The organism is Pandoraea pneumonica (genome assembly GCF_902459645.1).
In the GTDB taxonomy this organism is placed as follows: Bacteria; Pseudomonadota; Gammaproteobacteria; order Burkholderiales; family Burkholderiaceae; genus Pandoraea; species Pandoraea pneumonica.
The window spans coordinates 862,260-919,930 of record NZ_CABPSK010000001.1 but is presented as its reverse complement, the minus strand read 5'-3'; the positions used below and the strand labels follow the sequence as shown (position 1 = coordinate 919,930).

Sequence of the window (57,671 nt, the reverse complement as noted above, 5' to 3'; positions counted from 1 at the left end):
CATCGCGCAGGAGGGAGAGCACCCCATGGTCGCCGGGTGTCAGACCGCTAAATAGACGAGCGAAGTATCTGGCGTCGATCGTGACGATGCCGACACCGGAAAACGCGCCATCGTCGCGGTGGATGCTTTGGGCCAGCATGATGCCGCTGGCCGCCCCGGGGGCGGCTGAGCAGAGTGGCACCGATGTAGACACCGAGAGTCCATTGCGATTGGCCTGCTTGTGCGCAGCGACGACTCGTTGAACGAGAGGCAGATCGAGACAGGTCGTCGAAGGCAGTGCTTCGAAGACCGTCTCCCCCATCTCGTTGACGATCACGGCTTGTGCATCTGCGGCCGGTTCTGCGCCGGACGATGGGGCGGTGGGAAGGTATGGACGGAACCGCTCCAGACAGTTCGAGAGTTGCTGACTTGGGTCCGAGCGCCCGGCAACCGCAAGGGCGTCGAGCGCACGAGTGCAGGCCGAGAGATCGTCGCCCGCCACGCGCGCAGCCAGCAGCGCCACGCGCTGGTTCGCTTCCCGCGCGTCATCGCGTACCGCGACGCGGCCCTCATAGAGCAAGGCCGTGCGTACGCCGATCATGATCACCGCGGCCAATATCGCGGCCGCGAGCGTCAAGCCGAGCGCGCCAAACCATGCGCTCGATGTCGGTGACGAAGGTTGTGAAGTATTGGGCGAATTCATGGTCCCGCAGGCCCCAGGCTAGCGCGTCCCCATTCTTTTCGTTATCGGCGCGCGGGGCTATCGGGAGTGTGGGCAAGTGCTTTGCCCAGTGGGGCAATTCCGTTGCCCCCGACACTAATAGTTCGCGCCGGTCGCAGACACGACAATGGCGCTCGATGGCCGGTCAATCGCGATATCAACGACGTGAGTTGGGTATGTCTTTCAACGGACGCACGAGAACGCAAGCCAATCGCAGGGTGACCCGCCATGTCCGCTGGCTGGTGATGTCCTGCCTCGCGGTGGCCCCGTTCGCGGCATTCGGCCAGTCGCCGGGGCTGCGCGTGGGCGGCGACGTGAAAAGTCACGCCAACAGCGTGCTCGCCATCATGAGCTACACCACGGTGCCCGATGTCACGACAAGCTCGCTCTCGATCAACAACGGCTCGACGGGCAACCCCGGCTTCTGGCAGACCCAATTGGGCGGCGGGTTCACGCTCAGCCGCTCATTTCCGCTCTATCTGGAAGGCACCCTGGCGTACAGCCGCTACGACCCGACGTTCGTAGCGTCGGACGGCACAGAGCATCGCACGTTGCCGGTGCGCTGGAATACGCTGAGCACGACCGTCGGTATCGGTTGGGATATACGCCTTGCGGATGAACTCGTGCTGCGCCCGATTCTCAATGGCAGCGTTGGGCGCGTGGCGAGCGATCTGCGCATCGGCGAGACCTTGGTCAACCGGGCGGCCGACGTCAATCTCCAGTTTCTCGAGAATGGCGCCTTGAATGCCTATGGTCTGGGCGGCTCGCTGATGCTCGACTTCGAGCACTACCGGGAAGCTTATGAGATCGATGTCGAATTGCGGCTGACCGATATCCACCTGCACAGTTTTGGCGGTTCGTCGGCGGGCGTTCAGGGCAGCGCTAACGCACAGCAACTGAGTTTGTGGTCGCGCTGGCGTGCGCCTACGGGCCTCAGAGCACTCGACCGTCCGGTGCGCTATGTGCTGGAAGCGGCCTACTCTCAGTACTTTGGCGACAGTGCCGGCGTGCTCGGCTTCAATAACCTGACGTCGCTCGGCGTCGGGCTAGAACTCGACAGCAGCAAGTATCCGGTGGTCGTGACCCGCACCCGTTTGATGGCTCGTTACGTGTTCGGGCATAACGTTCAAGGCGTGTCGCTCGGCTTTGCCATGAGCTTCTGACGAAACGCCCTCCCCCTGCTCAAATCAGCGCCTTAGCGACCTTCCCCAAAATGGCGGACAACGGTAACTGCATTGCCGCGACGTAGAGCATCGGCAATGCGGCTGGAATGGCGATCGCAGCCACCGACAGTTTGCTGATCGGGATCGATCGCATATGAACCACCGCGTCATAGATGGCATGAATATCCGCCACGGGGCCCAACTCAGGGGCATCGAGTATGGCCGGTTCGCCAATGTCCCGATGCTGAATCCATCGCTCATGGACGAGCCGGTCGTGATGCGCGACCAAACTGCCGTATTCGAACGCGGCACGGCGCTTTAGCTTGCCCAACGGCAGCGCAAGCGGGAGAAGCGGGATCAGAAAGACCACGGAAATCAATACCGCGCTGGCAATCAGCAGCCCTTTCATTTGCACGGCACTTGCCCCGTGATACGCCACTTCATGCGCGAACGACGACGCGACCACCGCCGAAATGGCAAACGCGACCGGGCTGAACATAAAGGCCATCCGCTCGACAAAACTCAGCCCGCCGACGCGATCGGGATGCGACGGCACCAGCGCCAACGGGAGTTTGCCGATTCGGTAAAGCAGCATGAAGAGCAGGCAGGCGCGCCAGAGCCATGCCAGCAGCATCACCGTGAAAAGCGGGCGGACGACAAGGACGAACCACCAGCCGCCGAAGCTGATATCGGCGAGGGTATCGCCGTGATTCATCCAGGTCATGTCCTCTGAACGGCCGATCAGCGCGCCGAGCGTCGACCAGGCCAGGGTTGCGCCGAAGATCACCACCCAAGGCAAGACGCGGTCGCGAATGGCGGCAAAACGCGCCAGTTGGCGGCGGAACTCGGGGAGTGTCTGCTCGGTGATGATGCCGCAGTCGACAAAGTACTTGAGCAACGGCGGGATCAGGTTCTGGGCGACGCCCTCAGCGATGACCATTAATGGGATGGCAACCAGGCACCGCACGTGAATGCCGAAGTGAGCGGCAAGCGTGTCGTCGCCGCCACCGTGTAGTGGGCGCCCTGTGACGATGGCCCACACCACGAGCGGAAGCCAGCTAACCCCGGCAAAGATCAGCGCGCGCCGCACGGTGCCCATGTTGCCGTCTGGGATGAGCCGCATCCGCCGTTGAAGGTGGAAACCGACGTCGCCGTGTACGATCGACATATCGTCATTCGGCGTGACGCCATCACCCGGGGGCTCCGTGCCCGGCACCGGAACGTCTTTTCCCATGAGTGTCTCCTAGCCGGCACGAACGTCGAATCGAAGTAGGATCGTAGTTTTGCGCTGGACGGCCTCGCACACCATCGGGGTTTCGGGCAACGATTTTGCCCCATGGGGCACGCCGGTTCGCGCGAAAATCGCCTGCAAGCTGCCGCGCATTCCCGCCAGGAGCCGCCATGATGACGCGCATCGCACTGACAAAAAAACTATCCGTCGTGCTCGCCACGATATTGATGCTTCTGAGCGTGACCTTCGCATGGGCGCAACCGGCACCCGCGCCTGCACCGGCGGTGGCAGTGTCCGGCCCGCCTGCCGCCGACCTAAGATTCATGGATCGGCCCATCACGACCTTTCGTGCATCGCTTACCGGCGCGTCGCCACAACAGCGCGCCGATCGCTCCTTCGCGGTGCTCGACGGGCTGCCCGAAAGCATTCTCGTGCTCCCTACGGTCGCGGTGAAGGCGTCGATGGGCGACGCTCGCGGTGTTGTGTTCCGTCGTGGCGACCGTATTCTCTTTGCGTTGCTCGAAGGCGATGTCGACCAAGCTGACAACCGCCCGTTCGACGTGATCGCGAAAGAAGTGCAAACGCAGCTCGATGCCGCGCTCGCCGCACGCCAGGCGCAACTGTATTGGCCGAATATCGTTCGGGGCGTGCTTTACTCCCTGCTGGCGACGGTGATCTTGGCAGCGCTCGTTTGGCTGGCAGGACGGTTGCAGACCCGGCTCCAGACACGCATTCAATACGCCGTCGAAGCACATGTCTTGCGCCGCACGTCCAAAACGTTCGACTGGACAGGTTCGGCTTTCCAGTTGGCGCGGCAGATCGTGCAACTACTGTTTCTCTTCTTTGTCGCGGCGCTGATCTATGTCTATCTGATCTATGTGCTGGAGCGGTTTCCCGTCTCCCAGCCGATGGGCGAGCGTCTCAGTGGCTTCCTGTGGACGCTGATCAATACGTTCGCCCTCGGTGTGGTCAATGCCATTCCGGGGCTCATCGCGGTCATCGTGATCTTCTTGCTCACGCGTGCCCTGCAAAACCTGATCAACAACGTCTTCGCCGCGATACGCCAACGACACCTGAACGTGCCGGGAATGCACCCCGACACCGCCGACGCCTCCCGGCGCATCGTGACGATCGTCGTATGGGCGCTTGCCCTGACATTCGCCTATCCCTACTTCCCCGGGGCGCAAAGCGATGTGTTCAAGGGGCTGAGCGTGTTGCTGGGGTTGATGGTCTCGTTGGGTTCTGCCGGGATCGTCAATCAGTTGATGAGCGGCATCGTCGTGACCTATAGCCGCGCCTTCCAAGCGGGCGACATGGTGCAAATCGGCGATACGGCGGGGGTCGTCGTGAGTGTCGACACGTTGTCGGTGAAATTGACGAACGTGCGGCAAGAGGAAGTCACCATTCCCAATGCCGTCGTGGTTGGTGCCATCGTCCATAACTTCTCAAGCCGCGATGGCAAGGCGCCGGCGCTGGTCGTTACGTCTGTGACGATTGGCTACGACACCCCTTGGCGTCAGGTGCAAGCCATGTTGTGTTTGGCGGCGGCGCGGACCTCCAAGGTTGCACAAACGCCTGCGCCGTTTGTGTTGCAGCGCTCGCTCTCGGACTTCTATATCGAATACGACCTGCACGTCGCGCCGGTCAACCCGGCACAACGTCTGGTGATGTTGAGCGAGTTGCATAGCAGCATCGTCGACGTATTCAACGAGTATGGCGTGCAGATCATGTCGCCGCATTTCGAGGAACAGCCGAAAACGCAGATCGTCATCCCGCGCGAAGGGTGGTCGCCGGAACCTGCTGCGAAGGACAGCAAGCCTGATCCGGCTGCCGGGGCGTAGCGAGGACGTGGGACGGTTTCGGGTGCACCACGGGGCAAACGGCGTTGCCCCAACTACCTATGGCGATGTGACGTCACAAATCCGACACTCATTCGGCAGTTCATCCACATTGCGGAGACAAACATGCAAACACGTCGTCAGTTCTTCACGGCTGCTGTTGCTGCCGGGGCTTTTGTAGTGGCGCTGTCCGGATGTTCGACGACGGGGAACAGCCCCGCCACGCCAGAGGCCAATGCCTCGCGTAAGCAATCTATCGACGCCGCCGCCGACGGCACGCTTTCCCGACTGTTCTCGACAGTCCCCGGTTCGCGTGAATTGGTGGGCAAGGCACGCGGTGTACTGGTGTTCTCCGGCGTCATTCAGGCGGGCGTGATCGTCGGCGGCCAGCATGGCGACGGCGTGCTGCGCGTCGGCGGCAGTCCGGCGGGCTATTACAGCGTCTCGTCGGCGTCCTTCGGGGCGCAACTGGGGATGCAGTCGAAGGACATGGTGTACCTGTTCATGACGCAGGACGCGCTCGACAAATTCCGTAGCTCGAACGGCTGGTCGGCGGGCGGCGACGCCTCGGTCGCACTGGTGAAGGTCGGCGCAAACGGCCAGGTCGATACGACGACGTCGACCCACCCGGTGGAAGTCTTTGTCCTCACCAACAGCGGGCTGATGGGCGACCTGTCGCTGTCTGGGACCAAGATCACCAAGTTGGATATCTAACGCTCCAAACGCTGAGAAGCCGCGCAAGTCGTATACGCACGGCCGCGCGCCGAATGCATCAAACATTCGGCGCGCGTTCACATCGCGGCCGCCTTACAATTCGCCCTTCCCGCCGTCTTCGAGCAACTTGAGCAACGGCGGCGACTTGAGCAGGTTTTCCGGCTGTACGCGCTCCCAAAGGCTTCCCTCCCCTCGCTGCCGGCCAAGTTCGTCCTCACGGCGCAGCCATTGCTCGACCGTCTTGATGCGATTGGGATGAATTTCATCGAGCAGCGGATAGTCGCGCTGAATCACGTTGTGCTTCCACACGTTCCAGAACCCCGTAAAGTTGTCGCGAAAACTCATCGTGCTTTTGTCGGCGGGGTCGGCGTTATAGCCAGCAGGCCGTTGCGCGGCGGTCTTGAGCGGGCCATTCCAATAGGCCTCAAGATCGGTGTCGATGTAACGCGCGGGGTGCCCGGTCACCCGCTCGAAGGCTTCGGCAAGCTGGGCATAGCCGACCTGCTCGATCGCCACTTCGAGGTTCATACCGTTTGCGCGCTCCGGATTGTCGAACAGCCAGCGCGCGTAGTAGCCGCAATCGTCTAGCGCAACGTGAGGCACCGTGCCGTCGCCGAGCGGCACACGCCATGTCAGCACGCCGTCTTCCACGAACGGCATCATCGGCGTCATCGCCGAGATAGCCATCTCCATATACGGTCCCGTGGTGAACACCGCCGCGCCCATGCGGTCCCGGTTCGTCTGGTTCTGAAACAGAATCCATTCGCCGATGCGGCCTTTGCCGTCATAGTGTCCGACGCGAAAACGGGAATCGTATCCGGCCTTCTTGAGCGCGTAATCCAGATTGCCGTAGACGAAGAACTTGACGCCCTCCTCCAGCGCAATTTCGTAGCATCGGATCGCCCAATAGGTTTCCGTCTTCTCGCCCGTGTTAAACCCGTCGAGGTTGACGTAGGCGGCGTCGCACCCGCGAAAGCCTTCGCGCAGCACGTCTTCGTCGGCAAACGTGCCTTGAAGGATGGAAACGTTGCCCAGTGCTAGCAGCGCACGGGCGCGCCGGGAGTCCGGATTACGGCTCAACGCCCGGACCGAATATTTCCCGTCGGCGACAAGCGCACCGATGACGGGCAGGCCCTGTGCACCGGTGCCACCAATGACGAAAATCTTGGAGATGGGTTGCGAAGACATCGTGGTTCCCTCGAATTTGTTGAAACGGATGTGGCGCCGACACCCGCACGGGAAATTCGCTTCACGGGGACGACGTGTTGCTCTTATAATAAGAGTCACTAATTCGACTCGGCAAGCACTTTCGATCGGCTTGCCGGAGAAACACAGACGGAGAACGGCGCATGCGCTCAAAGGGTTTCGATGGCATGGTGTGTTCAATCGCGGATGTCATGGCGGCGATTGGCGACCGATGGGGTTTGCTGATCCTGCGCGATCTCGTGCTTGGGCTGCGCCGATATGACGAGTTCCGCCAGTCGTCCGGCGTGACCAATGCGACGCTCAGCGATCGCCTTAAGCATCTTGAAGCCAGTGGTCTCATCGAGCGGCGGGCGTATCAGCAAAACCCGGAGCGATTTGAATATCTCCTGACGCGCAGCGGGCGCGAGGTCGGCGCATTGATGCCGGTACTCGCCCAGATTGGCGATACCTTGGGGGCTTCGGCACCGCCCATGACATTCCTGAACCGGAAGACCGGCGCCCCCGTCCGGTGGGCCTTCATCGATCAGGCGACAGGCGAGCCAGTGAGCCCCGAGGACCTGACTATCGAAGCCGGTCCGGGGGCGGACGATCTCGTGCGCTGGCGCTTGTCGCAAGGTGGGCAACATCGCAGCATTGTTTGATTGGCGCGAGGGTGGGCCGCGCGCTCCATCTGGCCAAGATGAACCAACCATAGAACATCCGTCACGGGATCGTCACACAATTGCCATAAAGTCTGCGGCCAACTACCCGAGCTGAGACGACCCCATGCGCATGACTCCCGTTGAACCCGCTGGCGCGAGCATTCTGGCGACCGCCAGCCGCGTTCTGGTGGTAGAAGACGACGCCAAGGTCGCCCATGAACTTGTCTCGGCGCTCGGTGAACATGGCTTTGCCGTCGATCTCGCCTGCGCCGGGGGCGAAGGCCTGCAACGGATGCTTCACGGCGAGTACGACTGCGTGGTCCTCGATCGCCTATTGCCGGAGATCGACGGGATGTCGATTCTCACCACCGCCCGTAACGTCGGCGTCAAAACCCCGGTGTTGATTCTCTCCGCGCTTGGCGCAACGGATGAACGCGTGCGCGGCCTGCGCAACGGTGCCGACGACTACCTCACCAAACCCTTCAGCTTCGACGAGTTGACCGCGCGCATCGACGTGCTGTTACGTCGGCATAGCGACACCGATACCGGCGCTAGCCTGCGCGTGGGCGACCTGCATCTGGACCGCGAGAACGGTACGGTGACCCGAGCCGGCGTGCCGGTCGCACTCAAGCCGCGCGAAATGCGCTTGCTCGAATACCTCATGCGCAACGCCAACCAAGTCGTCACGCGCGCCCTGCTCTTCGAATCGGTGTGGAAGTACCAGCACGACGTGCAGACCAATGTCATCGACGTGCACATCGCAAGGCTGCGCAAGAAGATTTCGCTCGATGGCACCTACTCGGCGATGATCGACACGGTTCGCGGGACTGGCTATGTTCTCCACGCCAATGACTGAGCGCAGCTTTTGGCGCAGCCTGTGGGGTGCCGGGCCCATCTTCGGCATCTTCATCGTGTCGGTCGTCTCGCTGTTTGCTGTCGTCTATTGGCTCACGATGAGCTATCTGACCGATCTCGTCGATGCCCGCCTTCAACGCGAAAGCACCCAACTGATCCGTCGCACCCCGGAAGACGCACGCGCCAACATCTCCGAACGCAGCCGCCGCGAAGCCGCCAATATGCGCCCTTATGGCCTGTTCACACCGAACGGACAGCGGCTGGCGGGCAATATTGAAGTCCTGCCGAAACACCAACCCGACTGGCACGCCTACCGCTACACCCAGATCGTCACGGACAAAGATGGCGACTCATGGGCACGCCCCTATCGCGCCATGATCGCCACCATGCCCGACGGTAACCGCGTGATCGTCGGGCAGGCCGTCGACGATATTGATCGCTTCGACCACATGCTGGTGCGGGTCGCCATCGGCGGGCTGCTGGCGACGATTCTGCTCGGCGCCTTGTGCGGATACGCCCTGCACCGCGCCGCCAATCAACGGGTTCGGCAACTGCGGGAATCGTGTCAGGAGATTATCTCCAGCCACTTCACCCGCCGCCTCCCGACGCGTGGGCGACGAGACGACATCGATTTGCTCGTCGGTTTCGTCAACACGATGCTCGACGATATCGAACGTCTCGTATCGGAATTACGTGGGGTTTGCGCATGGATTGCCCACGATTTGCGCACGCCGATGACGCGCTTGCGCGCGGGGTTGGAGCGTGCCCGCCGGGGCGCGGCTAGTGCGCAGGAATACGACGCCGCCGTCGAGCGCGCGCTCGAGCAGACCGACCACGTGCTCGACCGTTTCTCGGCATTGCTGCGCATTGCCGAGATCGACGCCCATGCCCGCCGCGAACAGTTTCGTCAGGTCGATCTGGCCCGCATTGTCGAAGACGTTGTCGATCTGTACGAGCCGCTGGCCGAAGAACGAAAGGTGGTGCTGTCGGTACAAACCCAACGCAGCGCGCCGGTCCTGGGCGACGGTGATTTGATCTTTGGCGCTATCCAGAACCTGCTCGATAACGCGCTGAAGTTCACGCCTGCCGGGGGCACCGTGTGTTTGCGTGTGTTGGCAACGCCGGAGCATGCCGTGGTGGAAGTGTGTGATACCGGGCCGGGAATCGCGAGCGTCGAGCGTGACGCCGTGCTGCGGCCGTTCTATCGCGGCGCAAGCGTGAGCGGTATGCCGACGCCCGGCCACGGGCTGGGGCTAAGCGTCGTCGCGGCGACGGCACGGATTCACAACGCCGTCATGCGCATCGACGATGCCGAACCCGGCTGCCGTGTTGCCTTGCGCTTCGCTGCGGTACCGCCTTCGCAGACAATGCCCGAAGGCCAAGACGCGACACCCAGCCGCCATGAGGCGACCGGCGTCGCGAGTGCCTGACGGGTTATCGCAACGCTGGCAAGCCAAGCGCTTCGCGGGTCTCGCGCGTCGCGCGGGCAAGATCGTCACGAAATGCCGGATTGGCGAGCATGGCGGCTGCGATGACCGTACCGCTCACCTTGCCTGCTTCGACATCGCTCACGTAATGCACGCCGCCAATGGCGCGCCCCTGTGCGTAAGCCTCCGCACGCGCAAAGATGTCTGCGCGCTTCTCCGGCACGATCGTCGCCAGAATCACGGCACTCAAGTAGGCAAAGGTGGCATGTCCGCTCGGATAACCCGGCGTCGTGCCCTCGGTGACGATGCCCGGGTGCACTTCGGGGCTGACGTTATACGGACGCGGGCGCTTCCAGTAATCCTTGGCCGCCTTCAGTGGACCCGCGCCCTCCTTCGCCAGACGCTTGAAGAACGCTTCGGTGAAGGGCAATCGCTCGGCGCGGAAGTCTGAGCCGACGACGTCCGCAAACCGGAACACGCTCTTATGCGTATCGCCGTCAGCCAACGCCAGTTGTGCCGGGGTACGGGACTGCTGCAACGCCAGCACCTGACGCAAATCGTCCGCGGCGGCAAGGCTGCCTGCGGCTGGGGGCGGCGCGACCAGCACGGTCAGATCAGGTGCCGTCCCGCGCAAATAGTCGGGGTTGGCAGCATCTGCGGCGTGCGCGGCATGCAAGGCGCTCAGGAGCAGCAGCGCTGCGGCGAATGTGCGCGCGGCGCGGGGAGAAGCAGAAAACATCGGTCGGTTCCTCAAAAGAACGGGGCTTGGGTGAATAAACGGATGGAGGCTACGAGCCTCCTATGACCCGCCCAAGGCGCAAACCTTTCCATTCAGACAGATTCGCCATCCGCAGCATCGCTCGATGTCCGATCTGTTCATGTTGGCAAGTTTTGCTTCATCTGTGCATCACGGGTGGCGCATAAAGTTCGCCTCGCTGATCACCGGCGAGACAGGCCGGTCCACTCAACCGAGCGCACCGCGCCGAGGATGCATCTTCTCCATGAAGCTCAAGACTTTCCGCCCCGTCCCCCGGATTTCCCCTCGCCTCGCCCCGCGGTTCGCGCTGGCTTGCGCCGTACTGGCTGCGACGGCCGCCGCCGTTGCAGGCCAACCGGCCCGCATCACACCCGTCGCACCGGCTGAGCGGGTGCTGCTCATCAGCATCGACGGCATGCATGAGCAGGATCTCGCCCGGTACGTTGCGTCGCATCCGACGTCTGCGCTTGCCGCCCTCGCGCAGCACGGTGTGATGTATCGCAATGCGCGCACGCCGGTGCCGTCCGATTCATTCCCTGGCATGGTGGCGCTGATCAGCGGCGCGAGCCCGGTGACGTCGGGCGTGTACTACGACGACAGTTTCGACCGCCGCCTCTCGCCAGCCGGTGCCGCTTGCATCGATGAAAAGCACGCGAAGGCGAGTCTGGGCGCAGAGGTCGTCTTCGACGAATCGATCGATCGTGATCCGAAGCGCATCGACGGCGGCGGTGCCATCGACGCGGCCCGACTGCCGCGCGACCCGGCCCGTCATTGCGCACCGGTCTATCCGCACAACTACCTGCGCGTGAACACGGTCTTCGACGTGGTACGTGCTGCCGGTGGCCGCACCGCTTGGGCCGACAAACATCTCGCCTACGATTTTGTGCACGGCCCGAGCGGACGCGGTGTCGACGATCTCTACACGCCGGAGATTGCTGCCGTCGGCGAAAAAATCACCTCGTTCCCGGCCTACGACAACCTGAAAGTCGACGCGTTGCTTCGGCAAATCGATGGCCGTGACAGCGGCGGCAACGCCACGCCGGGGGTGCCGCGCCTGTTCGGCATGAACTTTCAGCAATTGAGCGTGGCGCAGAAGTCTGGCGACGGCTATCTCGACGCGCACGCGAAGCCTGGCGTCGCCATTGCCACCGCACTCGATCAGATCGACGGGTCGCTGCGACGTGTGCTCGATGCACTGGTGGCTCGCGGTCTCGACACCACGACGCTGGTCGTGATTGCGGCCAAACATGGCCAGTCGCCCGTTGCACCGGGGCAGTTGCGTCGTATCGACGGCAAGCACGTGCTCGATGTGGTAGCGAGAAGTGCGCCCGATGCCCTCGCCAAAGCCACGCTCGACGACGTTGGCCTCTTGTGGCTCAAGCAACCGCGCGCCACGCAGGCTGTCGTCAACGCCCTGCGTGCAAACGCCGACGCGCTTGGCATCGAACACGTCTACGCGGGGAATGACATGCCGCCGGGTTGGGGGCGCGTCGGCCGCGATAGTCACGTGCCGGACATCGCCATCGAAACGCAATACGGCGTGATTTACACGCGTGGCAGCAAGGTCGCCGAGCACGGCGGGTTCCACGACGACGATCGTCATGTCGCCTTGCTGATCTCCCGTCCCGACATCGCCGCGCAGGAAATCGACTCGCCGGTCTCGACGCGTCAGGTAGCCCCGACGCTGCTGCAAGCGCTGGCGCTCAAGCCGACCGCGCTCGACGCAGTGCGCAGCGAAGGCACGGCTTCACTCCCGGGATTGAATTTCCACAAACCCACGAACTGAGCGGACCTTTCGGCCCGTCACGATTTAGCACCCGTCAGCACGACAAATCAGGGTTGCCCGCCATACCCGGCGGGCACAACTTCCAAAGAGAACGAACCCAAGTCATGAAACCTCAGACGACGCATGCACCGCACCTCACCCGCACCGTTGCCAGCCTTTCGATGCGCAGGCCGCATCTGACGCTCACTGCCATCGCGCTTGCCGTGCTGGCGAGTGCAGCAAATGCCCAAACCAGCCCGACGACCGATATCGGCGACGTCTCGGCATCGGACGTCGGCGCACCGGCCAATGCCACGGCTGCCAAGTCGCGCAAGGCACCGACCGAAGCGGCAGCAAAGGCACTGACGCAGGCCCCGCTCGAAGCCACGTCGCCCCAGACGCAGATCAGCAGCGACTACATCGCCAATCAGGTCAACCCGCAGGCCGACTACGGCACGATTCTGCGTATCGCGCCGAGCTACAGCAGTTCGTCGCCCAACGGCCTCGGTTTGTCGGAAGCCAAAAACCAGACACTGCGTGGCTTTCCGGACGGCCAGTTCAACGTCACCTACGACGGCATTCCGTTCGGCGACACCAACGACTTCTCGCACCACACCACGTCGTACTTCCCCGCAGCCACCATTGGCGGTGTGACCATCGATCGCAGCCCCGGCAACGCCACCACGCTGGGCTATGCCACCTTTGGCGGTTCGGTGAACCTGTTCTCACCGACGCTGAGCCCCGAGCGCAAGATCGAGTACTCGCAGACCATCGGTTCGCATGCCACATGGCAGGAAAACCTCGGCATTACCACCGGCATCATGCCCGGGCTGCTCGACTCGAATGTGTTCCTGAATATTCAGCGAACCGATTCGAACGGCGCCTTGAGCAACAGTGGCGTCGGTAACACGAACATCTTCCTCAAGGGCGTGACGCCCATCGGCAGCAACACGCTGGTGACGTGGGTCTACGCCTACGACAAGATTCACTTCAACAACCCGGGCGGTGCCACGCTCAATCAAGTCGCCCAATACGGCTACAACTACGGCCTGAATGCCGACCCGAAAAGCCCGAATTACTGGGGCTACAACTATCAGGACAAGAACACCGAGTTCGCCTATATCGATGTCAAACACAACTTCGATAACGGCTGGGGCCTGAGCAACAAGCTGTACACGTATTACTACTACAACCTGAGCCACGAACTGAACGGCGACAACACGTCGTCGCCCCTCTCGGCATTGAGCGCCGCCAAGCCTTTCGCGCCCGGCCAGTCGGGCACCGACATTGCGGGCGCGCTCAAGCTCAACGAGTACCGCACCTACGGCGACACGTTGGCCGCTACGCATACCGATGCGTACGGCACGTTCACGGGCGGCTTCTGGTTCGAGCACACGCGCAACCCGCGCAATCGCTTCGCTTACGACGCCACCACCGGGCAGTCCGTCAAGCAAAACGCCACGTACGGCAACACCTACTACGACATGGTCGATGAGGTGAACACGGCACAAGCGTTCGCACAGTACGCGTGGAAGGCGACCAATGCCCTGACCGTCACGCCGGGCATTCGCTATCAGCACTTCGAGCGCTCGTTGTCGGCCAGCGTCTTGCAGAACAACCTGCCCGGCACGTCGGCCAGCAAGTCGTGGGACAGCGTGCTGCCGAGTCTGGACGTCAACTATCGCTTCACGTCGCTTTGGTCGGGCTACGCACAAGTGTCGCGTGGCGCGCTCGGGCCGAACTTGAACACGATGTACTCGGCCAATCCGTCGGGTAACAACAACGTCCAGCCGCAAACCTCGATGGCCTATCAGATCGGCACGGTGTTCAAGGCCGATCGGTTCACGTTCAATGCCGACGCGTACCTGATCGAGTTCAGCAACTACATCACCAAGAACGGCTCGGGGGCAAACGCCACCTACTTCAATGCTGGCGGCGTGCGCTACACCGGTATCGAGGCCGAGGGCAACGTGCTGCTGGGCAGCGGCTTCTCGTTCTACGCCAATGGCTCGCTCAACAACGCGACCTACACGCAGAACGGCACGGGCTCGCAGATTTGGAAGTCGGGTCAGCGCATTTCGTTTGTGCCGCAGTACACGGCGGCGGTCGCGCTCAACTTCGATCAAGGCCCGTGGCACGCTGGCATCAACACCAAGTTCGTCGGCTCGATGTACCAGGGCAGCAACGGGGCAGCGGATGGCTCGATCTACAAAGTTGGCCCTTACAGCGTCACCAGCATGATGATCGCGCGCGACTTCACCAACCTGAGCTCGGTGCTCAAGAAGGTGCGCGTGTCGTTCGGCATCGACAACCTTTTCGACACGCACCGCATTACCGACAACCTCGGCCCTGCCGCAACCGATACGAGCAAGGGGACGGATGCGAACCAGTTCCTCTACTACTTCGTGCCGGGGCGCAGCTTCTACGTCAACCTTCGCGCCGAGATCTGACCGGCAGCTTGTTTCAACGACCCACCGGCCCCGTGCACTTGGGGCCGGAGCGCGTTACCTCGAAAGGAGAATTTGTATGGATCTGAGTCAATTCAATCAACTGGCGATGTCGTCCGGCGGCACGCTCTATCTGATGGTGTTGTTGGCGTTTGTGGGCATTACCGTCATCGTCGATCGCGGGCTGCGGTTGCGCCGCGCGTTTCGCGCCGGGGCGCGTATCGTGACGGCCGTCGGCGCACTGCCGGTGATCGACGCCCACGATGCCGACGAACTGCGTGCCGCCGCTTTGGGCCTGCCGCATGGGCGTTTGCTCGACGCTTACGCACACAATCTCAAGCGCGTGCATCACGGCGATATGGAAGCCGCCATCGACGAAGCGATCTATCTGGAAGTGCCCCGCATCGATCGCGGTCTTTGGGTGCTCGACACGGTGATTACGGTCGCCCCGCTGCTGGGGCTGTTCGGCACGATCGTCGGCATGTTTCACGCCTTCGACGTGCTGGGCGCAGCCGGTGGCGACCCCACGCAAGTCACCTCGGGCGTGGCCGAAGCGTTGATCGCCACGGCCTGCGGTCTGGCGATTGCAATGAGCCATCTGTGGTTCTTCAATGGCATGCAAGACACCGTGCGTCAGACGGTGCATCAACTCGATACGCTCAAGCGCCTGCTGCTCAATCGCCATACCGCCGCGCAACAGGCGACGGAGCCCACGGGCGTGGTGCTGCGTCACGAACGCGCTTCGGCTTGAGAACCTGCGATGCGATATTTCGAAACGAAGAAGGCCCGCATCGAAGTCGTGCCGATGATCGACATCATGTTTTTCTTGCTGGTGTTCTTCATCATGATCACGCTCAAGATGATCCCGTCGATGGGCATGTCGGCCAAACTGCCCGGCAGTTCGACCGCTCAGGACCTGCCGCACCCGAAGGTGCTCGTCGCGCTACATGCCGATGGCAGCATCGAAACCGACCAGCATCCGATCACGCTCGACGCCCTGAGCGCTACGTTGCGCGCGCATGACCCGGCGCATACGGTCGTCACCATTGCGAGCGACAAGGCGGCCAGCGTGCAGCAATTGACGCAACTGATGGATGCCTGCCGTACCGCTGGCGTCACGCAGATCGGCATTGCCGCAAAAGAGGCCCCATGACGACGATTTTGCAGTCGCAGGCCCTGCCCAAGCCCGTTGACGTGCAGCATGCGTTGCGCGGACGTAACGTCGCAGCATCGTCGGAGCGTTGGCCATGGCGCGCGATGGCAACGGCGCTGGCGCTGGAAGCCATTCTGCTTGGCGTCACGGCCGGTTGGCTCGCTCGCAGTACCCCGGCACCGAAGCCCGTTCGCAACGACTCGCCTGTGATGCTTTCGATGGTCGAACCGGAACCGGCTGCTGCTCCGGCGCCGACGGTCAAACCGCCCGAGCCGGTCAAGGCGCCGATCAAGCAAGCAACGCCAGTGAAACCCGTGGCGCCGGTAAGGCATGAACTGGCGCCGAAGCCCGAGACCTCGCACACACGTGAGCCGGTCAATGCCGAGGCGCCGCCGATAAAGACGGTTGCCGGTGCCGATGCCCCGCCTGCGCCGTCGGCCGCGGCTGCGCCTGAACCCGCGATACCGCCGGTGAGTGCATCGTCGGGACCGGACGACCGCTTCATCGCGAAACTGCGTGCGGCGGTGCAGGCGGCGGTGGTCTATCCGATGGCGCTACAGGGTATGGGGCTGGCAGCCAACATCGACGTCGAGTTCGGCTATAAGGACGGCGTTGTGTCGAACGTGCACGTCACGCGGCCAGGTCGCGTCGCGACGCTCGACCAAGCCGCCATTGCGGCCGTGCAACGCGCGGCAATGCCGCCGCCCCCGCCCAATCTGGCAGGCGCGCTGCATACGTTCAAAGTGAGAGTGATTTTTAGCGAAAACTAAGTTGGCAATCTAAGGCGGCAAACTCGTGGGGCTAGACGCCCCCGACCGTCGCCGCATGGCTTCGTCGATCGCGATCGGCCGTCTGCGCGGCGGCCTGATTGCGTTTGGCACGCGCGGTACAGCCCAGTTTGGTCTTGAAGAAGGTCGAGAATGCCGACCCCCGAAACCCCAAGGCATCGGCAACGTCCGAGACCGATTGCCCGTTCTCAAGCGCACAAAGCGCGGTCGCGATCTGCACGTCACGACGCCAATTCGCCATCGACGCCCCCAGCTCCTGATTGAACAACCGGCTCATGGTCCGAGTGCTTATGCCCGCGGCTGCCGCTGCTTCCACGGGCGTGTGGGACCGGGTCGGCTCACGCAGCACGGCATCGCACAACGGCCCGAGGCGGCTATTTTGCGACGGCATGTCGACGCTCAGCGCCAAGGGGCTCGCCGGAGCGGCGCGCAATTCGGGCACGAGCAGAATGCTCAACGCCTCCTTGGCATGGTCGCTGGTCTCGCCCGCCGCGTAGGCCGAAAACACGCTACGCAATAGCTCGGATCCGTGCAGAAGCGTGACGTTGTCAGGCAGTTCGAGGCACGCGTCACCGGCGAGATGAAGCTCTACCGCCGCCGGTTCGCCCAGCGCCCAGACCGTGGTGAGTACGCCGGGCGGAATCCAGGCGCCCCACCCTTTCATCACGCAATGCGCCCGCCGCCCAGTTCGCAGCCACACACCGCCCTCGGCAACGAACAGGAAACGTCCGTCGCTGGTGAGGTTTGGCTCGGGAGAAAATGCAATCGTTTGCATAAAAATTCGCAATTTTGCCGGTTTAATCAAAGTGTGCGTGCAGCATACGATGGATCCGGAATCGGCAAAGTGAAAATATTGAAGACGAACGTTTGCATTTTTCGATGTTGGCCTCACGCCGAAGCTTGCCTGAGTGCCCTTGATTACCGCGTCACGGGCGCTGCGGCTGCGGCCAGTTCCGTCTCGAGATTCTTGCGCAGCGTCTCCCGGCTCATCTCCCCTTCCCAGCGGGCCATGACAAGCGTGGCGACACCGTTGCCAATGACGTTGACCAAGGCACGCGCCTCGCTCATAAACCGGTCGATGCCCAGGATCAGCGCCATGCCGGACACCGGGATCGCCGGGACAACGGCCAACGTACCGACCAGCGCGACGAACGATGCCCCTTGTACCCCGCTCGCGCCCTTCGAAGTCAGCATCGCCACGCCGAGCACCATCAACTCCTGCGTGAGTGTGAGCTCCGTGTTGGTGGCCTGCGCCACAAATAGCGCTGCCATCGTCATATAGATGCTGCTGCCGTCCGTATTGAACACGTAACCGGTGGGGACCACGAGTCCGACCAAGGGCCGCGAGCAGCCCAGGCGTTCCATCTTTTTCATCAGCGTCGGCAGTGCCGGGTCGGACGAACTGGTGCCCAGCACAATCAGCACTTCCTCACGGATATAGCGCAGGAACGAAAGGATGCTGAATCCGGCACCCCATGCGATGAGGCCGAGAATCACGAACACGAAGAAGGCCGAGGTGAGATAAAACGCCCCGACGAGCTTCGCGAGCGGTGCCAGCGCGGCGAAGCCGTACTTGCCGACAGTGAAGGCCATCGCGCCGAAAGCACCCAACGGTGCGGCTCGCATCAGCAGGTTCACCATGCCGAAGACGACTTGCGAAACGCCGTCGAGCACCTCGACAACCGGCTTACATCGCTCGCCCGCAATCGACAGCGCGAGCCCGAACAACACGGCGATTAGAATGATTTGAAGAATATCGCCAGTGGCAAACGCGTCGATGACGGTGTTCGGGATGATGTGCAGCAGAAAGTCGGTGACGTTCTGCGCCTTGGCCTGCGTCGCGTAGTTCATCACGGCGCGCGCATCGAGCGTTGCCGGGTTGACGTTGAACCCGCTGCCCGGTTTGAGCCAATGGGCCACGACAATGCCGCAGAGCAGCGCCAGCGTCGAGACGATCTCGAAGTAAAGCAACGCCTTGCCGCCAATGCGCCCGACCCGCTTCATATCGCGCATACCGGCAATGCCGGTGGCCACGGTAAAGAAGACGACCAGGCCGATCACCATGCGGATGAGTTTGATGAAGCCATCGCCAAACGGCTTCATTTGCGTGGCCAGCGCGGGGGATGCCACGCCAAGGGCGACACCGAGCGCCACGGCGATCAGCACCTGCACGTAGAGAATGCGATACCACGGTTTGCGGCTGGGCGCCGCGACAGGTGCATCGAGCACGTGATCGGGTTGGGTCATCATGTTGTTTCTCCGGAAGGAACGCCTCAGAAGGCGTGCTTCATGCCGAGGGCGACGAGCGAAAGACTGCCGCCGGTAACGTTCGGGACACTGTTGATCGCCCAGTTGTAAGAGGCGCGTGAACCGTTGCTGATATGGCTGTAGAAGGCGACCAGCGACGTACGGCGCGACAGCGCGTAGTCGTAGCCGATGGTGTATTGCATGGCGCCGGTCTCAGCGCCGCTGGAGATGTACCCGATCGGCGTCTTCGTATTGCCCACGCCGTTCCCCGCCCATGTGACGCCCGCCATCAAGTTGCCGGGGCCGAGCCGTTGCACGAGCGACAGGTAGAAGGCATCGCGCCGCACCGCTGTCGTTGGCGTCTGGTAGCGCAAGCGCTCGTAAGCGGCGGACACGACCGTGCCCGCGAATAGCCGGTACGACGCGCCGATCTTCGTGCCGTTGTCTTCGGTGTGATTGCCTTGGTAGTCGCGGTGATTCTCCTGCGCGGCCGTCAGGACAAGCGGCCCCGCCGTGTACGTCAGCGAGAACGACAAGAGCATCGGGTTGCGCGAGAGCGCGACGCGCTCCTGATTCACGCCCCATTGCGCGGCGGCCGACAGTCCGCGCCAGGACGGTGAGACGTAGTTCACCGAGTTTTGCTGGCGGCGATCGAACGATGTCGTATTGCTCACGTTGTCCGCCGACGGCGCGGAGCCGTTGCCCATGAGCGACATGTACCCGGCGGTGGTCGGATAGAACGGATCGAACGCTTTGGTCGATTCGGTAAACGGCGTCGTCCAGTTGCCGAGGAAGAACGTGCCGAAAGGCCCGTCGAGGCCGACGCGGCTGTCTCGCGAGGCCATGCCGCCCGTGCCGTTCGGCAGCGTCAGGTCGCTTTCGATTTGCCAGATGGCGCGGTAACCGCCGCCAAGGTTCTCATTGCCGCGCAAGCCCCAAACGGAGCGGTCGTTCGTCATGCGCGTGGTACTCGGCGTGGACGGGGCGCTGCTGCCGGAGCTTTGCCAGTTGTATTCCAGCGTTGTGTACAACCTGCCGTAGATTTGCACCTCGTCTGCGCAAGCCGTGCCAGCAACTGCCATGCCCCCCAGCACCATGACTGCGTGCCCGATCGTCCGTCGTCTCATTCCGTCTCCTAAACCGTCGATAGCCCTATGTCAGCCGCTCGCAATGTGCAGAGTCGATCGCTTCTGCAATGCGATGAAAGCCTTTATGCAAACGTTTGCATTATGGTTTTCAAATTGACTATCGGTCAAACGGTTGGACGTCGGGGTTAACGCGCGAGTGCGTCGCCGCATCGGAAGCAGCGCGTGCGACTTTCGAATCCCGGCCAAACAGGCGGTCGGATCTGGGGGAAGGAACCCGTCGGAAGCGGATTGAGGCGGTCGGACGCGGGCGCCACGGCGCGATGGCCGTAGACCGCCCGCGTCGAGATCAGGTGATCGTTACAGGGGTTGGTGCAGGTATGGCTTAGTTCGTCAGCGACACGAACCAGACCTTCTTCACGAACGCGTCGACTTCCCAATGGCCCTTGTAGCCTTCGGGCATCACGAACGGGTCGCCTGCGCGTAACGCATGCACGGTGCCGTCCGGGTCGACGACGCGGCACTCGCCTTCGAGGATGTAGCCGAATTCGATGTACCCGGTGGTATCCGCGCGAAACTTGCCTGCCGTGCTTTCCCAGATACCCGACGATGCCCGCCCGCCGTTGCCTTCGAAGCCGGTCATGCTACGGAATACGGTGTCGCCCTCCATCGGACGGCGCGGCTTACCGATCTCCGGATTGACCAGCGGGCCCGCGCTAAAGCGCACCAATTGCGAATGACTTTCTGCCACAACTCACCTCGTTACGTGATGGAATCAATGTCGGTCGTACTTCGTCAGACGGAAGGCGTGCGGGTCGACTAACGGCGTGTTGCCCTGCACAAGGTCCGCCATCAGCGCGCCTGCGGCCGGGCCGATGCCAAAGCCATGCCCGGAGAAACCGGACGCCAAATAAAAACCAGGCACGCTGTCGACACCGGAGATCACCGGAATCGCGTCGGGCGTCACGTCGATAAAGCCCGCCCATGCGTGCGCGACCTGTGCCGATTGAAACTCCGGAAATGCCTGTTTGAGCTTGTCCAGCGCTACGCCGATCGACTTCATCCCCGGCGCTGGGTCGAGTGTGCGATGCGCCTCGAACGGCGTCGTGTCACTGGCGCCGAAGCGTGTGGGCATCATCAATTCGTCGAGAAAGCGCTTGCCTACGCGCAGCTTCAAATACTTCTTCTCAGAGAGCCACGCAGGGAAGAACTGACGGCACAGACGAATACTGTCTGGCGTGAGATCGGCCACCGATGCCCCTAACTGCGATACCGAATAGCCACCGTCAGCGCGCTTACGGCACGTGAAGTCTTTGCCGTTGATCGCGAGATCCAGCCCGGCATCCACCGGCGTCGTGCGCAGCACCGACGCATGCACCTTCAGTTGCGGGAAGTTCACGCCCGTATTGCCACAGAACAAACGCGACCAAGCGCCGCCGGCCAGCACGACGGCGTCCGCCGCTACCCGCCCCTGCTCGGTGACGATGCCGCTTGCGCGTCCGCCTGCGCGGTCGAGACAGCGCACGGCCGTCTGTTCGAAGACTTGTGCCCCGGCGGCGATGGCGAGTTTTGCAATCGCCTGCGTTGCGCGCTCCGGCTCCGCCACGCCATCGACGGGGCAATGCAGTGCACCGACCCAATCACGTGCCGAGCGCGACTTGAAAAGATCGGGCAATTGGTCGCGCGCCAGCAATTGCGCAGGCACACCGAGCGGCAGCGCCTTGTCGAGCCACTTACGGTAGCCGTCCATATCGGCTTGCGATTCGGCCAAATACGCCACGCCCGTTTGGCGGTAACCCACGTCGTGCTGCGCCTGAATCTCCTTCCACAGTCCGATCGCCTGCATGGCCAACGGCAGTTCCTTGTGATCGCGGCCCACCGTGCGAATCCAGCCCCAGTTGCGCGACGACTGCTCGCCTGCGATCACACCCTTCTCGAACACTGCGACGCGCAAGCCCGCCTTCGCCAGCGCCCATGCCGTACTCATTCCGATAATGCCGGCCCCGATGATCGCGACATCGACCTGCTTGGGGAGAACGCTAGCCATAAATTACCCATCGACAATTGGAGGAAAAAACGAAGGTCAGCGCGCAAGTCGCGCTCAGACGTAGAAGTGGTTGCTGTTCACGACCATGAACACGGTGGGCTCGTCCCACGCGTTCTCCCAGCGGTACGGCCGGTTGCCGGTAAAGCCGTAGGTGTCGCCAGGGCCGAGGACTAGCGTGGTGTCGTCGATGAACACGCGCAACTGGCCGGACAGTACGTAGCCCACTTTGTCGCCGCTTTGCACCAGCAGATTCGAATCGGATGCCGCGCCCGGCTCGAGCTCCATCATGAAAGCTTCGAGCGACGCGCAGTTCGACGGCGTAATGCGCGCTTTCGTCACGCCCGACCCGGCCAAGCGCAGCGGTTTGCGCTGGCTGGCCCAGACGACGAACTCGCTGGGTTCCGACGTGTTCGGGGCGTCTTCGGCCATGGCGGGCGTCGAGGCGAACAAGGCGGCGCCATCGACCCCCAGCGCATGACACAACTGACGCAGCGAGCGCATCGACGGCGAACTCACGCCGCGCTCGATCTGGCTGAGCATGCCGATCGACATATTGGTGCGCGCCGCCAGGTCTTTGAGCGTGAACTTGCGCTCCGTGCGCATCGCACGCAAACGCATGCCCAATTCCATGTCGCTGGCCTGCACGGCAGGATCCACCGGTGGGTCGTCTTTCAAGCGTTCAGCGGACTCAGCCTCGGCGAGCGCCGTTGGCATCGTGGAAGGTGTGGCGGTGACAGTTTTCGGCTTCGGTGGCATGGCGAGCAGGCATCGGGGACACGAGGAGACGCAAACGAGACGTGTGAAACGTACGCCTCACGAATTTCAATCACACTTCAAAAAGCTTAGAGTGATTTCGATATAGCGTCAATCCGGTACCTTCCCCCATGCCGCCTTATGCCGGTCTATGCCGCTAACGGACTGCTGCGAGCGTACGTGCGGTCGTGCCAGAGCAGACAACCGGCGTCCGGCGTATTGCCGAGCCTCGTCGCGGCAACCGCGCCCACGATGATCGTGTGTGAGTAGCCATCGTGGGTGTCGAGTAACGTGCAGTCGAGCGCCACGGCAGCGTCGGTAAGAATGGGCGCCCCCGTTTGTAGAGCCGTCCATTGCGCAGGCTCGAAGCGTGCCGCGCCGCGCTGCTGCTGAAATCGCGCGACCAGCGTCCGATGCTCGGTCGACAGCAAATTCACGGCAAACCGTCCAGTCTCGAGAATGGCGTCATGCACAGACGCGCTTTTGTGAACGCAGACGAGAATCGACGGCGGCTCGGCGGATAGGCTGCACACCGCCGTCGCGATGATGCCGATGGGGCCGTCGGCGCTGCGTGTGGTCACGGCAGTAATGCCGCCCGGGAACGACGCCATCGCTTGCTGAAAGTCCGTAATTTGTACGGTGGAAGTCATGAAGTCGGCCTTTGTGGTTTGGATTGCGCGCTCAGCCTTGCCGATACGTCAACGGCTTCAGCCCGAGGTTCGCGCGAAGCGTCGTGCCTTCGTACTCGCTGCGGAACAACCCACGGCGGCGCAGTTCGGGCACGACCAGCTCGGCCATGTCGTCGATGCCGTGCGGCAATGTGGCCGGGCAGATATTGAAACCGTCGGCGGCTTCGTTACGGAACCATTCCTCCATCTGATCGGCGATATCGGCCGGTGTGCCGATGACCATGCGCACCGTGTACGTGGCCGCCACGCGCTGATACAGCTGGCGAATCGTGAGGTTCTCCTCACGGGCCATCGCCAGCAGGTTCTCGGCAATGCTGCGGATGTTGCGGCTGGGCTCGACCTGCGGCACGGGGCCGTCGACGGGGTAACCCGACAGATCGCCCAAGGCGTCGTAAAGGCTGGCTAGCCCGCTGATCGGGTCGATCAGTGCCTGCAACTGATCGAACTTGTCCTGCGCTTCCTGACGGGTACGACCAACGAACGGCGTGATGCCCGGCATGATCAGCAACTCGTCGGTCGCGCGGCCGTATGCGGCGAGACGGCCTTTCAGATCGCGGTAGTACGCCTGCGCATGCGCAAGGTTGTGCGAATTGCTGTAGACGAGGTCCGCTTCCCGTGCGGCCAGCGCCCGCCCCGCCTCCGATGCGCCCGCTTGCACGATGAGCGGACGCCCCTGCGGCGTGCGTGCCGAGTTGAGCGGCCCGCGCACCTGAAAGTGCTTACCGGTATGGTTCGGCACATGCAGCTTGGCCTCGTCGTAGAAGATGCCACTCGCCTTGTCGCGTAAGAAAGCATCGTCTTCCCAGCTTTGCCAGAGCGATTTGACGACTTCGACGAACTCGTCGGCGCGCTCGTAGCGTTCTTCGTAACCCAGATGCTCGTCGCGGCCAAAGTTGCGAGCCTCCTCGTTCGACCATGACGTGACGACGTTCCAGCCCGCACGTCCGCCGCTGATGTGGTCGATCGACGCGTACTTGCGAGCGACGTGGAACGGCTCGTTGTAGGTCGTCGACGCCGTGGCGATCAGGCCGATATGGGAGGTGTGCGCGGCAATGGCGGCCAGCAGCGTGAGCGGTTCCAGCTCGGCGTTGCGCATGTCGCGCGCTAGCGCGCCGCGCGGGTTGTCCTGCGCGCGAATGCCCAGCCCGTCGGCGAAGAAGATCATGTCGAACTTGGCCGCCTCGGCTTTCTGCGCATTGGCGAGAAAGTAGCGATAGTCGAGCGCACCGCCCGCTGGCACGTCCGGGTGACGCCATGCAGCGACGTGATAGCCGAGGTAGCGCATCGACAGGCCGAGTTTCATTTTGCGATCAGTCGTCATGGGGTGTCTCTTCAAAGGCTGACGGATGGAGGGGGCAGCGTTCGGCGTGGGCGCTAAACACCGCAGCGCGCCGCGACGTCGGCGAAACACCGGTCGCGAGACTCGCGCATGAAAGCGAGGAAGGTGCGGCACACCTTCGAGAGCGGGCGGCGGCGCGGGTACAGCAGGCCCACGCCGAAATCGAGACTGGGCCGCATCGGGCGCGCCACCACGCGGTCGAGGTTGGCGTGCACCGTGAACGGGTCGGCCAGCGCGACGCCCATGCCCAGATGGACGAATTCGCTGACCGCTTGCAAATACGACGTCTCTAGCGACGTCACGCGGCGCACGCCGTGCGCATCGAAGAACTGGTCGACGTGGTGACGCACCTGACAGACGTTGGTCATCGAGATGAACGGTAGCCCGTCGATATCTTGCGGCTGCAACTCGTGCTTAGCCGCCAGCGCATGCCCGGGCGGCACGATGGCGTAATACGGCACACGGCAGAACTCGTCGACGGCCAGGTCGGCGCGCGCAAACGGCAGTTCGGCCAGTCCAAAATCGGTCTGTTGCGCCGCGATCCAATCTTCGACGCGCGCCGACGATTGAATCTCTAGCGAGATATGCACGCCCGGGTGTTTCTCGCAGAACGCCTTAATGACACCGGGCAGAAAGCTCAGCCCCAACGCGGGCATACACGAGATGGCGATATGCCCAACGCGGTTCTGCTTCACATCCGCGGCCAGTTCACGGATGCGCTCGTACGAGCGGAAGGCGTGCTCGGCTTGCTCGAAGATCAACTGCCCCTCTGGCGTCGCGACCAGTCGGCCGTTAGCCCGGTCGAACAACGGCAGCGCGAGCGAGCGTTCCAGTTGCCCGATCAACCGGCTGACGGTCGATTGCGACGTCTCGAGCGTCTCCGCCGCACCGTTCACGGTGCCGGCCATGACGGTGGCGCGGAAGGCTTCCAGTTGTCGAATGTTCATCGTGAACTCCAGAGGGGCGGCCCCGGGATGTCTCCCGCGACCGTGAGATCATCTTGGCGTAGCGCCGGGTTGCAGACAATGACATCAATAAGCGTTGTCATTGCAGTTTCTGCATACGGTAGACGCACCGAAACCCATCGATGCGGGGCAAGCTGCCAAGGCCAAAAAGCCCGACGGCCTTGATGGGCCTGTCGGGCGCGAACGCTGTCGGTGCAACGGCGAGGCGAGCCCCGCGTTGCGCTGTCAGGTCATTACTCGGGTCACTACTCAGGTCATTACGTCACGTGCTTGCGGCTGGCGTACAGCCCGATGAGTGCGAAGGCAGCAATGATCACGATGTAGTACGCGGGGGCCATCACGCTGCCGGTCGCCTTGACCATGAAGCCGACGACCAGCGGCGTGATACCGCCAAAGAACGTCTGGGCGATGACATAGGCGATCGAAACGCCCGTGGTGCGGCACGACGTCGGGAACAACTGCGAGAGCAGCGACCCGATCGGCGCGTAGTAGAAGCTGTAGAACACCAGCGACAGCGTGCACTGGAAGACGGCCAGCGTGAGCAGTGACGGCGACCGAGTGAGCATCTGGAACAGCGGGAACACCAGAATGACCCCAAGGATCAGGGCGGTGCGCATGACTTTGACGGTACCCAGACGGTCAGCAGTAATGCCACCGATCATGGGGACGATCGTACAAACCACGCCACTGCAAATCGAGGCGATGAACGCGTCGTCTTTGGTCAGCCCGAGATTGTTGATCGCGAAGGTCGGCATGTAGAGGTTCAGGAAACTCGCCACCACACCGGCCGCCGCCACCACTGCACCAATCAGCACGAAACGCTTGTGCGACTTGAACGTCTCGGCCAGCGGGTTCTGCACCGTGGCACCCGTGCGCTTCACCTGCTCGAAATCGGCGGTCTCCTCGATCTTCGAGCGGATGTACAAGCCAACCGGTCCGATCAAGCAGCCGAACAGGAACGGCACACGCCAGCCCCAGGAATTGATCTGGTCTTGCGTGAGAAAGTGGTTTAGGCAATACGCGAATAACGACGCAGCCAGCACCGCGAGGCCCGACGCCGAGAATTGCAGGCTCGCGAAGAATGCCTTGCGCGAGGCGCTCTGCTCCGTCAAATACGAGTTCGCCGTGCCGAACTCCCCGCCGACCGAGAAGCCTTGCAGCAAGCGGCCGGTAACCAGAATGACCGGCGCCCAAACACCAATGACGTCATACGTCGGCGAGACGGCGATTAGCACGGTGCCTGCGAGCATCAGCATTGCCGCGAAACTCAAGGTGGTACGGCGGCCCACCTTGTCGGCCATGATCCCGAGCACGACGGCACCGACCGGCCGGATCAGAAATGAGCTCGCAAACGTCATCAGGCTGAACAGCAGCGCCGACTGCGGATCGCCCTGCGGGAAGAACAACTTGGAAATGGTGATCGCGAACATCGCGTACACCAGCAAATCGAACCACTCGAAGAACGTGCCAAAGTTCGCCGCGATCACGTCGCGGGTCCGATTGCCCTTGCGGGGTTGCCGTGCGGTGTAACAGCCGATTTCGGTGGTAGACATATGCGACCTTCCAGGGCGAGACATTGCAATGATCTGAGTCTGCATTCTGGGCAGCCGAAAACGACATCGATATTAGAGATTTCACCTACATGAAATTATTGACCGTTTTTCGGTGAAATTTCTTTCTGATTGAAATTTGGCAAAATTGGCGTCAGCGGGACAACGAGACTTGTCTGTTGCACCGGTGCGGAGTAAAAGTCGATCCACCGACGTCAACCGCAAGGTGTGCGCCCATGGATCAACCCGCCAAGCTCAACGCTGATTCGCTGGGCATCGTCGAATCGATCATCATGGGCATCGCCGGTACCGCGCCCGCCTACAGCATCGAAATCACCACTTCCACCATCATCGGCACCGCCGGCACCCTCTCGCCCGCGAGCATTCTGGTATGCGGGCTCATCATGTTCGGCATCGCCTACGCGTTTATCAACATGAACCGCGCCTTGGCCAGCGCGGGCACGTCTTACTCGTGGGTGAGCATGGTCTTCGGGCGAGCGCTCGGCTTTTTTGCAGGCTGGGCGTTGCTGGTGCTCTGTTGTGTCTTCATGGTGTCCGCCATGATTCCGGCGGCCAATGCCACCTTGCTCATCTTCGATCGCCCCCTAATGAACAACGTGCACTACGTGACACTGATCGCTGCCGCGTGGCTCACGGTGGTCAGCGCGGTGGTCGTCAAGGGGATCAAGCTCACAAGCTACGTGCAGGTGCTGATGACGATCGTCGAAGGCGTGATCTTGCTGGTGATCATCGTGGCGAGCTTCTTCATCTTCCCGCACGCGGCCGAGCACGCGTTTTCGTGGCGATGGTTCTGGCCGTTCGACTTCACGCCAAAGCTGTTTGCCAACGGGGCACTGGTGGCGATCTTCTTCTTTTACGGCTGGGACGTGACCATGAATCTCAGCGAGGAGACGCGGGACGCCAATCGCACGCCCGGTCGTGCCGCGTTCTGGTCGATGGTGTTTCTGATGGTGTTTTTTCTCGTGTTCATCGTCATTGCGCTGCTCGGGCTCTCGGACGCCGAGATCCAGCACTACAACACGAACATCATCTTCGCCATCGCCGAGAAGTTGTTCGGCCCGACGTGGGGCTACGTCGCGATCATCGCGGTATTGCTGAGCACGGTGGGCACGGTCGAGACGCAGATGTTGCAGTTCACGCGCACCCTGTTCGCGAAAAGCCGCGACGGCGCCCTGCACCACCGCTACGCTCGCTTGCATCCGGTTTGGCGCACGCCGCACGTCGCTATCTTCTTCATCTGGATCACCGGGCTGGTGCTGCTGCTGATGTCGTCGTATCTGCCGACCATCAACGTCATCCTTCAGGATTCGATTACCGCCATCGGTTTCCAGATTTGCTTCTATCTCGGGCTGACGGGTTTTGCGTGCGGCTGGTATTACCGCAAAGTGCTGACGCAAGGGCCGTGGGTGGCCGTCACGCATGTCATCTGGCCGGTCGCCAGCGGCGTGTTCCTGTTCTTCATTGCGCTATACAGCATCCCGACCTTCGACTGGGTGACCAACATCGTCGGGATGGGCGGCATTGCCATCGGTGCCGTCCCATTGCTGCTCAACCGCAAGCGGATTTGGCGAACCGCACCCGGTTGATCGTCCCGGCTACTTCACGCGCAAGGCGAGAACACACCCGATCACAATGCCCCAGAAGGCGCTGCCGATACCGAAGACAGTGACGTCGCTTAGCGTAACGACAAGCGTTGCCAAGGCGCTTAGCGAAACCTCCGACGTAAACGCACTCACCAGCGACTTCTGAATGACGCCCAGCATCGACAGCCCCGCGAGGATGGCGGTGAACGCCATCGGCAGACTCGTGAGCAGGCTGGCGTAGGCGGACGACAGCAACCCGATGCCCACAAACAAAGCGCTCGCCGTCACGGCACCGATCCAATGCCGTCCCGACGGCCCGTCAGACACGAGTACCGCATTGCACGGACCGGCCAGCACCGACGGGCAGCCGCCAAACGGGGCGGTGAGGCACGTCAGGATGGCGCTGCTATAGGTGACGAGGCGTGTCGATACCGGATACCCCGCCGAGCGCCCCACCGCGATGCCTTGGGCATTCTGCACGAACAGGATGGTCACAAGCATGGGCACCAGCAGTTCCGACATCGCCCTGCCGTTCCACACCGGCGCGCTCAACTGCGGCGTGGCAAACCAACTATCGATGCTCGAAGACGGCCAATGAAAGCCGGTTAGCGCGAGCGCGACGGCCCCCGCCACAGCAGCACCGATGATGGGCGGCAGCCAGAGGTTGCGAAACTGGTTCATCCACAGCAGGCCGAAGAACGCGAGCACCATGGCGGCACCTAAAACCGGTGCCGCGACACTTTGCGTCACGATGGCGATCGCATACCGCATGAAGAGTCCTGCGATCATCGCCATGACGATCGGCATCGGCACCCACTTGTCGAGCAGCGCAATCGCGTTCGTGAGCGCGAGTAGCACCAGCACCGCCGCGCATGCGAGATACACGCCGATGGCGGCGCCAAGTCCGTAATGCGCAATGACGGGGGCGGCCAACACCGTCCCGGGAATGGTCCAGAGGAAGACGAGCGGCTGCCGTGTCTTCCAACTGATCAGCAAACTGGCGAGGCCATTGACGGCCAACGCCGAGAATATCCACGACGACGTCTGATGGCCGCTAAGCCCCGCTTGCTGCGCGGCCGAGATAATAATCACGACCGGTCCCGTCGCGGAAAAACTGGCGGCCACCAGCGCGAGCGTGAAGTACAGCGCAAAGGCACGCCCGGGCGCGAGGGTAGCGGTGTTCTGTGTGGACATGGGAGCCTACGGCGACGACTTGACGTATTGAGGCGAAAACACCCCGCTCGTTGGCCGTCCCCGTGTGCCGTGAATCCAACCACCAGGGACGGCAAGACTGCGCGGCCTAATTACTCGAGCGCGTCTTCGGCGGGCGCGCGCCACACCAAGCCGATGACGGCGCCCAGAACACACAACCCGGCGACATACCAAGCGGGCGCCATGGTGATGCCTTGCTTACCGACCAAGAACGACGCGATAGCGGGTGCGGTCCCGCCGAACACCGCATAGGCCGTGTTGTACGACAGTGCGAAGCCCGTGAATCGAACGCTCGGCGGGAAGCTCTTGATGATGATGTAGGGTCCCAGCGTAATCGTGCCGATCAGGAATCCGCCCGCGATATAGAGCGACCAGATGGCCGTGCCGTCACGCTGCAATCCCAGATAGAACGCGCCGCACACGATAAACATCGCCACACAGCCAATGGCGTAAGCCCGCCCACCACCGATGCGGTCCGCCGCCCATCCGGCCACAATGCTGCCGAGAATGAGACCGAAGATTGACCAAGAGTTGTTGGCGAACACCACGTTGGGTGCCAGATGGAACTGGGTCTGAAGAAACGTCGGCGTGTAGAGAAAGTAGATCACGAAGATGCCGGAGAACACCCACGTTGCCAGCATCGAATACACCACGGCACGGCGATGCTGCGTCAGCACCACGGCGAGCGGCAGACGCGCGTCAGCGGCGCGCTTCGCCCGCAGCGCTTCAAACACCGGTGTTTCATGCAAATACCGGCGCAGGTAGACCGACACCAGCCCGAAAACACCACCGGCAATAAACGGCAAGCGCCAGCCCCAGCTCTTCAAGTCCTCTGCCGCGAAGTTGCCCATCAGGTACTTGGCGCTCAGGGCACCGAGCAGAATGCCAAGGCACAAGCCGCCCATCAGCAAACCGCACGCGAGGCCCACGCGGTCGCGCTTGACGTGTTCGGCGCAGAAGATCCATGCGCCCGGAACTTCGCCGCCGACAGAAAGCCCTTGCAGCACCCGGCACAGCAAGAACAGCAACGGCGCCGCCATGCCCACCGTGGTGTAGCTGGGCAGCAGACCGATCAGCAGCGTTGGCGCGGCCATCAGGAACAGACTGAGCGCGAACATCTTCTTGCGGCCAATGCGATCGCCAAAGTGCGCGAAGAAGATGCCGCCAATCGGTCGGACCAGATAACCCGCCGCGAAGATACAGAACAACTCGAGTTGCGCCAGCCATTCCGGCGTTTGCGGCGGAAAGAAAACGGTGGCGAGCAGTTTGGTAAAGAAAACGGCAACGATGAAGTCGTAGTACTCCAGCGCACCGCCTAAGGACGCTAGCGCCAGCGTTTTTACATCGTTCCTGCGTAGTGATTCTCCACGGATCTCAACAGCATCCGTCGTTGCGGAAGTCGAACTCATGAAAATCTCCAAAACTTTGTCAACCCGGGGCGTCGTTTCGTGGGTGCCGAACGACTTCTAATTAGAGATACGACTACGCTTGCGCTTGCCTCCTCTCGGTCATAGAGAAAGCCTCATCGCGCGTGACCACGGCGGCGTACTTCTGCGCCATATCGAACAGGTTGGCGTCATGAGGGCCAAGGGCACGGTCGCCGACACAATCGGACAACACGACCGGCCGGAATCCGTATTGCATGGCGTCGACCACGCTGGCGCGCACGCACCCGCTGGTGACCGCCCCGGCGACGAATAGCGTGCGCACGCCGTGCTGCGTGAGCCACGCGGCGAGGCCCGTGCCGAAGAACGCCGACGGCACCGTCTTGCGCACGACGAGTTCCCCCGCCTGCGGGGCCAGTGCGGGCACGATGGCGCTGTTCGCGTCGTGCTCTTTCAACTTGAGCATGCCCGGCACTTTCAGCGTGAAGACGTTGGCATCGGCGTCGTTATCGGCGAATACGATGCGGGTATGCGCCACGGGCCATTGCATGTCGCGGGCGTGTGCCAGGAACGGAACGGTTCGTGCGATGGCGTCGGGGATGTTGCCGCCGCCAAAGACCGCCGGATCGGCAAAGCCGTTCACGAAGTCGACGATCAACAGCCCGAAGGGCGCGACGGGTGTGAGCGCATTGCCGAAGCTCTGGCGCCGGTAGGTCTCAAGGTCATCGGTCATGCTTATCCCCCAGGTAGTCAGTGACGACGCCACGCTTGACGACGGCGACACCGTCCAGATAGACGTCGCAATTTCGCAGCGGAATATCGATGTGACAGGCCGTCGTGCGGCTGCCACCGGCCTCGTTGTTCGGTCCGAGCGAGAACAGGAAATTGCCTTCGAACGCACGCGCGTCCATGCCGATCGTGGCCTCCCGGTCGTACAGCCCCAGCGTCGACCAGCGCGCCCGGGGTTGCAGTCCCCACCCGATGTGCGAGATGGCGTAGGCCTCGGGGTCTTCGAACGTCGCCATGTAGTTCGCAAGCAACTGCGCATCGACGCCGCCGTTGATCTCGATCGCGTAGCCGCCCTCCACCGTTAGTTCGATCGGGTCGGTGACGTACGATTTCTGAGGCAAAAGGATGTCGCCCCGGTCGATCACGATGCGCCCCGACGCTTGGCCGTCGTTGGGAAACGTCAGCGCGAAGCCGCTCGGCCAGTGGTCCCAGCGGCCGGGCTCGTCGACGTAACCGTATTCAGCAATGGGTTCGAACTCGCCCAGCGGACAACGAAAGTCCGTGCCCGCCGCCGAGACGATGTGCATTTCTCTCGCCTCGGCGATGCGCTTGCGTGCGGCGAGCACCCGCGTTCTGTCCGATTCGCTCGGCACCAGCCGGGTAAGCACTTCGGGCGGCTCGACGGCGAGCAAGATCTTGGTGCCCGACTTGAGAATGTCTAACTGCTCGGGCGAGAACAGCAGCGTCATCAGATCCAGCACCAGATCGCTTTCCTTGAGCGCCGCAATCGCTGACCGGTTGCCGGTCAGCGGTGTCGTGCCGAGGTAGGCCAACTGATCGCGGCTGAGCGATTTCTCGGCGTTGACCGGCGGCAGATCGAGGCGATTGACGATCGCGCCCATCGACTGCGTTGCGATCAATGCCGTGGAAAGCGTTTGCGGGTGCGTCGAAGCGCTGGTCAGAATGGTGACGGTCTGCCCCGCCTCCAATTTCGACAGCTTGAGGACTTTCGTCCACGCCTCCACCATCTGATAGTCACTGACGGGCATGGGAGCCTCCGTGCGCAATCGGGTTGAGATGTCGGTCGGTAGACGCGTCGAGCGGCGCGCCGAGAAAGCCGCCGAACGCCGCGTAGAAGCCGTCCTCGTTGTCCCACGGAATCATGTGGCCCGCGTCGGCGACACGCACGTGGTCGAGGTGCGGCATCGCCTGGCGAATCTCCGTCACGTCGGCGTCGCGTACGACGTCGCCGCGCTCGGCCGTCATGAGCAGCGCCGGGATGTCCAGCTTCGGAAGATCCGCGTGCACATCGTCGGTATGAAACCCGTCGAAGCTGGCGCGAACGGCAAGTTCGTTGCAGGTAGGGAGCCATTGCGCGCGCAGTTGAAGCTGCGCTGGCGTCCACGACGGGCAGAACGCTCGCATGTCGTCACCGCTCATGCCGATTTGCGACTGCCGAATCGAGTCCACATACCACGGCAGTTGCGCGGGATAGGCTCGTCGGCCCGGGCCCGAGACCGGGGGATCGATCATCGCAAGACGTCTGAGCCCAGCAGGTTGCTTGGCGGCAGCGCGAATGCCGATGCGCGCCCCCATGGAGTGCCCCACGACGCTGTAGCGATCGAGGTTCAAGGCCGCGGCGAACGCGATCAAGTCGGCCGCCTGAGCATCGAGGCTGTAGTCAAGATCGTCCCCCGCCGACGACAGCCCCCGTCCGCGCACATCAAGGACATAGGTGTCGAACGTGGCGCCGAAGCGCTCGCCGACGAAGGCCCAAGTCGCCGCAGGACTGGTAATGCCCGGCACGATAATCACGGGGTCGAGTCCGCTGTCACGCGGCTCGGCAGCGCAGAACCGCAGGTAATGCTGACGGATGCCATTCGCATGAACATGGCCGCCATATCGATAGGTGGATTGCATGAATGCCTCGCGAAGCGGTCGGTTCAATACGCGCCGGAAAGCAGCGCCCCGGCACCGGGAACGACGGCCTCGAGCTCAAGCCGTTTGAGCATCGCGTAAGTCGTGGCGACAGCCGCGGTGATGACGGGCTTGCCAGTCATGGCTTCCACTTTCGCGATGGCAGGCAGCGAGGGCATTTGCACGCAAGCCGACAGCACAATGGCATCGGCATCGCGGTAGTTCAGCGATTTGACGATCTCCGGCAGCCGTTCCGGGTCGTGTCGGCCCACGTCGAGGTTGTCTGGGATTTCGAGCGCGCGATAGTCGATCACCTCATAGCCCTCGTTGCGGATGTAATCGACCACGAGTTCCGTGAGCGGCTTCATATACGGTGCGACCACCACAATGCGTTTGGCACCAATGACCTTGAGTGCATCGACAAGCGCCCCGGCGCTGGTAATCACGGGGGCTGCCCCGCCGTTCTCGACCGTTCGGGCACGTAGGCGCTCTTGCGAAACCCGGTGATAGCCGTGCCCCATGGCCATGATCGCCACCAGACACGCGTAGCCGAGCACATCAACGCGCGCGTCGCTCAACTCGGTTGCGCAGCGATCCGATTCCGCGTCCATAGCCGCCAACTCCTCCTTGACGACCTTCTTCATCCGCATACGCGCCGAATGAAACGTAAAACGCTCCGGACGGATAGACTGCCGCGCGAGCAGCATCTGCGGAATTTCGGTTTCCATCGTCGTGTTCGAACTAGGGACGATCTGTCCGATTCGATAGTGCTTAGTCATGCCCTGACTCCCTCGATATTTTCTGGTTTGGCGAGCTATCGCTAGTCAGGCCGGTTGACGGAAACGGTCGACGCAACGACGGGCGTCGTACTCGTAGACCCATTCGGCCTTGATGCCGACCGCATTCGGATTGGCCTTCTGCTGCTCGCGCATTTCGCGGTCGCGCTTTTCCAGTTCCTCGGGGGTCGCAAGGTGATAGGTACGCCCACGTTCGCGGGCCTCCAGTTGCACGCGCGCGGTACGCGGACGGCGCTCTTCCTCGTAGGCGGACAAGGCTTCTTGCAAGTCGTCGAAATGAGCGAGCGCCTGAGCGAGGACATATCCGTCTTCGATGGCCATCGCTGCGCCCTGCGAGAGGAACGGCAACATCGGGTGCGCGGCGTCGCCGAGCAGCGTGACTGCGCCCTTCGACCATTGAGGCATCGGGTCGCGATCGAACAGCCCCCACTTGAACGTCGTGGCGGAGTCGGTCATTCGGAACAGATCGACAATGTCGCTGTGCCACCCGGTGAACGCGGCAAGCAGTTCTTCCCGCGAGCTCGGCTCGGTCCACGATTCCGCCACCCATTTGTCGCTCTCGGCCACGGCGACGATGTTCACCGCCGCGCCACCTTTGACGTAGTAGGTGACGATGTGGGACTTCGGGCCCATCCAGAACGAGGCGTCCGGGCTGACGAACGGCAACGGATGCTGATCGACCGGCACGAGCGCACGCCAGCACATATGCCCGGTGAAGCTGGCCGGTGTCTTGCCCCAGAGGCTATTGCGAACGACCGAGTGAATGCCGTCGGCGCCGACGATCAGATCCGCCTCGAAAGTCGACCCATCGGCAAACGACGCGACGGCCCGACCGTTGCGATGCTCGACGCCGGTACAGGCGGCATTGAAGGTGACTTTGTCGGCGTCGATTCCCTCGCACAGGAGGCTGAGCAAATCGGCACGATGAACGTGGTAGAAGTTCGCGTCGAAGAGCGTCGGACAGACGGCTTTGAGCGGCGTGCGGAACAACTGACGCGCGTCTTCCCAGTTGCGGCCCACCATGGCTTCGGGCAGGAAGCCGACTTTCTGCAATTCCCCGCCCAGCCCAAGGGCATTGAGGACTTTGACGGCATTCGGTGTCATCTGCACCCCGGCGCCGATTTCGCCAAAGGCCGGTGCACGCTCAAAGATGTGGGCATCGATGCCCTGCTGATTCAAGGCAAGTGCCAGTGCCGCACCGCCGATGCCGCCACCAATAATTCCGACTTTCATGTTGACTCCTTAATTCGGTGTACTACTTATAGACGCAGCTATCTCGCTCACCACGTAGCCACCTATTTCTCAGTGTTGTTTGTTGCCTGCCAGCGTTTCCGGCCAGATCAAAGGTCGAGTACGACCGATTCGTCCTTGGCCCGCGAGCAACAAATCATCATTTTTCGGCCCGCCTCTCGTTCGCTGGGTGTCAAAACGCTGTCACGGTGATCTACCTTTCCCTCCAGCACGGCTACCTCGCAGGCGCCACAGACGCCCTCTTCGCACGAGTAAGCCGCATCCACGCCACTCGCCAGACAGGCTTGCAGAAGCGTCTCCTCCGGGCCGACCGTCAACACCTTGTTCGATTTCTTCAGATAGGCCTTGAAGACGCCACGCGGCAACGTCTCCACCGGTGCGCTGAACCGTTCCCGGTGCGTCGAGCCTTCCGCCCGTGACGTGGCCATGGCATCGAACTCGTCGAGCATCCTTGCCGGGCCGCAGCAATAGAGATGTGCGTGCGCAGGCAGACTGCGAATCACGTCGGTAATCATCCTTTGCGGCTGCCCGGGGCTGGTCTCGAACATCAGGTGTACGCACGGGTCATCGACGAGTTCCTTGTGAAACAACGTCCGATTCGGGTTGGCTGACCAGTAGTACAGATCGACACGTTTCCCAGCACTCTTCAGATGCCGGAACATCGAGACGATCGGCGTGATGCCGATTCCCCCCGCGAACAAGGCATAACTGTCTGCGCCCGGCTGCAACGGAAAGTGATTCCTCGGCGCTGAAATATGAAGCGTCGATCCCACCACGCTTTCGTAGTGCAGCGCCTTCGAGCCGCCCCGCCCCGCTTCTGCCACCTGAACCGCGACGACGTAGCTGTCGGCCGACGGCGCAGGCCAAATCAACGAGTACTGGCGGCGATGTTCAGCCGAGATCTGGACATCGATGTGCGCGCCGGGCTCGAAAGCAGGCAGTGCCGAGCCGTCTAGCGAACAAAAGCGATACAGATTGATACCGGCCGCGCCGAAGCTGACCCCATCAAGGCGTACCGCGATGTCGGCGGTGGATTTAGATGACGCCATACGAAATCCCCTTGTTGCGCAGCCACATGCGGTAGCGTTGCCCCATCAGGTCCGTGCGGTGGTGAAGCTCGTAGCGCAGCTCGGTCGGAATGCGCTCGGGGCGCTGCGTCTCGACGATGTCCTTGTCTTGATTGAAGATGATGTCGGCGCGTGCGCGCACGGCTTCGGGGTCCGGCGACGGCGTCACGTTGAGTCCTGCGCACACACGCACAATGCAATGCGTCGCGTCGACCATCTGCACGGTGAACAGCGTGCCGAAAGTATCTGAATGGTCGGTGATAGGGTTGCCCTTGTCGTCCGAGCGCTGCGTGCGCTTGCTGAAGTAAGCGATGAGCGGTCGGAACGCGTGATACGTGTAATAGGCCACGAGCGGGTGGCCCGTCGCATCGCCGATCGGTTGAAAGACCCGCACTTCCGACGAGCGCAAGCCGGTTTCCACTTCGTCAACCGTGTAGGGTTCGAGGCGGTCGGCATTCTCCTTTACGCCGTTGAAGCCCGCATGGACGAACGGAAAGTGCGACGCGTCGATGAAGTTCTCGATGGCGCGGTACCCGTTGCCGTTATAGACATACGGGCCGGAGTGCACCTTCATGTACTGGTCGCTGTGCCACACCGGAAAGTCGGGAATGTCCGACTGCGGCTCGCCGAGGCATACCCACACGAACCCAAACTTCTCTTGTGCCGTGTAAGGGAAAGCGCGTGCTTTCTTCATCGGCGTCTCGTCAGGCGCGGCTGGCATGCGCGTGCATTTGCCCGTGCAGTCGTACTCCCAGCCGTGATACGGACAAACCACGTGATCGTTGGTAATCCACCCTTTTGACAAGCGTGCGCCGCGGTGTATGCAGAGGTCTTCCCAGACGTGAATCTCTCCGGATTCGCTACGCCAGACGATCAGGTCGCGCTCGAGAAGGCGCGTCGGATAAATGGTGCCCGCCTTGAATTCATCGGCGTAGCCGACGACGTGCCATTCGTTCAAGAGCACGGGGTCCTGGCAGCCGTCGAGGGCGGTGATCGGGACAACTTTCATTTCGGTTGGGGCGTTCATGATGTCGTTCTCGCTTGGATGCTGGTGCGTGTATCGCTGAGTCTCCTGATCAGCGTGGCGCCAGTATTGCGAACCAATTTTTGCTTGTCGTTCTTCAAGTTCGCCAATCGATTATCAAAAACCGCCAACCGTGAGTTCGGCCCCATTTGCCCGGTTTTGGGGCCTAGATGCTAGGGTTTCACCGTATTTTGATTCGTTGACACGGGTCGTTGACTGTAGATAAATCACTACGCATGTCCCCGAGAATCAGCCCATGTCATTCACGAAGTCGTTAAGCGGGTCGTACGTGCAGTTCGATCCCGACGTTGCCAGCCAGACCGTTGCGTTGCGAGTCAACGTCGTCGGTGCGGAGGACGAGCAACCGGTTCACCAACACCGGAAGGGACAGCTGGTGTTCGCATTGCGCGGCAGCGTCACGTGCCGTGTGTCGAATGCGCTGCTGATGGTGCTGCCGCATGCTGGAGTCTGGATTCCGGGCAACTTGCCGCATAGCAACCATGCCAGCGTGGACGCGCAGATTATTTTTCTGTTTGTCGAGCCCGACGCGCTGGTGCTGCCCTCGCGCCCTTCGCTGTTATCGGTAAGCCCAGTCGTGCGCGAGATGGTGATTCATCTGGCCGATCATGGCGATGCGTTTCCCGACGCCACGCGTTATGCACAGTTCTGTCAGGTGTTGTTGGATCAGTTGTCCGGTGCCCCGGCAGAACACCACACGCTGCCGCTGTCGTCGCACCCGAAGTTGCGCTACGTGTGCAACTCGCTGATCGAGAACCCGGCCGACCGGCGCTCGCGCGCCGATTGGGCAAAGGCCGTTGCGATGAGCGAGCGCACATTCGATCGTCTGGTGATGAAGGAGACCGGTCTGAGCTTTGGCCGATGGCGCCAGCAGCTTCAACTGGTGGTCGCGTTGCGCGACTTATCGGCGGGGGTCAGTGTCCAGCAAGTCGCGCTGGCACTGGGATACGAATCGACGGCGGCCTTTATCGTGATGTTCAAAAAGGCCTTTGGCGCGCCGCCCGGGCAATATATGCACGAACGCCGTGCCTGTGCGCAACCGGCGCCGATAGCGGAGCAGCCGTATCCCGTGCTGCCCGCCATCAGCGAATAAATTGCCGGATGCCTTATCGATGTTTCAGACGCTTGTCGGCTGCCATGAGCAGGCCATTGCACGTTAGCGCGAACAACGTGAGGAAGAGTGCTACCGACATAATTGTGCCGATGTCACCGAGGTTCATCGCATTGGTGAGCAGGTAGCCCAAGCCTTTTTGCGACGCGAACATCTCACCGATCAACACGCCCAGCAGTGTCAGCGAGAAACCGAGCCGCATGCCAGCCACAATCTCGGGGAAGATCGCCGGAAGCACAATGCGCCAGACAATCTGACGAAACGGCATGCGCATGGTGTGGGCGGCGCGCAAATAAACGGGCTTCATCTGCCGGATCGCATTCATCGTGAACACGAGGATAGGAATGAGGCCGTGCATGACGCCAAATGCCACTTTGGCCGACAACCCGAGCCCGAAGATCAGAAGCACCAGCGGATATAGCGTGACCTTCGGCAGCGAGTAAAGATTGACGAGCAACGGCTCGGCGACCGTGCCCGCCATCCGGTTGATGCCCAGCAGCACCCCCAGCACGATGCCGCCAGCCACCGCAATCACCAACGCGTAGATCAAAGCGCGGCCGGTTTCGGCCACGTTGTCCCAGAACGCCTCCGTGCCGAGCATTTGCCAGAGTTCCGCGACGGTCTGTGCGGGCGAGCTTAGCGACGCACTCCCCACTGCAAGATGCAGCGCCTCCCAAGCCAGCACCACCACAAGCACGACGCCCAAGGGGCCGATCAGCTTCTTCATGCGAATTCTCCGTTCTGCGCTCAGCGCTGACGCCGCGCCTGAAAGCGCGTGTCGAGACGATTGAGCACCACGTTGATGAGCGTGACGGCGACGAGCACCATCAGCATCAAGGCATACATGTCGTCGTTCTCGAAGTTGTTGTAGGCGTAACCGATCGCGTACCCAATGCCCGACCCCGACAAGATGAACTCGGAGGCAATCACGCCGATGAACGCGTACGCTACCGACAGCTTCACGCCGCTGAACAGATACGGCAATGCGGCGGGCAGCTTGACGCGCAACGCCGACTGCCATGGCGAGAGCCGCATCACACTGGCCGTTTTCGTCAGTGAGCGCGGAATGCGATCAAGACCGGTCAGCGTGGCCGTAATCATCGTCACCACGGCCAGCATGACGGCAATGGCAATGATGGGCAGCGAGCCCACGCCGAACAACACGATAAAGACTGGGTAAAAAATAAACGTCGGCACCGCGTAGTAGCTCGCCATAATCGGTTCGATCGCCCGGCGCACACTTGGCACCACGTGGATGGCAAGCCCCAGGACAAAACCGAGCACCACCGCCACAATCGACGCCGCCACGATATTGACGAAACTCGTCGCGATATCGTGCATAAAACGCCCTTCGCGCAGTATCTCGATGGCATGTGTTGCCATGGCGCTTGGGGCGATCATCACCGATGCCGGTATGGCCCCTGCGCGGCACAGCACTTCGATGAGCAGCACAAAGCCGATCACCACACCGCTGCGCCACGCGGTTTCCCGCTTGATCATTCGTAGGTTCATCTCGACTCCTGGCAGCTCGTGCGTCAATGCGCCGCGCGGTCAGCGCCCATGACTTTGAGCGATTCGATGCGCAGTTTTTCCCAAAGACGCGACGTGATTTCACCGAAGCGCGGCGTCGACACGACCTGACTATCGCGATCGCGCTCCCAGCCGGTCTCGACGATGTCGATGAACAGCCCAGGGCGTGACGACATCACGCCCACGCGATCCGACAACATGGCGGCTTCGTCGAGCGCGTGCGTAATCAGGAGCACGGTGGCCGACGTCTCGCGCCAAAGGCGAAGCAATTCGTCGCCCATCAATAAGCGCGTCTGTTGGTCGAGCGCGCCGAACGGTTCGTCGAGGAGAATCAGCCGGGGCTGAATCACCAGCGTGCGCGCGATGCACACGCGCTGGCGCATGCCCCCTGAGAGTTGTGCCGGATACGCGTTCGCGAAATCGCGCAGGCCCATGAAGCCCATCGCGTAGTCGACGCGGCGTTTCACTTCCGCGCCGTCGACACCGGCCATGCGCAACCCGAACGAGATGTTGTCGCGCACCGTGAGCCACGGGAACGAAGCGTCTTCCTGAAAGACGACGCCCACGCCGTCGGGTACGCCCTTAATCTCGCGTCCCTCGAACGTCACCGTGCCGCTGCTGGGCTTGGCGAGTCCGGCCAGCGCATCGAGCAACGTCGATTTGCCGCAGCCGGACGGGCCGACCACCGAAAAAAACTCGCCCTTGAGCAACGTCAGATCGATGGGGCCGAGTGCGTGAAACAACTCACGCTCGCCGGGCTTGTTGAAGTAGCGCGTCACGCCGGTGAGCACGGCATGCGGCTCGGGCTGCGCCGCCGCGACCGCGACGGGTGCGCGTGCAGCCGATCCTTCGACGATGTGCAGCATGGTATTCCCGTACGGCAGGTTCATAGCGTCCCCTTGGTCTTCAGATCGGCAGGCAGAAAGTCCTTATCGACCAACTTCGACCAGTCGACGTTGTCCTTGATTTCGCCGACAAGCTTGAGCCCGTCGACCATGCGATCGAGCTCGGCGCGATCGAATTCGCCCGTGCTCCACATCCGCGAGCGCACCATGTTGTCGACCGCTTCCTTGGCCACCGCCGGTGTGAGCTTGAAACTGGTTTCGAGAATCTTTGCGGCCCCTGCCGGATCGGCGTACGTCGCCTCAACCCCGGCACGGCGGCCAGCGATAATCGCGCGCAAAACTTCCGGATGGGATTTCGCGAATTCGCGCGTGGTGATGCCGACGGATGTCGTCATCGGGTGCAGCAGATCACCTGCGCGATAGACCACGCGATATTTGTCTTTGCGCACGATCGACAGCGGCTCGATCGCCACAGCACCGGCGACGGCGCCTTGTTCGAGCATCGTCATGCCGTTGACATAGCCGCCCGACGCCACGCGCGTGACCTTGGCCTGATCGATGCCTTTGTCGCGCAGCGCCATGAGAAACAGCATTTCGGACACGCTCTTCGGCGACGTGATCGCTACTTTCTTGCCGACCAGATCGTTGATCGATTTCACATCGCTATTGGGCATCGTCACCATCGACGCTTCCGCAACGCTGCGCGTGCCGACATTGACGATGACGACGTCCATGCCCTGACGCGCTGCGGCAAGTGCGGCAGACACTGCGACTTCGCCGTACGGTGTTTTGCTGGCGAGAATGTTGCGCACCGTCGTGCCGCCGCCGCCCGAGCTAAGGATGCCGGTGATGTCGATACCGGCCTTTTTGAACAGGCCCTTGTCCATCGCTACCGCGTAAGGTAGCCCGTACAGACTGTTTCCCCACTGCGTCACCGAGATCTCTTCGGCGTGAACCGCGCGCGCCGCGGGTAACAACATGGCCGCAGCGCCCAACGTCAGGCAAGCGCGCTTGAACAGATTCGTCATCTTCAGCTCCGGGTCAAACTTGCAAAAGGTTCGTCGGACTTTGCGCGCATGCTGCTCACGCAAAATACATTGTAGACACTCAAATTATCATTGCAACGCAATGTTCATGCCATCGCCTAGGGGTTTGCACTCAGCTGCGCCGCACCATCATAAAACCTATGTAAATAAAGGCATAAAGACGCATTGCGGAAAACTTCCGATGCGCAGAACGTGACTCGATCATCGCGCATTTTTCGATCGGAAAATTAATGTGTACGTTATAAAATGTCGCCTACGCCACACTGCCGTGCATGACATCCCGGGTTTGGTGCCGCGAGACGCGCCATGCACCCCAATGGCGCGGCGCGATTTGCAGCGACGTCACCCGTTTGATGTGGCGCAAATTGGCGTAAATCGCGATTTATCGGCGCATCGGTCTTTACGTTTATCGGGTGTACACTTCACCCACTTCCATCAGGGCATCGCCTCATGACGTCGCGCAAAGACTCTTACGACTTCCACGACCAGATCGGTCATCTGCTACGGCGCGCCTATCAGCGTCACGTCGCTATTTTTCAAGACGCCATTCCCGATTCCGATTTGACGGCGGCGCAATTCGTCGCGCTGTGCACGGTCAAGGAAAAGCAGTCGTGCTCGCTCAACGACATCGTCAAGACGACGGCGATCGATCAGGCCACCATTCGCGGCGTTGTCGAACGCCTGAAAGCGCGCAAGCTCATCGAGGTCAATGCCGACCCGAACGACGGCCGGAAATTGCTCGTGCAGGCGACGGAAGATGGTCTCGCCCTAATTAACCGCACCGTGCCGTTCGCCAAAGAAGTGACTGAGCGCACCTACGGCACGTTGAACCCGGGTGAGCGCGTGGCGCTGCTGTTTTTGCTGCGCAAGATGATGGATGCCGAAGCCGTGGAATGACACGAGCGTGCGCCGCGCCGCACGCTCACATCGCTAATGTGGCTTACGTGGCTTACGTGGGCGAGGCCGCGTGCGCTTCGGGCTGGAGTAGCCGCCCGGCTTGCGCCAACGCGGCGCGCACCGACTCGGGCGTGAATGGCGGTGCGACGATACGCACGCCTGTCGCGTCGTAGATCGCGTTGGCCAGCGCAGCAGGGCCCGGCACCGACGCAGATTCGCCCGCCCCCATCGGCGGCTCGCCCTGGCGTGGCATGAGGACGACGTCCAGCGCAGGCAATTCAGCGAAAGTCAGTATCGGATAGCCGCCCCACTCGCGGCTTGCCACTCGGCCGTCGACGAAGCGAACGCGCTCTTTTAGCGAACGGCTAAGCACCTGCACGACGTTGCCGTGCAATTGATGGCGCACCCCGTCGGGGTTGATCATCGTGCCAGTGTCCTGTCCGACCGTGATGCGCTCGACCTTGACTTCGCCGGTGATGCGATCGACCAGCACGTCGGCAATCCACGCCGACCACGCCGCACCGAATCCCGGGAAGCGGCTATGTACGTAGCGCGCATAAGAAACGCCGCGCCCTCGCACATAACGTTGATCAGTGTCCCAACGAAGCGAATCTTGCGAGCGTGGCGTCCAGCCCGCGCGGGTCGCGACGGCCTCCAGCAATTCAATCGCACGTGGGTCTTTCAAGTGATGGAGCTTGAACGCCAAGGGATCGACGCCTGCGGCTGCCGCCATTTCATCGGCAAATGAATCATGCGCAAACGAGTTGGGGAGCGCCGATACGCCGCGAAGCCATGACGCACGCACCAGCGGCGCCATATCGTCGCAAACGAAGCGGCGGTTCGGGCTCTCGTAAGGCGATACTGCCGTGCGATCCCCCATTTCGAAGACGCCACCCACCGGCGGCACGACCCCAGTGAGCAAAGACGCCAGAATTGGCGCGTCGTTTGAGGGGTAGCGCGCGGCGAAATCATAGGCCAGCAGTTCGCCGTCGCGCGTTGCCGCGCCACGCACACTCACCACCTGCCCCGTTCCCTTCGGCTCCCAAAGATGCTCGTCGGCACGCGATAACTGCACGCGCACCGGCGCCCCAACGGCACGCGAGAGCAGCAGCGCATCGCCGCACACATCGTCCGCGCAATTGCGGCCGTAGCAGCCTGCGGCCTCCATGCGAACAATATCGATGTCCGCTTCGTCGCGCGCGATCAATTGCGCGAGGTCATAGCGCAACGACACAGGATTCTGCGTGCCCGACCAAACGGTAATTCGCCCCTCGCCCGCAGCGCGATAGTCGGCCAGCGCGCATGACGGCCCAATGGAGCCGTGCATCTGATAGGGCCAGACGTACGTTCGCTCGAGCGTCACGACGTCGTCGCGGTTGAACACGGCGTCGACATCCCCTTCTTCCAGCAACGCACGGCGCTTGGCCGGTGCCGACGCAATTGCCGTGGCGGGATTGTCCATGCTTGGGAGTGGCGGCAGCGGCTTCCATGTCACACGCAGTTCGCGCGCGGCGCGAATGGCCTGTTCCTCGCGCAATGCGACAACACCGACGAAGTCACCAATCACCACCACCGCCTTGACGCCCGGCAAATGGGAGACCGACGCCTCGTCGACCGAGAGCAACGATGTCCCAACGAATGCGCCGGTATCGACACCGCTATAGGGCGGACGCACCACGCGGCCATGCAGCATGCCGGGAACGCGCATGTCGTGCACGAACGTGAGTTGCCCACTCGCCTTGGCGGGCAGGTCGACGCGCCGCGACGATTTGCCGACGACACGATAAGTCGCCGGATCTTTGACGGGGGTCTGTAAATCGAGTGTGAGCGCGAGGCGTTCGCCTTGGACGAGTTCCGCGAACGACGCACTGCATTCGTCGCCGTTTGGGGTCTCACCGAAGACGCGAGCGCCGTCACAGTGCAACCGCGCCGCAGCCATGCCGAAGCGGCGACTGGCTAGCTCGATGAGCGCATGACGCGCTTGCGCGGCTGCGCATCGCAACGGAATCGCGGAAATCTGAATCGTGGCGCTTGCGATGGTCGGCCCCTGATTGGGTGTTGCATCGGTATGGCCGAGTTGCATTTCGACCTGTGCCGCCGCCACATCGAGCTCTTCCGCCACGATCTGCGCCAGCGACGTGCGAATGCCCGTACCCAGATCGACGTGACCGTTGAAGGCGAGAATGCGGCCATCGTCGAGCACAGCGACGAACACTTCGGGCACGGCGGGCACGAACGTCGAATGGCTGCCGGGCTGGCCGGGAGCAGGCTTGATGGGCGCGGCGGGCTGGCGGATCACCGTCAGGCAGCCTTCGCGCGCCAGCAATTCAGTGCGGTTCACGAGCGGAGATTCCTGTGGTTCGGCAGGCGCCATCGCGCCATGTCAGTCATCACGCTAGAGGGCCAATATTGGCGCGTCAACCATCGCGCTCGCCACCCTCCCCTCGATTTGGCAGGCGTTACGCTGCAACGCCCACCGCGCTATCAGCGAGTTCGCCGCTCGATGGCCTCGATGGCATCCGCCAGCGGCATCACCGCCGCGTATTTTTGCTGCATATCGAATAGATTGGCCTCGTGCGGCGCAATGGCGCGATCGCCCACGCAGTCGGACAACACCAGCGGCCGGAACCCGTGCGACATCGCATCGACCACACTCGCTCGCACGCAGCCGCTAGTGACTGCGCCACACACGAGCAACGTTTGCACGGCGCGCTGCGACAGCCACGGCGCGAGTTGAGTGCCGAAGAATGCCGACGGCACCACTTTGCGCACCACGAGCTCGCCCGGCGCCGGCGTGAGTTCCGGCACGATGGCGCTGTTCGGATGATCTTCGGTCAGGGTCGCCATGCCCGGCACCTTGAGCGAAAACACGTTGTCGTCGCTACCGTCGTCCGCATAGACGATGCGGCTGTGCGCGACCGGCCAGCCGTGTTTGCGCGCCAGTGCCAGCGCGTCGACCGTGCGCGCGATGGCCTGCGGGATATTGCCGCCGCCGAAGGTCTTCGGGTCGGCAAAACCGACCACGAGATCGATAATCAACAGGCCGATGTTGCCGTGCACCGGCAGCGGCGTACCGAAGCCTTGCCGCTGGTAGACCTGCGCTTCGGCGTGTTGTGAGGTATCGCTCATAGGGATGTTCTCTTGGCAGAATTCGTTGGATTTACTCGTTAATCACGCGACCGTCTTTCACCATCACGGCATCGTCGAGCATCACCGTGCAATTGCGCAGCGGAATATCGATATGGCACGTAGTGGTGCGGCTGCCGCCGCCTTCGTTGTTCGGGCCGAGCGAGAACAGGAAGTTGCCTTCGAAAGCGCGTGCATCCATGCCAATGGTCGCCTCGCGGTCATAAAGGCCGAGCGTCGACCACCGGGCGCGCGGTTGAAGCCCCCAGCCGATATGCGAGATGGCATAGCCCTCGGGGTCGCGAAACGTCTCCATGTAGTCGCGCAGCAGCGCCGCATCCACGCCACCTTCGATGCGGGTCGCGTAGCCCTTCTCGACCGTCAGCACGATCGGCTCGGTGACATAGCGCTTTTGCGGCAACAGGATGTCGCCACGGTCGATCACGATGGTGCCGTGCGCCGTGTGATCGTTCGGATACGACAGCGCAAAGCCGCTTGGCCAGTGGTCCCAGCGCCCCGGCTCGTCGACGAAGCCGTACTCGGCCGTCGGCCCGAATTCCCCCATTGGACACACCAAGGCGGTACCGGCGGGCGACGTCACGCGCATCTCGCGTGCCGCGCCGAGTTTCGCTGCCGCCGCCAGCACACGCGTTTTGTCGGCTTGTGTCGGCACCATGCGCGCCAGCACTTCCGGCGGCTCGACGGCCAAAAGGATCTTCGTGCCGCTCTTGAGAATGTCGTGCTGCTCCGGCGAGAACAGCAGCGTCATCAGGTCGAGCACGAGATCGCTTTCTTTCAGTGCGGCAATGGCGGCGCGGTTGCCGGTGAGTGGCGTCGTGCCCAGATATGACAGCGAATCGCGGCTAAAGGCCTTTTCGCCATTGACCGGCGGCAGGTCTAGCCGATTGACGATCGCCCCCATCGACTGCGTGGCGATCATTGCGCATTGCAGCGTTTGCGGGTGCGTCGAGGCGCTGGTCAGGATCGTGACCGTCTGACCGCGCTCGAGCTTCGAGAGCGTTAGCACCTCTTTCCACGCCTCGATCAATTGGTAATCGCTGATGGCCATGGTTTGACTCCTGTGTCGGGTAGCGTTAGGCGCTTGCCGGGGCACCTACCGGTGCGCCGAGAAAGTCGCCGAAGGCCGCATAGAAACCGGCTGCGTTGTCCCACGGAATCATGTGACCGGCGTTCGGTACGCGTACATGTCGCATGGCAGGCGTGGCGCGCTGCAATTCGGCGACATCTTCGTCGCGCACCACGTCGCCGTTCTGCGCCGTCATTAGCAAAGACGGCACTTGCAGGCGCGCAGCATCGGTATGGAAATCGTCGGCGTGAAACCCTTCATACGAAGCCAACACAGCCCGTTCGTCGCAGGTGTGCAGCCATTCGGCGCGCAACGCACGCTCGGCTTCGGTCCATGTCGGGCAGAAGGCCCGCATGCCCTCGGCATCGGTGCCCGCGCGTGCGAGCGCCATCGAGTCGACATACCAAGGCAACTTGCCGGGATACTCGCGACGTCCCGGGCCGGAGACAGGCGGATCGACCAACACGACCGATACGAGACCGCGCGGCTCACGCATCGCTGCACGTGCCGCGATACGGGCGCCCATCGAATGCCCCACTAGCATGACGCGTTCGAGCTTAAGCGCTGCCACGAGTGCTGCCACGTCGTCGGCTTGTGCGTCGAGGCTGTAATCGAGATCGGGGGAAGCGCTGGACAGGCCGCGGCCGCGTACGTCGAGGACATAGGTATCGAACTCGCGTCCCAGCACTTCGCCGACGAATCCCCACGTGACGGCGGGACTCGTAATGCCGGGAATCAGCACGATGGCCGGGCGGGAGGCACGCGCGCCGTCGGTGCCGCCGTAACGAAGGTAATGCTGGCGAATGCCGTTGGCGGCGACGTTCGCGCCATATTGGAATGTCGAAGTCATAGCACGGGCCTCGCAAAGATCAGGGCGTCAAACGAGAAAGGCCGGCGCATCAGTACGCGCCCGAGAGCAACGCGCCGGCGCCCGGCACGATCGGCTCCAGATCGAGCTCGCGCAGCATGGCGTACGTGGTGGCAATCGCGGCGGTAATCACGGGCTTGCCCGTCATCGCTTCCACCTGTGGGACGGCTGGCAACGACGGCATTTGCACGCAAGCCGAGAGCACGATGGCATCCGCTTCCTGGTAGGGCAGCGTTTTGACGATGTCCGGCAGACGACTTGGATCGTGGCGGCCGACATCGAGGTTGTCCGGAATCTCCAGCGCGCGATACGCAATCACCTCAAAGCCTTCGTTGCGGATGTAGTCGACCACGAGTTCGGTCAGCGGCACCATGTAAGGCGCCACCACGACGATACGTTTCGCACCGATCACACGCAGCGCATCGACCAGCGCGCCCGCACTCGTCAGCACGGGCGCGGCACCGCCGTTGGCGATGGTTTGTTCGGTCAGGCGCTTTTGCGAAACGCGGTGGTAGCCATGCCCCATCGCCATGATCGCGACGAGACAGGCGTAACCGAGCACGTCGACTCGCGCATCGCTCAACTCCAGTGCGCAGCGATCCGATTCGGCATCCATGGCGGCCAGCTCCTCCTTCACCACCTTCTTCATGCGCATGCGGCTCGAATGGAACGTGAACCGTTCAGGCCGGATCGCCTCGCGCAATCGCAGCATCGCGGGAATCTCGGTTTCCATGGTGGTGTTGGAACTCGGCACGATCTGGCCGATGCGGTAACGCTTGCTCATGACGGATTTCTCCCGAAGGGGTGGACGACCCGGCGGGTGTGCGAGCCACGATGTCGTGCACACACCACAAACGGTCAAGGTGCGAGAAACTCTAGCGCACACATTGAATTTTCGCAACACGATCCAAAAACATGACGAACGCCGTAAATTCCGCACAAACCCGCATGCCATCGGAAAAATATTCGTTAACTTTGGGGTTAACACCGAGAGCGTATTTTTCCGCTTGCGAACGAAATTTATCGTGTGTACGCTACGAATCACCGAACTCAACCAGCCCGGACCTCTCCCCTGTCCACGACGGCACCGGGCGTACGATCAGGAGCCTCCATGAGCAAACCACGCATCGCCATCATTGGCGCAGGCCTGGGCGGCACCGCCGCCGCCGGCCTGTTGGAACGCAGCGGCTACGACGTCGCGTTGTACGAGCAAGCCCCGGCGTTCTCGCGTCTGGGCGCGGGTATCCACCTGGGGCCGAATGTGATGAAGATCATGCGCCGCCTCGGCATCGAAGACGCGCTCAATGTGATGGGCTCGCATCCCGACTTCTGGTACAGCCGCGACTGGAAGACGGCTGAAGCGCTGTCGCAGATTCCGCTCGGCGATTTCGCGCTGAAGACTTACGGCGCGACATACCTGACCGTGCACCGTGGCGACTTTCACGCGCTGATGACACAGGCCGTGGCACCGGGCACCATCCGCTTCGGCAAGTGCCTGCAATCGGTGGAAGACGTGGGTAACGAAGTGCGCCTGACGTTTACCGACGGGACGGTCGAGACGGCCGACATCGTGATCGGTGCGGACGGCGTCAACTCGAAGATTCGCGAGCATCTGCTTGGCGCAGAGCCGCCCCGCTACACCGGTTATGTCGCGCACCGTGCCGTATTCCCGGCATCGCTGCTGGGTAACAAGCCTTACGACATGTGCGTGAAGTGGTGGTCGGAAGATCGTCACATGATGGTCTATTACGTGACCGAGAAGAAGGACGAGTATTACTACGTGACCGGTGTGCCGCAGAAGGAATGGCCGGAGGGCGTCTCGATGCTGCCGAGCAGCCGTGAAGAAATGCTCGAAGCGTTTGCGGGCTATCACAGCGACGTGCAGCATCTGATCGAAGTCTCGCCCACGATTACCAAGTGGCCGCTGCTGGAGCGCGACCCGCTGCCGCTGTGGAGCCGCGGCCGACTGGTGCTACTGGGCGATGCCTGCCATCCGATGAAACCGCACATGGCGCAGGGCGCAGCGATGGCGATCGAAGATGCCGCCATGCTGACGCGCTGCTTGAACGAAGTCGGCGTGACCGACTACGGCAACGCGTTTGCACTGTACGAATCGAACCGTGCCGAACGCGCCTCCGAGGTGCAACGCGTGTCCCACAACAATACGTGGCTGCGCACCAATGAGGACCCGGCTTGGGTATTCGGCTACGATGTGTTCGAGATTCCTCTCGTGCCCGCCGCCTCGCACAAAGTCGCGCCGCCGCTGACGGCCGCCGCCTGAGTCGCGGGCACGGGACTTGCATGAACCTGCGGGGTGGTGCGTCCGGCGCGGATGCCGCCACCCCGATTCTTCATCTGCGAGCCTACCCATGGTTGTATCGAATACCGTTGCGGGGCCCCTCACGCTGTGCGTGAACGGCACACGGCACACCGTGACCGACGCCACCCCCGACACGCCACTGCTCTATGTGTTGCGTAACGATCTGGCCCTCAATGGCCCGAAGTACGGCTGCGGGCTGGGCCAGTGTGGTGCTTGCACGGTATTGGTAGACGGTCAGCCGACGCGCTCGTGCGTGGTGCCGGCGAGCGTGGCGCGCGAGCGCGAGGTCACCACGTTGGAGGGGCTCGGCAGTCTCGACGATCTGCACCCCATTCAGCGCGCCTTCATCGATGAACAGGCGGCCCAATGCGGTTACTGCCTGAACGGCATGATCATGAGCACCAAGGCCTTACTCGAACGCGATCCCACTCCCGACGACGCTGCCATTCACGACGCGCTGCGCTTCAACTTGTGCCGTTGCGGCACGCACTACGAAATCGTCAAAGCCGTGCATCGTGCGGCGCAATATTTGCAACATGACGCGACTCGTTGACGTGCCTGTGGCGGCAGACGGTCCGCATGCCAACTATGGCTGGCCCACCCGTGACGGCGATGCGCGAGCCCACCTCGAAATTGCAGCGCAGACCTATCCCGACGGCACATTACGCACTTGGCATTACCGCGCAGACGTTCGCAGCGATGCCACGCCCGGCGAAGCGTCGCCGCCCGCAGCAACCCCGCTAGACGGCGCGGACCTGCCGCCGTCGCTGTATCGGCTGGATGAAAGCGCCGTGCAAGTCAGCGATGCCGGGCACCGTATTCCGCCGCAAGCGCATACGTTCGCGCGCGAATCGTTCATGGACGAAGTCGCGACCGAAGCGGCGCAGGATCCGGTCGGCTATCGCCTCTATCATCTCGACCCAGAACGCGACGCAGGCGCACGCGAAGTCATTCGCATGGTGGCGCAGCGGGCCGCGTGGGGATTGCCTGAGCGCGCCGAGACCGTTAGCGCACCGGACGGCTGGCAGCGTGGACGAGGTTTCGCCTTCGATGGCGAAGCCTCGAACGCCAACGCGGGCGATGCCGCCGACACATGGTCGGCATGGGTTGTCGATCTCGACGTCAATCCGCAAACCGGTGAGATCGCCATTCGGCGCGTGGTGGCCGGTCAGGCCACAGGCGAGCCCGGCGATGCGCCGCACGTTGCCGGTCTACCGGCGTGGCAAATCACCGATGCGATGCAACGTGCGCTGGGTATGGCATGGGACGCTGAGCCGACGCACGACGAGACTGGCGCAGAAGTCAGCGACCAGGCGGCAACGGCGCTCGCATTGCGACGCGCCTTGACGCAGGCCGCGACAGCCCCCGACGGCGCCGATTCACCCAACGAGTTATCCCGCGCCGATGCCGAGCGTTTGGCGCGATCCGCAGCGCCCGCCGCTGCGGCGATCGCCAATGCACTCTTCGATGCGACCGGTGTGCGTCTGCGCCAGCCGCCGTTCGATCCGGCAAGTTTGCGCGATGCCCTTCGCAACCCTCGCTCCGTCTCGGCGGCCGATGCCCCCGCCGAACGGCGGCGTCCGCCACGGTGGCACCGTTGGTTAGCCGGTGGTGGTATCGGCGGCGTGGTGGGCGGGTTGATTGGACTCGCCTGCGCCATGCTGCCCGGTGCGGCGGAAATTGCCCCCATCACGGCACCGGACAACTCACTTTGGTCCATGGCGACGCTCGAGCGCGGCCGTCAAATCGCGCTAGCCGGTGACTGTGCCGTTTGTCACACGGCCGCAGGCGGCGCGACCAATGCTGGCGGCCTCGCTCTGGAGACGCCGTTCGGCACCGTCTATTCGACCAATCTCACGCCGGATGCCGAAACCGGCATCGGCCGATGGTCGTACGCGGCCTTTGCGCGCGCCATGCGCGAGGGCATTTCACGTGACGGCTCGCACCTCTACCCGGCGTTTCCGTACAACTCGTTTGCGAAGATGAGCGAGCCTGACATGCTCGCGCTGTACGCCTATCTGATGTCGCAACCGGCCGTCGCCAACACACCTCCCAAGACCGAACTGCCCTTCCCGCTCAATCAGCGGCGCTTGGTAGCCGGTTGGAACTGGCTTTATCACGACACGGCCGAATATCGTCCCGACCCAGCGCAATCGACGCTTTGGAATCGCGGACGCTATCTCGTCGACGGCGCGGGTCACTGCGGTGCGTGTCACACGCCGCGGAATATGCTCGGTGCCGAGCGCACCCAACTTTATCTGCGCGGCGGCGAAGCGGAAGGCTGGCGCGCGCCGCCGCTTGTCGCGTCTGCTGACGCGCCCGTTCCATGGACCGAGGCCGCGCTGTTCGATTACTTGCGCACAGGCTTTTCGCCGGAACACGGCGTTGCCGCAGGCCCCATGGCGCCCGTGGTGGCTGGCCTAGCCGCGCTGCCCGAAACCGATGTGCGCGCCATCGCGCATTACGTTGCGTCGCTCTCGCCACAACAAGATGCCGCGCAAGTGGCCGAGCTCGCACGTCATCGCGCCGCGGGTGTCGACATCGCCACGACGCTTGGCCTTGAAAACGGCCGACGCACCTTCGAGGCCGCATGCGCCGTCTGCCATACGGAATCCGGCGGTGTCGGACACTTCGGCGTGCGCCCGTTGATGGGCTTGAATACGAGCGTGAGTCAGCCCACCCCGGACAACCTCATGCATGTGCTGATGAATGGCATCAATCAGCCCGCTACTGAGGCGCTGGGCTACATGCCGGGGTTTCGCGAGGCGTTCGACGATCGCCAGATCGCAGAGCTGGCTTCATACATCCGGGCGCGTTATGCACCGGACCAACCCGCTTGGCAAGACCTAGACGCCGCCGCTGCGCGGGCCCGCGTCGCCCACCCGCACTAATTCGGCACGGAGCCCCCGCCCATGCACAGCGTCGATCGTGAAGTTCTCGAAACCGCCTCACGCTGGCTATCTCAAGGCCGGGGCGTACAGCTTTACACCGTGGTCACGACATGGGGGTCGTCACCGCGCCCGCCGGGCGCGATGCTCGCGATTCGCGACGACGGGCGGCTGGTCGGCTCGGTGTCCGGCGGCTGCATCGAAGACGACCTGATCGACCGCCTGCGGCGAGATGGTCCGCCCAATCCGCACCCTGAACTTGTGGAATATGGCGTGAGCGCCGACGAGGCCCATCGTTTCGGGCTCCCGTGTGGCGGCACGATGCGACTAGTGCGCGAGACGCTCTCCAGCGCCAGTGCGCTCCCCGGCCTCATCGAAGCGATGTGCAACGGCCGCGCAATGCGGCGCGTGCTCGATATGGCGACAGGCAGTGTCACGTTGACGCCATTAGCCGAACATCTCGACGGCGACGCTTGCATGTTCGATGGCGAACGTCTCGTGACGTCGCATGGGCCGACATGGCGGTTGCTATTGATCGGCGCGGGCCAACTCACCCAATACGTCGCGAACATTGCGCTGACGCTCGATTACGCCGTCACCGTGTGCGATCCGCGAGAGGAATACCGCGAGGGTTGGCAGATGCCCGGCGTGACGTTGGTGCGTACGATGCCTGACGACACCGTCATCGGCATGCGCCCCGATGCTCGCATGGCGGTGGTTGCGCTCACGCACGATCCGAAGCTGGACGATCTCGCGTTGATGGAAGCACTGATGTCTCCGGCGTTTTACGTCGGCGCGATTGGCTCGCGCGTGAACAACGACAAGCGCCGCGAGCGGTTACGGCTTTTTGGCGTCACGGAAGCTGCGCTCTCGCGTCTACGTGGCCCGGTTGGTTTGCACCTCGGCGGGCGCACGCCCCCTGAAATTGCCGTGTCGATTGTCGCCGAGCTGACAGCACGCCGCCATCGACTGCCTGTAATGTCGTTGATGGACGTGCAAGCTGGTAAGGCGCTTGCGGGCTAAGCTGTTTTCGTTCAAACATCGCAGCACCATAGAAAAAGCCGGCTTCCGCCGGCTTTTTTATCGTCTGCGCAATACGGGCACCGTCCGGCGCCCGCGCTGCGCTTAGCGATTCACCACATGTTTCGGATACGACAGCGCGAGCGCACAGCCGATCACCATGCACACGCCAAAGCCGTAGATACCTGCCGATTGCGTATGAAAAGTGTCGCGCAACCAGCCGATAAAGTACGTGCTGAAGAAGCCACCGAGATTCGCCAGCGAGCAGGCGAACGCAATACCCGCCGCAGCCGCCGAGCCCTTAAGGAACGTCGACGGCAACGCCCACACGACCGGCATCGCGGCAGCAGCGCCCAAGTTGATCAGAGAGAACAACACCACGGTCATTGCCGTGCCATGCGTGCCACCCGCGAAGATGAACATCGCCACGGCCGAGAGCAGGAACGGCAGCACGATGTGCCAACGGCGCTCGCGCAGACGGTCTGAGCGCGTACCCCACACGAGCACGCCAACGACCGCCAGCGCGTTCGGAATCGCCATCAGCCAGCCAATCGTGTACGGATCGCGCACGCCCGTGTCTTTCAAGATCGTCGGCAGCCAGAAGCTCACGCCATACAGACCCAGCAACACACACAAATCGACCAGGCCCAGCACCCACACCTTCAAATCGGTGAATGCAGCCCCGAGGTTGTGGCGCTTATGAACGCCCGAATCCTTGTCGAGATTGGCGAGCAATATCGCCTTCTCCTGCGCCGTGAGCCAGCGCGTCGATGCGATGTCGTTCGGCAAATACATAAAAATCGCGACGCCGAGCACGACCGACGGAATGGCCTCGATCACGAACAACCATTGCCAGCCGCCGAAGCCGTGCGCACCGTCGAACATCTGCATGATCCAGCCCGACAACGGACTGCCGATCATGCTCGAAAGCGGCAACCCCACCATGAACAGCGCGATGATGCGCGCACGGCGCTCGTCGGGATACCAGCGCGTCAGATACAACAGCACGCCCGGCAGAAACCCGGCTTCGGCTACGCCGAGCAGAAAGCGCAGCACGTAGAACTGCGTCGGCGTCGTCACAAACGCGGTTGCGCCTGAAATCAGCCCCCACGTAATCATGATGCGGGCAATCCACAGCTTCGCGCCCACCTTCTGCAAGATGAGGTTGCTGGGGACTTCGAAGAGGATGTAACCGGCAAAAAACAGGCCAGCACCGAGCCCGTAGACGGTATCGCTGAATTGCAGCGCGTTGAGCATCTGCAACTTGGCTAACCCGACGTTGATCCGGTCGAGATAAGCCGCGAAATAACACAAACAGAAAAACGTGATCAGGCGAACCGTGACCTTGCGGTAGAGCGCATCGGTCTCGGTGGTCGACGCGGCCGCTTGCGTGGCCAGGTCTGGCGTAGAGATGTAGGACATGGCGATTCCCGGTGGCATGAGTGTCTGGGTCGATCGTCCGCCCGGCGAAAATTCGGGCGTGTGCGCTCGGCACTGACGGATGTATAGCACGAATAAAAAGCGTATGCGCTAGAAAAATAAGTGACAAAACAGACCGAAAAACGCGATGCGATTGCCATTATCTAGTGCCATCAAGGCGGGGAACGAACCACAAACAATAGCCCTAGGGTTTTCCTCTATCGATCAAAGGAATTGTTTTCCTTGAAGCGCAAATATTAAGTGTGTACGCTACGAATCAACCCTTCCGAGTCACCACTGAGGAACCGCCATGTACGACCGCTTTGCTGTTGACCGCTTGATCGACCTTTGGCTCACCGAAGACATCGGCTACTGCGACCTCACGGCGCAGACGATGATCGACGAATCTGCTATCGGTGCCTTTGTGATGAATGCTCGCGAACCGGTGATCGTTGCCGGTATCGAGGTTGCCGCGCGCATTTTCCAGCGTTACGACCCAACCCTCAAAGTCGACGTGAAAGTGCGCGACGGAGAACACGCCTCGAAAGGTGCCATTCTGTTGCACGTCTCGGGCAATGCTCGCAGCATTCTGACGGCGGAGCGCACTGCGCTCAACATTGTGCAGCGCATGAGCGGCATCGCCAACGAGACGGCGCGCTACGTTGCGGCGATCGAAGGCACCCGCGCGCGTCTGCTCGACAGCCGCAAGACCACGCCGGGCCTGCGCATGCTGGAAAAGCACGCAGTGAGCTGCGGTGGCGGCTTGAACCATCGACTCGGCCTCGACAACGGGGTGATGATCAAAGACAACCACATCGCGGTCGCCGGCAGCATCAAGGCCGCCGTGTCGCGTGCGCGCAAGCTCGTGCCGGTGCTCACCAAGGTGGAAGTCGAGTGCGACCGTCTCGATCAGGTGGCCGAGGCGCTCGAGACGGATGTCGACGTCATCATGCTCGACAACATGTCGGTCGAAGACATGAAGAGAGCGGTTTCGATGATCGGCGGCAAGTGCAAAGTCGAAGCGTCGGGCGGCATTCGTCTGGAAACGATTCGCCCCATTGCCGAGACCGGCGTCGACTACATTTCGACGAGCAAGATCATGCAGTCGGCCCCTGCCGTCGACATTGGTTTGGACGAAGCCTGATCCCCG

52 protein-coding genes (1 of these 52 only partly in view) are annotated in these 57,671 nt (G+C 62.3%); 19 read left to right on the top strand and 33 right to left on the bottom strand.

Annotated elements, in window-relative coordinates; genetic code table 11:
• Nucleotides 1-682, bottom strand: the beginning of a protein-coding gene (locus tag PPN31114_RS04105) for a sensor domain-containing diguanylate cyclase (RefSeq protein WP_150678194.1). 869 nt of this gene lie to the left of the window's left edge; 682 of the gene's 1,551 nt are visible here — the first part of the coding sequence; it begins with the start codon at nt 680-682; its stop codon lies beyond the left edge, outside the window.
• Between the two features lie 263 nt (nt 683-945).
• On the opposite strand from PPN31114_RS04105, the gene PPN31114_RS04100 reads away from it, so the two are divergent.
• Entirely contained in the window at nt 946-1,863 is a 918-nt protein-coding gene (locus tag PPN31114_RS04100) for a hypothetical protein (protein WP_150679142.1), read from the top strand.
• 19 nt (nt 1,864-1,882) lie between these two features.
• Here the strand turns inward: PPN31114_RS04100 and PPN31114_RS04095 are convergent, their stop codons facing one another.
• Complete coding sequence (locus tag PPN31114_RS04095; RefSeq protein WP_150678193.1) at nt 1,883-3,097, bottom strand: hypothetical protein; 1,215 nt, start codon at nt 3,095-3,097, stop codon at nt 1,883-1,885.
• Nucleotides 3,098-3,264: 167 nt separating this feature from the next.
• Here PPN31114_RS04095 and PPN31114_RS04090 point away from each other — a divergent pair, with 167 nt between their 5' ends.
• Both PPN31114_RS04090 and PPN31114_RS04085 read left to right on the top strand, forming a co-directional pair.
• A complete protein-coding gene (locus PPN31114_RS04090) occupies nt 3,265-4,935 on the top strand; it encodes a mechanosensitive ion channel family protein (RefSeq protein ID WP_150678192.1) in 1,671 nt (556 codons plus the stop codon).
• A 123-nt stretch (nt 4,936-5,058) separates the two neighbouring features.
• On the top strand, nt 5,059-5,646 hold the full coding sequence (locus tag PPN31114_RS04085; RefSeq protein WP_150678191.1) for a BPSL1445 family SYLF domain-containing lipoprotein: 588 nt from the start codon (nt 5,059-5,061) through the stop codon (nt 5,644-5,646).
• Between the two features lie 93 nt (nt 5,647-5,739).
• Here PPN31114_RS04085 and PPN31114_RS04080 read toward each other — a convergent pair whose 3' ends face one another.
• On the bottom strand, nt 5,740-6,834 hold the full coding sequence (locus PPN31114_RS04080; RefSeq protein WP_150678190.1) for an NmrA family NAD(P)-binding protein: 1,095 nt from the start codon (nt 6,832-6,834) through the stop codon (nt 5,740-5,742).
• A gap of 161 nt (nt 6,835-6,995) precedes the next feature.
• Here PPN31114_RS04080 and PPN31114_RS04075 point away from each other — a divergent pair, with 161 nt between their 5' ends.
• From PPN31114_RS04075 to PPN31114_RS04065, 3 genes are all read left to right on the top strand, one after another.
• A complete protein-coding gene (locus PPN31114_RS04075; RefSeq protein WP_150678189.1) occupies nt 6,996-7,493 on the top strand; it encodes a winged helix-turn-helix transcriptional regulator in 498 nt (165 codons plus the stop codon).
• A 130-nt stretch (nt 7,494-7,623) separates the two neighbouring features.
• On the top strand, nt 7,624-8,349 hold the full coding sequence (locus PPN31114_RS04070; protein WP_150678188.1) for a response regulator transcription factor: 726 nt from the start codon (nt 7,624-7,626) through the stop codon (nt 8,347-8,349).
• On the top strand, nt 8,327-9,778 hold the full coding sequence (locus tag PPN31114_RS04065) for a sensor histidine kinase (protein ID WP_150678187.1): 1,452 nt from the start codon (nt 8,327-8,329) through the stop codon (nt 9,776-9,778). The genes PPN31114_RS04070 and PPN31114_RS04065 overlap by 23 nt, the downstream gene beginning before the upstream one ends.
• A 4-nt stretch (nt 9,779-9,782) precedes the next feature.
• Here PPN31114_RS04065 and PPN31114_RS04060 read toward each other — a convergent pair whose 3' ends face one another.
• Nucleotides 9,783-10,514, bottom strand: coding sequence for an acid phosphatase (locus tag PPN31114_RS04060; protein ID WP_150678186.1), 732 nt, complete (start codon nt 10,512-10,514; stop codon nt 9,783-9,785).
• Between the two features lie 262 nt (nt 10,515-10,776).
• Between PPN31114_RS04060 and PPN31114_RS04055 the strand changes: the two genes are divergently transcribed.
• The 5 genes from PPN31114_RS04055 (at nt 10,777) to PPN31114_RS04035 (ending at nt 16,667) form a co-directional block, all read left to right on the top strand.
• A complete protein-coding gene (locus PPN31114_RS04055) occupies nt 10,777-12,318 on the top strand; it encodes an alkaline phosphatase family protein (protein WP_174987648.1) in 1,542 nt (513 codons plus the stop codon).
• 104 nt (nt 12,319-12,422) lie between these two features.
• Nucleotides 12,423-14,747 carry a TonB-dependent receptor gene (locus tag PPN31114_RS04050; protein WP_150678184.1) on the top strand — a complete coding sequence of 775 codons (2,325 nt, stop codon included), beginning with the start codon at nt 12,423-12,425 and terminating at the stop codon, nt 14,745-14,747.
• Between the two features lie 76 nt (nt 14,748-14,823).
• Nucleotides 14,824-15,495: a MotA/TolQ/ExbB proton channel family protein gene (locus tag PPN31114_RS04045; protein ID WP_174987647.1), complete on the top strand. Its 672-nt coding sequence runs from the start codon at nt 14,824-14,826 to the stop codon at nt 15,493-15,495.
• 9 nt (nt 15,496-15,504) lie between these two features.
• A complete protein-coding gene (locus PPN31114_RS04040; RefSeq protein WP_150678182.1) occupies nt 15,505-15,897 on the top strand; it encodes an ExbD/TolR family protein in 393 nt (130 codons plus the stop codon).
• Complete coding sequence (locus PPN31114_RS04035) at nt 15,894-16,667, top strand: TonB family protein (RefSeq protein WP_150678181.1); 774 nt, start codon at nt 15,894-15,896, stop codon at nt 16,665-16,667. Before PPN31114_RS04040 ends, PPN31114_RS04035 begins: the two co-directional genes overlap by 4 nt.
• 31 nt (nt 16,668-16,698) lie before the next feature.
• On the opposite strand, the gene PPN31114_RS04030 is transcribed toward PPN31114_RS04035, so the two are convergent.
• The 10 genes from PPN31114_RS04030 to PPN31114_RS03985 form a co-directional block, all read right to left on the bottom strand.
• Complete coding sequence (locus tag PPN31114_RS04030; protein ID WP_150678180.1) at nt 16,699-17,577, bottom strand: helix-turn-helix domain-containing protein; 879 nt, start codon at nt 17,575-17,577, stop codon at nt 16,699-16,701.
• A 26-nt stretch (nt 17,578-17,603) separates the two neighbouring features.
• Complete coding sequence (locus tag PPN31114_RS04025) at nt 17,604-18,932, bottom strand: dicarboxylate/amino acid:cation symporter (RefSeq protein ID WP_150679141.1); 1,329 nt, start codon at nt 18,930-18,932, stop codon at nt 17,604-17,606.
• 26 nt (nt 18,933-18,958) lie between these two features.
• Nucleotides 18,959-20,059 carry a porin gene (locus PPN31114_RS04020; protein ID WP_150678179.1) on the bottom strand — a complete coding sequence of 367 codons (1,101 nt, stop codon included), beginning with the start codon at nt 20,057-20,059 and terminating at the stop codon, nt 18,959-18,961.
• 343 nt (nt 20,060-20,402) lie between these two features.
• Entirely contained in the window at nt 20,403-20,768 is a 366-nt protein-coding gene (locus PPN31114_RS04015) for a cupin domain-containing protein (RefSeq protein ID WP_246182389.1), read from the bottom strand.
• 24 nt (nt 20,769-20,792) lie between these two features.
• Entirely contained in the window at nt 20,793-22,064 is a 1,272-nt protein-coding gene (locus PPN31114_RS04010; RefSeq protein WP_150678178.1) for an NAD(P)/FAD-dependent oxidoreductase, read from the bottom strand.
• Nucleotides 22,065-22,118: 54 nt separating this feature from the next.
• The gene (locus PPN31114_RS04005; RefSeq protein WP_150678177.1) at nt 22,119-22,820 is read right to left on the bottom strand and encodes a helix-turn-helix domain-containing protein; all 702 of its coding nucleotides are present in this window, start codon (nt 22,818-22,820) and stop codon (nt 22,119-22,121) included.
• Between the two features lie 146 nt (nt 22,821-22,966).
• Nucleotides 22,967-23,467 (bottom strand): flavin reductase family protein, encoded by a 501-nt coding sequence (locus PPN31114_RS04000; protein ID WP_150678176.1) that lies wholly within the window; start codon nt 23,465-23,467, stop codon nt 22,967-22,969.
• Between the two features lie 31 nt (nt 23,468-23,498).
• Entirely contained in the window at nt 23,499-24,827 is a 1,329-nt protein-coding gene (locus tag PPN31114_RS03995; RefSeq protein ID WP_150678175.1) for an LLM class flavin-dependent oxidoreductase, read from the bottom strand.
• Between the two features lie 53 nt (nt 24,828-24,880).
• Entirely contained in the window at nt 24,881-25,792 is a 912-nt protein-coding gene (locus PPN31114_RS03990; protein WP_150678174.1) for a LysR substrate-binding domain-containing protein, read from the bottom strand.
• Nucleotides 25,793-26,067: 275 nt separating this feature from the next.
• The gene (locus PPN31114_RS03985) at nt 26,068-27,363 is read right to left on the bottom strand and encodes an MFS transporter (protein ID WP_150678173.1); all 1,296 of its coding nucleotides are present in this window, start codon (nt 27,361-27,363) and stop codon (nt 26,068-26,070) included.
• Nucleotides 27,364-27,596: 233 nt separating this feature from the next.
• Here PPN31114_RS03985 and PPN31114_RS03980 point away from each other — a divergent pair, with 233 nt between their 5' ends.
• Nucleotides 27,597-28,967, top strand: a complete 1,371-nt coding sequence (locus PPN31114_RS03980) for an APC family permease (protein ID WP_150678172.1) — start codon at nt 27,597-27,599, stop codon at nt 28,965-28,967.
• A gap of 9 nt (nt 28,968-28,976) precedes the next feature.
• Here the strand turns inward: PPN31114_RS03980 and PPN31114_RS03975 are convergent, their stop codons facing one another.
• The 9 genes from PPN31114_RS03975 to PPN31114_RS03935 form a co-directional block, all read right to left on the bottom strand.
• Entirely contained in the window at nt 28,977-30,158 is a 1,182-nt protein-coding gene (locus tag PPN31114_RS03975) for a benzoate/H(+) symporter BenE family transporter (RefSeq protein WP_150678171.1), read from the bottom strand.
• 110 nt (nt 30,159-30,268) lie between these two features.
• Nucleotides 30,269-31,585, bottom strand: coding sequence for an MFS transporter (locus PPN31114_RS03970; protein ID WP_150678170.1), 1,317 nt, complete (start codon nt 31,583-31,585; stop codon nt 30,269-30,271).
• Between the two features lie 73 nt (nt 31,586-31,658).
• Nucleotides 31,659-32,294 (bottom strand): isochorismatase family protein, encoded by a 636-nt coding sequence (locus PPN31114_RS03965; RefSeq protein ID WP_150678169.1) that lies wholly within the window; start codon nt 32,292-32,294, stop codon nt 31,659-31,661.
• Nucleotides 32,284-33,339, bottom strand: coding sequence for a 2,5-dihydroxypyridine 5,6-dioxygenase NicX family protein (locus PPN31114_RS03960; RefSeq protein WP_150678168.1), 1,056 nt, complete (start codon nt 33,337-33,339; stop codon nt 32,284-32,286). Before PPN31114_RS03960 ends, PPN31114_RS03965 begins: the two co-directional genes overlap by 11 nt.
• Nucleotides 33,326-34,210, bottom strand: coding sequence for an alpha/beta fold hydrolase (locus PPN31114_RS03955; RefSeq protein WP_150678167.1), 885 nt, complete (start codon nt 34,208-34,210; stop codon nt 33,326-33,328). Before PPN31114_RS03955 ends, PPN31114_RS03960 begins: the two co-directional genes overlap by 14 nt.
• Nucleotides 34,211-34,233: 23 nt before the next feature.
• Nucleotides 34,234-34,986, bottom strand: coding sequence for a maleate cis-trans isomerase family protein (locus PPN31114_RS03950; protein ID WP_150678166.1), 753 nt, complete (start codon nt 34,984-34,986; stop codon nt 34,234-34,236).
• A gap of 45 nt (nt 34,987-35,031) precedes the next feature.
• Entirely contained in the window at nt 35,032-36,237 is a 1,206-nt protein-coding gene (locus PPN31114_RS03945) for an FAD-dependent monooxygenase (RefSeq protein ID WP_150678165.1), read from the bottom strand.
• Nucleotides 36,238-36,344: 107 nt separating this feature from the next.
• A complete protein-coding gene (locus PPN31114_RS03940; protein ID WP_150678164.1) occupies nt 36,345-37,304 on the bottom strand; it encodes a PDR/VanB family oxidoreductase in 960 nt (319 codons plus the stop codon).
• Complete coding sequence (locus PPN31114_RS03935; protein WP_217426912.1) at nt 37,291-38,349, bottom strand: aromatic ring-hydroxylating oxygenase subunit alpha; 1,059 nt, start codon at nt 38,347-38,349, stop codon at nt 37,291-37,293. The genes PPN31114_RS03940 and PPN31114_RS03935 overlap by 14 nt, the downstream gene beginning before the upstream one ends.
• A gap of 253 nt (nt 38,350-38,602) precedes the next feature.
• Between PPN31114_RS03935 and PPN31114_RS03930 the strand changes: the two genes are divergently transcribed.
• Nucleotides 38,603-39,457 (top strand): AraC family transcriptional regulator, encoded by an 855-nt coding sequence (locus tag PPN31114_RS03930; RefSeq protein WP_150678163.1) that lies wholly within the window; start codon nt 38,603-38,605, stop codon nt 39,455-39,457.
• A 13-nt stretch (nt 39,458-39,470) separates the two neighbouring features.
• Here PPN31114_RS03930 and PPN31114_RS03925 read toward each other — a convergent pair whose 3' ends face one another.
• From PPN31114_RS03925 to PPN31114_RS03910, 4 genes are read right to left on the bottom strand one after another with little or no spacing between them, the layout of a single operon-like run.
• Nucleotides 39,471-40,202 (bottom strand): ABC transporter permease, encoded by a 732-nt coding sequence (locus tag PPN31114_RS03925; protein WP_150678162.1) that lies wholly within the window; start codon nt 40,200-40,202, stop codon nt 39,471-39,473.
• Between the two features lie 20 nt (nt 40,203-40,222).
• Nucleotides 40,223-40,987, bottom strand: a complete 765-nt coding sequence (locus PPN31114_RS03920; protein ID WP_150678161.1) for an ABC transporter permease — start codon at nt 40,985-40,987, stop codon at nt 40,223-40,225.
• A 23-nt stretch (nt 40,988-41,010) separates the two neighbouring features.
• Nucleotides 41,011-41,895 carry an ABC transporter ATP-binding protein gene (locus PPN31114_RS03915; protein ID WP_246182388.1) on the bottom strand — a complete coding sequence of 295 codons (885 nt, stop codon included), beginning with the start codon at nt 41,893-41,895 and terminating at the stop codon, nt 41,011-41,013.
• Complete coding sequence (locus tag PPN31114_RS03910; RefSeq protein ID WP_150678160.1) at nt 41,892-42,878, bottom strand: ABC transporter substrate-binding protein; 987 nt, start codon at nt 42,876-42,878, stop codon at nt 41,892-41,894. The genes PPN31114_RS03915 and PPN31114_RS03910 overlap by 4 nt, the downstream gene beginning before the upstream one ends.
• A gap of 468 nt (nt 42,879-43,346) precedes the next feature.
• On the opposite strand from PPN31114_RS03910, the gene PPN31114_RS03905 reads away from it, so the two are divergent.
• A complete protein-coding gene (locus PPN31114_RS03905) occupies nt 43,347-43,793 on the top strand; it encodes a MarR family winged helix-turn-helix transcriptional regulator (protein ID WP_150678159.1) in 447 nt (148 codons plus the stop codon).
• Between the two features lie 52 nt (nt 43,794-43,845).
• Here PPN31114_RS03905 and PPN31114_RS03900 read toward each other — a convergent pair whose 3' ends face one another.
• From PPN31114_RS03900 to PPN31114_RS03880, 5 genes are all read right to left on the bottom strand, one after another.
• A complete protein-coding gene (locus PPN31114_RS03900) occupies nt 43,846-46,134 on the bottom strand; it encodes a xanthine dehydrogenase family protein molybdopterin-binding subunit (RefSeq protein WP_150678158.1) in 2,289 nt (762 codons plus the stop codon).
• A 143-nt stretch (nt 46,135-46,277) separates the two neighbouring features.
• A complete protein-coding gene (locus tag PPN31114_RS03895; RefSeq protein WP_150678157.1) occupies nt 46,278-46,922 on the bottom strand; it encodes an isochorismatase family protein in 645 nt (214 codons plus the stop codon).
• 31 nt (nt 46,923-46,953) lie between these two features.
• Complete coding sequence (locus PPN31114_RS03890; RefSeq protein ID WP_150678156.1) at nt 46,954-47,988, bottom strand: 2,5-dihydroxypyridine 5,6-dioxygenase NicX family protein; 1,035 nt, start codon at nt 47,986-47,988, stop codon at nt 46,954-46,956.
• A 25-nt stretch (nt 47,989-48,013) separates the two neighbouring features.
• A complete protein-coding gene (locus PPN31114_RS03885) occupies nt 48,014-48,856 on the bottom strand; it encodes an alpha/beta fold hydrolase (protein WP_150678155.1) in 843 nt (280 codons plus the stop codon).
• Between the two features lie 49 nt (nt 48,857-48,905).
• Entirely contained in the window at nt 48,906-49,658 is a 753-nt protein-coding gene (locus tag PPN31114_RS03880) for a maleate cis-trans isomerase family protein (RefSeq protein ID WP_150678154.1), read from the bottom strand.
• Nucleotides 49,659-49,985: 327 nt separating this feature from the next.
• Here PPN31114_RS03880 and PPN31114_RS03875 point away from each other — a divergent pair, with 327 nt between their 5' ends.
• The 4 genes from PPN31114_RS03875 (at nt 49,986) to PPN31114_RS03860 (ending at nt 55,105) form a co-directional block, all read left to right on the top strand.
• On the top strand, nt 49,986-51,155 hold the full coding sequence (locus PPN31114_RS03875) for an FAD-dependent monooxygenase (RefSeq protein WP_150678153.1): 1,170 nt from the start codon (nt 49,986-49,988) through the stop codon (nt 51,153-51,155).
• A gap of 88 nt (nt 51,156-51,243) precedes the next feature.
• Complete coding sequence (locus tag PPN31114_RS03870; protein WP_150678152.1) at nt 51,244-51,747, top strand: (2Fe-2S)-binding protein; 504 nt, start codon at nt 51,244-51,246, stop codon at nt 51,745-51,747.
• Nucleotides 51,731-54,085 (top strand): c-type cytochrome, encoded by a 2,355-nt coding sequence (locus PPN31114_RS03865; RefSeq protein ID WP_150678151.1) that lies wholly within the window; start codon nt 51,731-51,733, stop codon nt 54,083-54,085. Before PPN31114_RS03870 ends, PPN31114_RS03865 begins: the two co-directional genes overlap by 17 nt.
• Nucleotides 54,086-54,106: 21 nt before the next feature.
• Nucleotides 54,107-55,105 (top strand): XdhC family protein, encoded by a 999-nt coding sequence (locus PPN31114_RS03860; RefSeq protein WP_150678150.1) that lies wholly within the window; start codon nt 54,107-54,109, stop codon nt 55,103-55,105.
• Between the two features lie 102 nt (nt 55,106-55,207).
• Here the strand turns inward: PPN31114_RS03860 and PPN31114_RS03855 are convergent, their stop codons facing one another.
• Complete coding sequence (locus PPN31114_RS03855; protein ID WP_370865854.1) at nt 55,208-56,515, bottom strand: MFS transporter; 1,308 nt, start codon at nt 56,513-56,515, stop codon at nt 55,208-55,210.
• Between the two features lie 316 nt (nt 56,516-56,831).
• Here PPN31114_RS03855 and nadC point away from each other — a divergent pair, with 316 nt between their 5' ends.
• A complete protein-coding gene (gene nadC / locus PPN31114_RS03850; RefSeq protein ID WP_150678148.1) occupies nt 56,832-57,665 on the top strand; it encodes a carboxylating nicotinate-nucleotide diphosphorylase in 834 nt (277 codons plus the stop codon).
• Nucleotides 57,666-57,671: the final 6 nt, after the last annotated feature.

Excerpts from the sequence above, each read along its gene's own strand:
- PPN31114_RS04035 (WP_150678181.1), top strand. The coding sequence starts at position 15,894 with ATGACGACGATTTTGCAGTCGCAGGCCCTGCCCAAGCCCGTTGACGTG.
- PPN31114_RS03960 (WP_150678168.1), bottom strand. The coding sequence starts at position 33,339 with ATGCCCGTCAGTGACTATCAGATGGTGGAGGCGTGGACGAAAGTCCTC.
- PPN31114_RS04075 (WP_150678189.1), top strand. The coding sequence starts at position 6,996 with ATGCGCTCAAAGGGTTTCGATGGCATGGTGTGTTCAATCGCGGATGTC.
- nadC (WP_150678148.1), top strand. The coding sequence starts at position 56,832 with ATGTACGACCGCTTTGCTGTTGACCGCTTGATCGACCTTTGGCTCACC.
- PPN31114_RS04060 (WP_150678186.1), bottom strand. The coding sequence starts at position 10,514 with ATGTTTTCTGCTTCTCCCCGCGCCGCGCGCACATTCGCCGCAGCGCTG.
- PPN31114_RS03910 (WP_150678160.1), bottom strand. The coding sequence starts at position 42,878 with ATGACGAATCTGTTCAAGCGCGCTTGCCTGACGTTGGGCGCTGCGGCC.
- PPN31114_RS03955 (WP_150678167.1), bottom strand. The coding sequence starts at position 34,210 with ATGCAATCCACCTATCGATATGGCGGCCATGTTCATGCGAATGGCATC.
- PPN31114_RS04005 (WP_150678177.1), bottom strand. The coding sequence starts at position 22,820 with ATGCCACCGAAGCCGAAAACTGTCACCGCCACACCTTCCACGATGCCA.
- PPN31114_RS03890 (WP_150678156.1), bottom strand. The coding sequence starts at position 47,988 with ATGGCCATCAGCGATTACCAATTGATCGAGGCGTGGAAAGAGGTGCTA.
- PPN31114_RS03980 (WP_150678172.1), top strand. The coding sequence starts at position 27,597 with ATGGATCAACCCGCCAAGCTCAACGCTGATTCGCTGGGCATCGTCGAA.
- PPN31114_RS03915 (WP_246182388.1), bottom strand. The coding sequence starts at position 41,895 with ATGAACCTGCCGTACGGGAATACCATGCTGCACATCGTCGAAGGATCG.
- PPN31114_RS03990 (WP_150678174.1), bottom strand. The coding sequence starts at position 25,792 with ATGAACATTCGACAACTGGAAGCCTTCCGCGCCACCGTCATGGCCGGC.
- PPN31114_RS03885 (WP_150678155.1), bottom strand. The coding sequence starts at position 48,856 with ATGACTTCGACATTCCAATATGGCGCGAACGTCGCCGCCAACGGCATT.
- PPN31114_RS03865 (WP_150678151.1), top strand. The coding sequence starts at position 51,731 with ATGACGCGACTCGTTGACGTGCCTGTGGCGGCAGACGGTCCGCATGCC.
- PPN31114_RS04010 (WP_150678178.1), bottom strand. The coding sequence starts at position 22,064 with ATGGCTAGCGTTCTCCCCAAGCAGGTCGATGTCGCGATCATCGGGGCC.
- PPN31114_RS04045 (WP_174987647.1), top strand. The coding sequence starts at position 14,824 with ATGGATCTGAGTCAATTCAATCAACTGGCGATGTCGTCCGGCGGCACG.
- PPN31114_RS04090 (WP_150678192.1), top strand. The coding sequence starts at position 3,265 with ATGATGACGCGCATCGCACTGACAAAAAAACTATCCGTCGTGCTCGCC.
- PPN31114_RS03860 (WP_150678150.1), top strand. The coding sequence starts at position 54,107 with ATGCACAGCGTCGATCGTGAAGTTCTCGAAACCGCCTCACGCTGGCTA.
- PPN31114_RS04100 (WP_150679142.1), top strand. The coding sequence starts at position 946 with ATGTCCTGCCTCGCGGTGGCCCCGTTCGCGGCATTCGGCCAGTCGCCG.
- PPN31114_RS03940 (WP_150678164.1), bottom strand. The coding sequence starts at position 37,304 with ATGGCGTCATCTAAATCCACCGCCGACATCGCGGTACGCCTTGATGGG.
- PPN31114_RS03995 (WP_150678175.1), bottom strand. The coding sequence starts at position 24,827 with ATGACGACTGATCGCAAAATGAAACTCGGCCTGTCGATGCGCTACCTC.
- PPN31114_RS03875 (WP_150678153.1), top strand. The coding sequence starts at position 49,986 with ATGAGCAAACCACGCATCGCCATCATTGGCGCAGGCCTGGGCGGCACC.
- PPN31114_RS03895 (WP_150678157.1), bottom strand. The coding sequence starts at position 46,922 with ATGAGCGATACCTCACAACACGCCGAAGCGCAGGTCTACCAGCGGCAA.
- PPN31114_RS03965 (WP_150678169.1), bottom strand. The coding sequence starts at position 32,294 with ATGACCGATGACCTTGAGACCTACCGGCGCCAGAGCTTCGGCAATGCG.
- PPN31114_RS03920 (WP_150678161.1), bottom strand. The coding sequence starts at position 40,987 with ATGAACCTACGAATGATCAAGCGGGAAACCGCGTGGCGCAGCGGTGTG.
- PPN31114_RS04020 (WP_150678179.1), bottom strand. The coding sequence starts at position 20,059 with ATGAGACGACGGACGATCGGGCACGCAGTCATGGTGCTGGGGGGCATG.
- PPN31114_RS03905 (WP_150678159.1), top strand. The coding sequence starts at position 43,347 with ATGACGTCGCGCAAAGACTCTTACGACTTCCACGACCAGATCGGTCAT.
- PPN31114_RS03950 (WP_150678166.1), bottom strand. The coding sequence starts at position 34,986 with ATGACTAAGCACTATCGAATCGGACAGATCGTCCCTAGTTCGAACACG.
- PPN31114_RS03945 (WP_150678165.1), bottom strand. The coding sequence starts at position 36,237 with ATGAAAGTCGGAATTATTGGTGGCGGCATCGGCGGTGCGGCACTGGCA.
- PPN31114_RS04070 (WP_150678188.1), top strand. The coding sequence starts at position 7,624 with ATGACTCCCGTTGAACCCGCTGGCGCGAGCATTCTGGCGACCGCCAGC.
- PPN31114_RS03880 (WP_150678154.1), bottom strand. The coding sequence starts at position 49,658 with ATGAGCAAGCGTTACCGCATCGGCCAGATCGTGCCGAGTTCCAACACC.
- PPN31114_RS03970 (WP_150678170.1), bottom strand. The coding sequence starts at position 31,585 with ATGAGTTCGACTTCCGCAACGACGGATGCTGTTGAGATCCGTGGAGAA.
- PPN31114_RS03925 (WP_150678162.1), bottom strand. The coding sequence starts at position 40,202 with ATGAAGAAGCTGATCGGCCCCTTGGGCGTCGTGCTTGTGGTGGTGCTG.
- PPN31114_RS03975 (WP_150678171.1), bottom strand. The coding sequence starts at position 30,158 with ATGTCCACACAGAACACCGCTACCCTCGCGCCCGGGCGTGCCTTTGCG.
- PPN31114_RS04055 (WP_174987648.1), top strand. The coding sequence starts at position 10,777 with ATGAAGCTCAAGACTTTCCGCCCCGTCCCCCGGATTTCCCCTCGCCTC.
- PPN31114_RS03930 (WP_150678163.1), top strand. The coding sequence starts at position 38,603 with ATGTCATTCACGAAGTCGTTAAGCGGGTCGTACGTGCAGTTCGATCCC.
- PPN31114_RS03935 (WP_217426912.1), bottom strand. The coding sequence starts at position 38,349 with ATGAACGCCCCAACCGAAATGAAAGTTGTCCCGATCACCGCCCTCGAC.
- PPN31114_RS03985 (WP_150678173.1), bottom strand. The coding sequence starts at position 27,363 with ATGTCTACCACCGAAATCGGCTGTTACACCGCACGGCAACCCCGCAAG.
- PPN31114_RS03870 (WP_150678152.1), top strand. The coding sequence starts at position 51,244 with ATGGTTGTATCGAATACCGTTGCGGGGCCCCTCACGCTGTGCGTGAAC.
- PPN31114_RS04080 (WP_150678190.1), bottom strand. The coding sequence starts at position 6,834 with ATGTCTTCGCAACCCATCTCCAAGATTTTCGTCATTGGTGGCACCGGT.
- PPN31114_RS04065 (WP_150678187.1), top strand. The coding sequence starts at position 8,327 with ATGTTCTCCACGCCAATGACTGAGCGCAGCTTTTGGCGCAGCCTGTGG.
- PPN31114_RS04000 (WP_150678176.1), bottom strand. The coding sequence starts at position 23,467 with ATGACTTCCACCGTACAAATTACGGACTTTCAGCAAGCGATGGCGTCG.
- PPN31114_RS04085 (WP_150678191.1), top strand. The coding sequence starts at position 5,059 with ATGCAAACACGTCGTCAGTTCTTCACGGCTGCTGTTGCTGCCGGGGCT.
- PPN31114_RS04025 (WP_150679141.1), bottom strand. The coding sequence starts at position 18,932 with ATGACCCAACCCGATCACGTGCTCGATGCACCTGTCGCGGCGCCCAGC.
- PPN31114_RS04040 (WP_150678182.1), top strand. The coding sequence starts at position 15,505 with ATGCGATATTTCGAAACGAAGAAGGCCCGCATCGAAGTCGTGCCGATG.
- PPN31114_RS04095 (WP_150678193.1), bottom strand. The coding sequence starts at position 3,097 with ATGGGAAAAGACGTTCCGGTGCCGGGCACGGAGCCCCCGGGTGATGGC.
- PPN31114_RS04050 (WP_150678184.1), top strand. The coding sequence starts at position 12,423 with ATGAAACCTCAGACGACGCATGCACCGCACCTCACCCGCACCGTTGCC.